Annotated in this window: 47 protein-coding genes and 2 pseudogenes (1 of these 49 running past the window's edge); 39 read left to right on the forward strand and 10 right to left on the reverse strand. The window is 37.0% G+C overall.

Going from position 1 to position 57,671, the window contains the following annotated elements:
• Positions 1-448 precede the first annotated feature (448 nt).
• The 11 genes from ACEN4L_RS08400 to ACEN4L_RS08450 all read left to right on the forward strand — a co-directional run bounded on the left by ACEN4L_RS08400 (position 449) and on the right by ACEN4L_RS08450 (position 14,505).
• Entirely contained in the window at positions 449-3,568 is a 3,120-nt protein-coding gene (locus tag ACEN4L_RS08400) for a GW dipeptide domain-containing protein (protein WP_407096905.1), read from the forward strand.
• Positions 3,569-3,721: 153 nt separating this feature from the next.
• Positions 3,722-4,693 (forward strand): LCP family protein, encoded by a 972-nt coding sequence (locus tag ACEN4L_RS08405; RefSeq protein ID WP_407096906.1) that lies wholly within the window; start codon positions 3,722-3,724, stop codon positions 4,691-4,693.
• 135 nt (positions 4,694-4,828) lie between these two features.
• A complete protein-coding gene (locus ACEN4L_RS08410; RefSeq protein WP_407096907.1) occupies positions 4,829-5,995 on the forward strand; it encodes a nucleotide sugar dehydrogenase in 1,167 nt (388 codons plus the stop codon).
• Between the two features lie 77 nt (positions 5,996-6,072).
• Positions 6,073-7,140: a glycosyltransferase gene (locus ACEN4L_RS08415; RefSeq protein ID WP_407096908.1), complete on the forward strand. Its 1,068-nt coding sequence runs from the start codon at positions 6,073-6,075 to the stop codon at positions 7,138-7,140.
• Positions 7,141-7,267: 127 nt separating this feature from the next.
• Complete coding sequence (locus ACEN4L_RS08420) at positions 7,268-9,637, forward strand: phosphoketolase (protein WP_407096909.1); 2,370 nt, start codon at positions 7,268-7,270, stop codon at positions 9,635-9,637.
• 145 nt (positions 9,638-9,782) lie between these two features.
• Positions 9,783-10,550 carry a tyrosine-protein phosphatase gene (locus tag ACEN4L_RS08425; protein ID WP_407096910.1) on the forward strand — a complete coding sequence of 256 codons (768 nt, stop codon included), beginning with the start codon at positions 9,783-9,785 and terminating at the stop codon, positions 10,548-10,550.
• 122 nt (positions 10,551-10,672) lie between these two features.
• Positions 10,673-11,569, forward strand: a complete 897-nt coding sequence (gene galU, locus ACEN4L_RS08430; protein WP_407096911.1) for a UTP--glucose-1-phosphate uridylyltransferase GalU — start codon at positions 10,673-10,675, stop codon at positions 11,567-11,569.
• Between the two features lie 427 nt (positions 11,570-11,996).
• Complete coding sequence (locus tag ACEN4L_RS08435; RefSeq protein ID WP_407096912.1) at positions 11,997-12,809, forward strand: SGNH/GDSL hydrolase family protein; 813 nt, start codon at positions 11,997-11,999, stop codon at positions 12,807-12,809.
• Between the two features lie 372 nt (positions 12,810-13,181).
• Positions 13,182-13,370 (forward strand): hypothetical protein, encoded by a 189-nt coding sequence (locus ACEN4L_RS08440; protein WP_407096913.1) that lies wholly within the window; start codon positions 13,182-13,184, stop codon positions 13,368-13,370.
• Between the two features lie 185 nt (positions 13,371-13,555).
• Positions 13,556-13,945 (forward strand): YtxH domain-containing protein, encoded by a 390-nt coding sequence (locus ACEN4L_RS08445; protein ID WP_407096914.1) that lies wholly within the window; start codon positions 13,556-13,558, stop codon positions 13,943-13,945.
• Positions 13,946-13,995: 50 nt separating this feature from the next.
• Complete coding sequence (locus ACEN4L_RS08450; RefSeq protein WP_407096915.1) at positions 13,996-14,505, forward strand: lipopolysaccharide assembly protein LapA domain-containing protein; 510 nt, start codon at positions 13,996-13,998, stop codon at positions 14,503-14,505.
• 116 nt (positions 14,506-14,621) lie between these two features.
• On the opposite strand, the gene ACEN4L_RS08455 is transcribed toward ACEN4L_RS08450, so the two are convergent.
• The gene (locus tag ACEN4L_RS08455; RefSeq protein ID WP_407096916.1) at positions 14,622-15,578 is read right to left on the reverse strand and encodes a YsnF/AvaK domain-containing protein; all 957 of its coding nucleotides are present in this window, start codon (positions 15,576-15,578) and stop codon (positions 14,622-14,624) included.
• 160 nt (positions 15,579-15,738) lie between these two features.
• The gene (gene glmS / locus ACEN4L_RS08460) at positions 15,739-17,547 is read right to left on the reverse strand and encodes a glutamine--fructose-6-phosphate transaminase (isomerizing) (RefSeq protein ID WP_407096917.1); all 1,809 of its coding nucleotides are present in this window, start codon (positions 17,545-17,547) and stop codon (positions 15,739-15,741) included.
• A 388-nt stretch (positions 17,548-17,935) separates the two neighbouring features.
• Here glmS and ACEN4L_RS08465 point away from each other — a divergent pair, with 388 nt between their 5' ends.
• The 13 genes and pseudogenes from ACEN4L_RS08465 (at position 17,936) to ACEN4L_RS08525 (ending at position 32,376) form a co-directional block, all read left to right on the forward strand.
• Complete coding sequence (locus tag ACEN4L_RS08465) at positions 17,936-19,375, forward strand: PTS mannitol transporter subunit IICB (protein WP_407096918.1); 1,440 nt, start codon at positions 17,936-17,938, stop codon at positions 19,373-19,375.
• Positions 19,376-19,482: 107 nt separating this feature from the next.
• On the forward strand, positions 19,483-21,564 hold the full coding sequence (locus ACEN4L_RS08470; protein ID WP_407096919.1) for a BglG family transcription antiterminator: 2,082 nt from the start codon (positions 19,483-19,485) through the stop codon (positions 21,562-21,564).
• Between the two features lie 18 nt (positions 21,565-21,582).
• Entirely contained in the window at positions 21,583-22,023 is a 441-nt protein-coding gene (locus tag ACEN4L_RS08475) for a PTS sugar transporter subunit IIA (RefSeq protein WP_407096920.1), read from the forward strand.
• Entirely contained in the window at positions 22,024-23,175 is a 1,152-nt protein-coding gene (locus ACEN4L_RS08480; RefSeq protein ID WP_407096921.1) for a mannitol-1-phosphate 5-dehydrogenase, read from the forward strand.
• 822 nt (positions 23,176-23,997) lie between these two features.
• A complete protein-coding gene (locus tag ACEN4L_RS08485) occupies positions 23,998-25,260 on the forward strand; it encodes a dicarboxylate/amino acid:cation symporter (protein WP_407096922.1) in 1,263 nt (420 codons plus the stop codon).
• 28 nt (positions 25,261-25,288) lie between these two features.
• Positions 25,289-26,251 (forward strand): RimK family alpha-L-glutamate ligase, encoded by a 963-nt coding sequence (locus ACEN4L_RS08490; protein ID WP_407096923.1) that lies wholly within the window; start codon positions 25,289-25,291, stop codon positions 26,249-26,251.
• A 163-nt stretch (positions 26,252-26,414) separates the two neighbouring features.
• Positions 26,415-27,101: a 2,3-diphosphoglycerate-dependent phosphoglycerate mutase gene (gene gpmA, locus ACEN4L_RS08495; RefSeq protein ID WP_407096924.1), complete on the forward strand. Its 687-nt coding sequence runs from the start codon at positions 26,415-26,417 to the stop codon at positions 27,099-27,101.
• A 273-nt stretch (positions 27,102-27,374) separates the two neighbouring features.
• Positions 27,375-28,106, forward strand: a complete 732-nt coding sequence (locus ACEN4L_RS08500; protein ID WP_407096925.1) for a glycerophosphodiester phosphodiesterase — start codon at positions 27,375-27,377, stop codon at positions 28,104-28,106.
• Between the two features lie 239 nt (positions 28,107-28,345).
• Positions 28,346-29,017 (forward strand): YczE/YyaS/YitT family protein, encoded by a 672-nt coding sequence (locus tag ACEN4L_RS08505; protein ID WP_407096926.1) that lies wholly within the window; start codon positions 28,346-28,348, stop codon positions 29,015-29,017.
• A 207-nt stretch (positions 29,018-29,224) separates the two neighbouring features.
• The gene (locus tag ACEN4L_RS08510) at positions 29,225-30,250 is read left to right on the forward strand and encodes a LacI family DNA-binding transcriptional regulator (protein WP_407096927.1); all 1,026 of its coding nucleotides are present in this window, start codon (positions 29,225-29,227) and stop codon (positions 30,248-30,250) included.
• Positions 30,251-30,254: 4 nt separating this feature from the next.
• Positions 30,255-31,208, forward strand: a pseudogene (locus tag ACEN4L_RS08515) (sugar kinase).
• A 145-nt stretch (positions 31,209-31,353) separates the two neighbouring features.
• Entirely contained in the window at positions 31,354-31,680 is a 327-nt protein-coding gene (locus ACEN4L_RS08520; protein WP_407096928.1) for a four-helix bundle copper-binding protein, read from the forward strand.
• A gap of 144 nt (positions 31,681-31,824) precedes the next feature.
• Positions 31,825-32,376 carry a dihydrolipoamide dehydrogenase gene (locus tag ACEN4L_RS08525; protein WP_407096929.1) on the forward strand — a complete coding sequence of 184 codons (552 nt, stop codon included), beginning with the start codon at positions 31,825-31,827 and terminating at the stop codon, positions 32,374-32,376.
• 535 nt (positions 32,377-32,911) lie between these two features.
• Here ACEN4L_RS08525 and ACEN4L_RS08530 read toward each other — a convergent pair.
• Together ACEN4L_RS08530 and ACEN4L_RS08535 are read right to left on the reverse strand one after the other, a co-directional pair.
• Positions 32,912-33,595, reverse strand: coding sequence for a deoxynucleoside kinase (locus ACEN4L_RS08530; RefSeq protein ID WP_407096930.1), 684 nt, complete (start codon positions 33,593-33,595; stop codon positions 32,912-32,914).
• Positions 33,596-33,857: 262 nt separating this feature from the next.
• Positions 33,858-34,481: a histidine phosphatase family protein gene (locus tag ACEN4L_RS08535; protein WP_407096931.1), complete on the reverse strand. Its 624-nt coding sequence runs from the start codon at positions 34,479-34,481 to the stop codon at positions 33,858-33,860.
• Positions 34,482-34,740: 259 nt separating this feature from the next.
• Between ACEN4L_RS08535 and ACEN4L_RS08540 the strand changes: the two genes are divergently transcribed.
• The 4 genes from ACEN4L_RS08540 to ACEN4L_RS08555 all read left to right on the forward strand — a co-directional run bounded on the left by ACEN4L_RS08540 (position 34,741) and on the right by ACEN4L_RS08555 (position 39,216).
• Entirely contained in the window at positions 34,741-35,805 is a 1,065-nt protein-coding gene (locus ACEN4L_RS08540; protein ID WP_407096932.1) for a DUF871 domain-containing protein, read from the forward strand.
• Positions 35,806-35,823: 18 nt separating this feature from the next.
• Positions 35,824-36,720 (forward strand): N-acetylmuramic acid 6-phosphate etherase, encoded by an 897-nt coding sequence (murQ, locus tag ACEN4L_RS08545; RefSeq protein WP_407096933.1) that lies wholly within the window; start codon positions 35,824-35,826, stop codon positions 36,718-36,720.
• A 26-nt stretch (positions 36,721-36,746) separates the two neighbouring features.
• Positions 36,747-38,222: a PTS transporter subunit EIIC gene (locus ACEN4L_RS08550; RefSeq protein WP_407096934.1), complete on the forward strand. Its 1,476-nt coding sequence runs from the start codon at positions 36,747-36,749 to the stop codon at positions 38,220-38,222.
• Positions 38,223-38,355: 133 nt separating this feature from the next.
• Positions 38,356-39,216: a MurR/RpiR family transcriptional regulator gene (locus ACEN4L_RS08555; protein WP_407096935.1), complete on the forward strand. Its 861-nt coding sequence runs from the start codon at positions 38,356-38,358 to the stop codon at positions 39,214-39,216.
• A gap of 82 nt (positions 39,217-39,298) precedes the next feature.
• Here the strand turns inward: ACEN4L_RS08555 and ACEN4L_RS08560 are convergent, their stop codons facing one another.
• From ACEN4L_RS08560 to ACEN4L_RS08570, 3 genes are all read right to left on the reverse strand, one after another.
• Positions 39,299-40,381 (reverse strand): peptidoglycan-binding protein, encoded by a 1,083-nt coding sequence (locus tag ACEN4L_RS08560; protein WP_407096936.1) that lies wholly within the window; start codon positions 40,379-40,381, stop codon positions 39,299-39,301.
• 144 nt (positions 40,382-40,525) lie between these two features.
• Positions 40,526-40,750, reverse strand: coding sequence for a DUF2922 domain-containing protein (locus ACEN4L_RS08565; RefSeq protein WP_407096937.1), 225 nt, complete (start codon positions 40,748-40,750; stop codon positions 40,526-40,528).
• Between the two features lie 33 nt (positions 40,751-40,783).
• On the reverse strand, positions 40,784-40,987 hold the full coding sequence (locus ACEN4L_RS08570) for a hypothetical protein (protein ID WP_407096938.1): 204 nt from the start codon (positions 40,985-40,987) through the stop codon (positions 40,784-40,786).
• Between the two features lie 278 nt (positions 40,988-41,265).
• On the opposite strand from ACEN4L_RS08570, the gene ACEN4L_RS08575 reads away from it, so the two are divergent.
• The 8 genes and pseudogenes from ACEN4L_RS08575 to ACEN4L_RS08610 all read left to right on the forward strand — a co-directional run bounded on the left by ACEN4L_RS08575 (position 41,266) and on the right by ACEN4L_RS08610 (position 50,702).
• Positions 41,266-42,138 carry a general stress protein gene (locus tag ACEN4L_RS08575; protein WP_407096939.1) on the forward strand — a complete coding sequence of 291 codons (873 nt, stop codon included), beginning with the start codon at positions 41,266-41,268 and terminating at the stop codon, positions 42,136-42,138.
• A 1,249-nt stretch (positions 42,139-43,387) separates the two neighbouring features.
• Positions 43,388-44,263, forward strand: a complete 876-nt coding sequence (locus tag ACEN4L_RS08580; protein ID WP_407096940.1) for an SDR family oxidoreductase — start codon at positions 43,388-43,390, stop codon at positions 44,261-44,263.
• A gap of 25 nt (positions 44,264-44,288) precedes the next feature.
• Positions 44,289-44,864, forward strand: coding sequence for a general stress protein (locus tag ACEN4L_RS08585; RefSeq protein WP_407096941.1), 576 nt, complete (start codon positions 44,289-44,291; stop codon positions 44,862-44,864).
• Positions 44,865-45,033: 169 nt separating this feature from the next.
• Positions 45,034-46,793 (forward strand): annotated as a pseudogene (locus tag ACEN4L_RS08590) (glycoside hydrolase family 3 protein).
• 155 nt (positions 46,794-46,948) lie between these two features.
• Entirely contained in the window at positions 46,949-47,794 is an 846-nt protein-coding gene (recX, locus tag ACEN4L_RS08595; RefSeq protein ID WP_407096942.1) for a recombination regulator RecX, read from the forward strand.
• Positions 47,791-48,993: an A/G-specific adenine glycosylase gene (gene mutY, locus ACEN4L_RS08600; protein WP_407096943.1), complete on the forward strand. Its 1,203-nt coding sequence runs from the start codon at positions 47,791-47,793 to the stop codon at positions 48,991-48,993. Before recX ends, mutY begins: the two co-directional genes overlap by 4 nt.
• Positions 48,994-49,175: 182 nt before the next feature.
• Positions 49,176-49,712, forward strand: a complete 537-nt coding sequence (locus ACEN4L_RS08605) for a DUF402 domain-containing protein (RefSeq protein ID WP_407096956.1) — start codon at positions 49,176-49,178, stop codon at positions 49,710-49,712.
• Positions 49,713-49,850: 138 nt separating this feature from the next.
• Complete coding sequence (locus ACEN4L_RS08610) at positions 49,851-50,702, forward strand: SGNH/GDSL hydrolase family protein (RefSeq protein ID WP_407096944.1); 852 nt, start codon at positions 49,851-49,853, stop codon at positions 50,700-50,702.
• 62 nt (positions 50,703-50,764) lie between these two features.
• On the opposite strand, the gene ACEN4L_RS08615 is transcribed toward ACEN4L_RS08610, so the two are convergent.
• Both ACEN4L_RS08615 and ACEN4L_RS08620 read right to left on the reverse strand, forming a co-directional pair.
• Complete coding sequence (locus ACEN4L_RS08615; protein WP_407096945.1) at positions 50,765-51,865, reverse strand: FUSC family protein; 1,101 nt, start codon at positions 51,863-51,865, stop codon at positions 50,765-50,767.
• A 120-nt stretch (positions 51,866-51,985) separates the two neighbouring features.
• On the reverse strand, positions 51,986-53,278 hold the full coding sequence (locus tag ACEN4L_RS08620) for a glutamate-1-semialdehyde 2,1-aminomutase (RefSeq protein WP_407096946.1): 1,293 nt from the start codon (positions 53,276-53,278) through the stop codon (positions 51,986-51,988).
• Between the two features lie 187 nt (positions 53,279-53,465).
• On the opposite strand from ACEN4L_RS08620, the gene ACEN4L_RS08625 reads away from it, so the two are divergent.
• From ACEN4L_RS08625 to ACEN4L_RS08635, 3 genes are all read left to right on the forward strand, one after another.
• On the forward strand, positions 53,466-54,128 hold the full coding sequence (locus ACEN4L_RS08625; RefSeq protein ID WP_407096947.1) for an NAD(P)H-hydrate epimerase: 663 nt from the start codon (positions 53,466-53,468) through the stop codon (positions 54,126-54,128).
• A gap of 113 nt (positions 54,129-54,241) precedes the next feature.
• Entirely contained in the window at positions 54,242-54,673 is a 432-nt protein-coding gene (locus ACEN4L_RS08630) for a Fur family transcriptional regulator (protein WP_407096957.1), read from the forward strand.
• 160 nt (positions 54,674-54,833) lie between these two features.
• Positions 54,834-55,799 (forward strand): LacI family DNA-binding transcriptional regulator, encoded by a 966-nt coding sequence (locus tag ACEN4L_RS08635; RefSeq protein ID WP_407096948.1) that lies wholly within the window; start codon positions 54,834-54,836, stop codon positions 55,797-55,799.
• Positions 55,800-56,884: 1,085 nt separating this feature from the next.
• On the opposite strand, the gene ACEN4L_RS08640 is transcribed toward ACEN4L_RS08635, so the two are convergent.
• A protein-coding gene (locus ACEN4L_RS08640; protein WP_407096949.1) for a D-serine ammonia-lyase crosses the window boundary here: on the reverse strand, positions 56,885-57,671 show its 3' portion. The gene runs 581 nt beyond the window's last position; 787 of the gene's 1,368 nt are visible here — the last part of the coding sequence; the start codon falls outside the window, past its right edge; its stop codon occupies positions 56,885-56,887.

Raw genomic sequence — 57,671 nt, forward strand, 5'->3', positions numbered from 1 at the left:
TACTTCAAAATCTATTACCATGGAGTAAAGAAGTTCAAGAAAGCTGCAAATAACCCTTACTGTAATACAAAACTATTGTAGCAAGGGTTATTTGTTATATCTATATACCGTTTCATTTTGCGCTTACCATAAAAAAACCTCCTGTATATAGTGTCATGCCTTTAGGCATGCAATATTATTATACAGAAGGTTTCTTTTTTTATTTAGCTATATAGTTTGAGTGGGTCTCATACCCGCAATAGCTGGCTCTATTCCCCGCAACCACTGGCTCACTTTTCCGCACAGATGGCTCTATTTGAATGCAATATTCATAAGATTCAAATGTTAATAAATTTTGAATCTTATAGGCTTTTTATAAGTGAAGAATGTTGTTTGTTTTTTTTAAATATAAACAGTATGGTATACTTAAACAGTGTTACTTTTATAATTAGTTATGGAGGATTGTTAGTTGAAAAATAATAATAAGAAAAAACTGTTTATTACTTTGTCAAGTGGAATATTACTGTCATTAGCAACCAACCAAGATGTCATTTATGCTGTTGAAACAAATAATATAGAGCATAGTAGCAATATTAATATTGAAGTAGTGAATAACTCAATTATTATTGAAGAATTAGTAGCCTATAATATGGACGATGAAAATAAGGAAGAGGTTCAAGATTTAATTGGTCAGGTTAAAATTACAAGGATTGACGAAAAAACATATAGTTTAACTGGCAATACTTTAGATAATAGTGAAGTAACGCTTGTAATTAATGATATTACCAAATATGTAAGTCAAGCGAACGAAAACGGCTATTTTGAAATGGAAATTAAAGATTTTACTGATGATTCAACTATACAGGCTTTCATAAAAGAAAATTCGGAAATTACATATGCAGCTACGCTACAATTTATTGAATATTTCCAAGAATTAGAGATAATTAAAAATGGATCAAATTTAGAAAATTCAAATAGTAATGAAAATGTTGAATTAAAAGAAGAAACTTTTCCAGAAGTAGAAGAACCAGTAGAAACACCTGTTGAAGAAGCTACTCCAGAAGTAGAAGAACCAGTAGAGAGACCTGTTGAAGAAACTGTTCCAGAAGTAGAAGAACCAGAAGAGACACCTGTTGAAGAAGCTACTCCAGAAGTAGAAGAACCAGAAGAGACACCTGTTGAAGAAGCCACTCCAGAAGTAGAAGAACCAGAAGAGACACCTGTTGAAGAAGCCACTCCAGAAGTAGAAGAACCAGAAGAGACACCTGTTGAAGAAGCTACTCCAGAAGTAGAAGAACCAGAAGAGACACCTGTTGAAGAAGCTACTCCAAAAGTAGAAAAAACAGCAGAAACACCTGTTAAAGAAGCTGCTCCCGAAGCAGAAGCACCAAAAGCTAAAATGGCTACAATGTCAACTTTTTCACTAGCTAGCACAGTTTCTACACGATCTGCTATAAATGGAGTTTATACTGTTCAGTCTGGAGATTCACTTGGAGCTATAGCAAATTCCTTTAACCTTTCCTTAAGTCAAGTATTACAGTGGAATCCTCAAATAAAAAATGCAAACTTAATTAGTGTAGGACAGAAAATTAATGTAACTAAAGAGGCATACAACAAATATCTAGAAGATAATAAAGGGAATAATCAAGCACAACCTCGTCCTTTTAAAACCAATCAAGAATTTATAGATTTTATAGCTCCTTTCGCTGTAGAAATAGCAAATGCTTATGGTAAACCACAACTATATGCTTCAGTAATGATTTCGCAAGCAGCGCATGAAAGTAATTTTGGTAAAAGTTTATTGTCATTACCTCCTTACTATAATTTGTTTGGAATCAAAGGAACGTATAATGGTGAATCTGTACCTATGGGAACTTGGGAAGACCTTAATGGGAATATTTCTAACATAACAGCTAATTTTAGAGACTATCCTTCTTACTATGAATCAATGATGGATTACGCTGATTTACTTAGAGGCGGATTATCTAGTAATTCTAATTTTTATTCTGGAGCATGGGTAATAAACACAAATTCTTATCAAGATGCCACTAAGTATCTTACTGGAACATATGCAACAGATACAAAATATAATATCAAAGTGAACAATTATATAGAGCAATATAATTTAACTCAATACGATACAAAAATCGTAGATTCAGATGTGGAAAATACTATTAATGTTTCGTATGATGCTTTAGTTTCTTTGAGTGGCTATACCATAGATACAAAACCTTGGGGAACTCCCGGCTATCAAATGGTAGATAAGACAAACACTTATTTAGGTTCTAGCGTGCGTGTTATAAAAGAAACAACTAATAGTAAGTATGCTTTGATTTCATATAATGGAACTGTATTAGGATGGGTAGACAAAAAAGCTTTAGAAATTTCTTCAGAAATAAAAGATGTGGATTCTTCTGTACCCGTTGATTATAAGGCAGAGATTTCTAAAACTGGTTATTCAATAGATACTTTACCTTGGGGAACTTCCGGTTATAGAACGATAGCTAAGTCTACTGATTATATTGGACAAGAAGTAGATGTAGTTAAAGAAGCTAAAAACGGTTCTTATTCATTAATTTCATTAAATGGTGAGTTGCTGGGCTGGATCGATAGTAAAGCTATTGCGTTTTATGATGTTGAAACAGATATTTCTTCTTCTCATGATACTTTATACAATGCAGTTATAAGCAAAACAGGATTTTCTGTTGATACAAAACCATGGGGAACAAGTGGATACCATACACTTAGCAGTACTTCGGATTATTTAGGAAGAACAATTCAAGTAGTGAAAGAAACTAATAATAAGAATTATGTATTAATTTCTTATGACGGAGAGTTACTAGGATGGGTAGATAAAAAATCACTAAGAACTTTTGAAGTTGTAACGAACGTAGCCTCAACTCAAGCTGTTTCTTATAACGCTACAATTGGTAGTACTTCTTACTCAATCGATACCATGCCATGGGGAACGGCTGGATATCAGACAATTGCTAAAACTAATGATTATGTAGGCGCTGAAGTTAAAGTTATTAGAAAAACTAATAATGGAAACTATGTACTCATCTCTATTAATGGGGAACTATTAGGATGGGTAGATAAAAAAGCTGTTCAAACATATACAGTTGATACTAATGTTTCATCATCTAAAACAGTTTCTTACAATGCTATTCTGAAATCAGGATACTCAGTTGATACGAAACCATGGGGAACTACAGGATATCAGACTATTGCTAAAACTACTGATTACAAAGGTATCCCAGTTAGCGTAACCAAAGAAAAAGGAGCTTATGCATTAGTTGAATCGAATGGTAAAGTATTAGGTTGGGTAGATAAAAAAGCTCTCCAATCGTATACAGTTGATACTAACGTTTCATCATCTAAACCAGTTTCATATAGCGCTACTATTTCAAGTTCTGGTTATTCAATTGATACAAAACCTTGGGGAACTAGAGGATATAAAACTATTGCAAAAACGACAGATTATATCGGAAGACAAATTAAAGTAGTAAAAGAAAAAGGAGCATATGCTTTAATTTCTTTAGATGGAGTAACTTTTGGATGGGTAGATAAGAAATCATTAAGCAATTAGAACAAAATGTGTAAAAAATACGTAGTCATATTTTTTATTGCAATTGTATTAAAAATACAATTGCAATTTTTTTTTCTATTGGTACAATAATATAGAAAAGTATCGTCAATTATTGTGGCAATTTAATAAGATTGCCAAGGAAAAGGTGAAGAAATGTCACAATCAAGATCAGAAATACGAAATAAAAAAAGCGGGAAAAAGAAACCTTCGTTTATGAAAAAATTAGGTTGTTCTATCGGAATCATCTTTTTAGTGTTGCTTATAGCAGCTGGTATTTTTGTATGGAAAGTTTATAGTGATGTAACGAGCACGACAGATGAAATTTATCAAGACGTTGACAAAAATGAACTTCGAGAAGATCCGGTTGAAGTTGGAAATAAAGAACCGTTTTCTATCTTGTTGTTAGGGGTGGATACCGGAGATCTAGGTCGAACAGAACAAGGCAGATCAGACACTATGATGGTGATGACAGTGAATCCTAATACCAATCAAACATCTATTGTAAGTATACCGAGAGATACATATACGGAAATTATTGGCCGAGGTACTATGGATAAAATCAATCACGCATATGCTTTTGGTGGCGTATCTATGTCTATGAACACAGTACAAAACTTACTGGGTGTACCTATTGACTACTATGTTGAAGTCAATATGCAGGGGGTAAAAGATATCGTAGATACTTTAGGCGGAGTACAAGTTACACCTGCTTTGTCATTTGACTATGATGGGTACTCATTTGTTGAAGGTCAAACAACTACCTTAGATGGAGATGCGGCGCTAGCTTATTCTCGTATGCGTTACGATGATCCAAATGGCGACTATGGTCGTCAAGCTCGTCAAAGACAGATTATTGTGGCTGCAATGAGCAAAGTAGCTTCATTATCTACTATTATGAATTACCAAGGAGTTTTAGGAACTCTGGAAAATAATATGCAGACAAACCTTACTTTTGATAACATGGTCTCTATCTTCAATGATTATAGAGGTGCTGTTTCAAACGTTGAACAAATTCAATTAGAAGGTTCTGGAACAAAAATCGACGGTATCTATTATGCCATTATCGATGATAGTGAATTAGCTGCTGTTTCAGGTGCTCTTAAAACGCAACTTGAAATTGAGTAGAAGTAAAGTCCATGATTGAGTTCATGGACTTTCTTACTTTCTTGCGACAAATGTCAAAAACAATTGTTTTATCATATTTTTTTTGCTAACATTAGATTATTATTGAATAGATAACAAAAGAGGAAGTGCACATTAATGAACATTACTGTAGTAGGATTAGGATACGTTGGTTTGTCTAACGCTGTTTTATTGGCACAACACAATCGCGTGCGTGCGTTAGAAATCGTTCCTGAAAAAGTAGAACTGATCAACCAAAAAAAATCCCCTATCGTGGATAAAGAGATCGAAGAATACTTAATAACTAAAGAGTTGGATCTAACAGCTACAACAGATAAAAAATTTGCATACGAAGAAACAGAATTGGTGGTGATCGCTGCACCAACAAACTATGATGATAAGAAAAACTATTTTGATACTTCTGCAGTGGAAGTAGTGATTGAAGATGTCTTAGAATATGCGCCGAATGCGACTATGATCATCAAATCAACGATTCCTGTAGGATATACAAAAGAAATCAATGAAAAGTACCATACGCAAAATGTTGTTTTTTCTCCTGAATTCTTAAGAGAAGGAAATGCTTTGTATGATAACTTGTATCCTTCAAGAATCATTGTAGGAGCTAAAACGGAGAAAGCAAAAGCCTTTGCTGATTTAATGGTTCAAGGAGCTATTAAGGAAGACATCGACGTGCTATTCATGGAGTCTACAGAAGCTGAAGCGGTGAAATTATTTTCAAATACTTATTTAGCTCTACGCGTAGCTTACTTTAATGAATTGGATACGTATGCTGAAGTAAGAGGGTTAGATACTAAATCAATTATTAATGGTGTAGGCTTAGATCCACGTATTGGAGATCACTACAACAATCCTTCATTTGGTTACGGCGGCTACTGCTTGCCAAAAGACACCAAACAATTATTGGCCAACTATGAAGATGTGCCAAATAATATCATTGGTGCTATAGTGGATGCGAACAGAACGCGTAAAGATTTCTTAGCTTCACAAGTAGTGGCTAAAGATCCTAAAGTAGTCGGGATTTACCGCTTAACGATGAAAACAAATTCGGATAATTTTAGAGCTTCTTCGATTCAAGGAATTATGAAACGGATTAAAGCTAAAGGAATTGAAGTAGTGGTTTATGAACCTGTATTAAAAGAAGCTGAATTTTATCATTCAAGAGTTGTGAATGACTTGGAAGAATTTAAAAAGATATCTGATGTGATCGTGACAAACCGTGTTACTGAAGAATTAGCTGATGTTGAAGACAAAGTTTATACAAGAGATTTATACCACAATAATTAAGGTTGACTAGACTAATTTGTGAGACAATACAAATTAGTCTTTTCTTTGCGAAAAAAATGGAATGTTGGAGGAATCAAATGACTCAAAAATGGGTAGTTTTTTATGTATCCTCTCATGGATTTGGACATATGACGAGAAGTTTAGCAGTTATCGAAGAAGTAATGGAGAAAACGGATTACCATGTTTACTTAGTATGCGGAAAATACCAAAATGACTTTGCAAGAAATTACTTAGCAAAATACCAAAACCGAATGCAATTTAATGATTTTCAGACAGATGTTGGTCTAGTAACAACAGACAATAGTCTAGTGATTGATGCTAGAGAAACAGAACGACAGTTAATCGATTTCGTTGGAAAATGGGAAGATATTGTTGCCAAGGAAGTCGACCATTTGAAATCATGGACAGTAGAATGTGTAATCAGTGATATCAGTCCAATAGGAGCACTAGTCGGAAAAGAATTGAACGTACGGACAATTGGTTTATCGAACTTCACTTGGGTCGAACAATACGAATACTTTTATTTAAAACAAGAGATCATCGATCGTTTTAAAGCAGCTTATACTCACTTTGATGAGTTTATTGAATACGCATTGGCACTTCCAATGGAAAGTATTGCCGCTCCTAAAAAAGAAATCGGTTTTGTGGCTCGTGAGTTAAATTGGAGAAAAATCAGCGACCTTAAACAATATTATGGAGCGAGTATTTTTATTTCATGTGGTAAAGCTGTAACTTTAGACAATATCCACGTTGAAAATTACAGCGGAACAATTTTTACGACTAGCGGAGTAACCGTTACTGGAAGTGATCATGTAGTGAAATTGCCGGTTGATACATTAGATACACACAATTATCTGGCAGCTAGTGATATAGTGATCGCTAAAGCAGGATGGGGAACGATTTCTGAAGCCATTACGGCGAATAAAAAATTGGTGTTGATTGAGCGGGAGAGTGTTCTGGAAGATTCACACAATATTCAGTGCTTAACAAATAATCATGTAGCTCTCTCTATCAAAGAGAGCGATTTAGGGTCTTTGGATATTATGGAACTGGAAGCCATAGCGGACCGAAAGATTTCATTTGAAAGACTGAACCGTTACACTAACCAACAAGATAAAGTAGTGGACATGTTAGGATTGAATTAAACAGCTTTGGTGGGGTATATCTACTCTACCGAGGCTTTTTTTTGTTTGCTATCGTTTCAATTAATTGTATCTAGAGAAGTAAAAACGTTATAGTAAGGGCATAGAAAAAAGAAAAGGAGCCTTTACTATGACGAATTCAGCAGATTATTCTTCAAAAGAGTATTTGAATAAAGTAGATGCTTGGTGGCGAGCAGCGAACTATCTTTCTGTAGGGCAATTGTATTTGAAAGATAATCCTCTGTTAAAGCGTCCTTTAAAAGCAAACGATTTAAAAGCTAATCCAATCGGCCACTGGGGAACGATTCCCGGACAAAATATGATTTATGCTCATTTGAATCGTGTCATCAATAAATATGATTTAAACATGTTCTTTATTGAAGGACCAGGACATGGAGGTCAAGTGATGATTTCCAATGCCTATCTAGATGGCAGTTATACAGAAATCTATTCCGACATCACAGAAGATGAGATCGGTATGCAGAAGTTGTTTAAACAATTTTCTTTCCCAGGAGGGGTGGGGTCACATGCGGCTCCAGAAACACCTGGATCTATTCACGAAGGTGGAGAATTGGGATATTCGATGTCGCATGCGGTAGGATCGATTCTAGATAATCCAGATGTTATTGCAGCAGTTACGATCGGAGATGGTGAAGCAGAAACGGGAGCTTTAGCTACTTCGTGGTTTTCGAATGTATTTATTAACCCTGTAACGGATGGAGCAGTATTGCCTATACTGCATTTGAATGAATATAAGATTGCCAATCCAACGATTCTTTCCAGGAAAACAGATGAAGAGCTGACAGCTTATTTTGAAGGAATGGATTGGGATCCTATTTTTGTAGAAGGTACTGATGCAGAAAAGGTTCATTCTCAAATGGCAGAAAAACTGGATTTAGTGGTTGAAAAAATACAAACGATTCAAGATACCGCTCGTGAAAATAGTGCTGAAGAAGCTAAAATGCCTAAATGGCCTGTGTTGATCGTGCGTACCCCTAAAGGATGGACTGGTCCTGTAGAATGGGATGCAGAACCTATTGAAGGGTCATTTCGTTCCCACCAAATCCCTATACCTGTAGACCAAGAAGATACTGAGCACATGGATGCGTTAGTCGACTGGCTCAAATCGTATCGTCCTGAAGAGTTATTTGATGAAAATGGAGCTTTGGTTCCAAAAATTAAAGAAATAGCTCCAAAAAGAGAACGCCGAATGGCTATGAATCCTATCGCCAATGGAGGAATTGACCCTCAATCGTTACAATTACCCGACTGGCGGAATTATGTGCTGGACATTCAGGAACCGGGATCTGAAGATGCGCAAGATATGACGGAGTTTGGAAGTTTTGTACGGGATATCGTGACAAAAAATCCTTCTAATTTCCGAGTATTTAGTACAGATGAAATGAAATCTAATCGGTTGAATCGTGTATTTGAAGTTACTAATCGCCAGTGGATGGAGTCGATCAAAGAACCACAAGATGAATTTCAATCTGCAACTGGAAGAGTCATTGATTCTCAATTATCCGAAAATCAAGCAGAAGGTTGGTTAGAAGGATATGTTTTAACCGGCAGGCATGGATTTTTTGTCAGCTATGAAGGGTTCTTACGTGTTGTTGATTCGATGCTGACACAGCATTTCAAATGGCTGCGTAAGGCTAATGAACTCCCATGGCGCAAAAAATATTCTTCTTTAAATATCATGGCTTCCTCAACCGTTTTTCAGCAAGATCATAATGGCTATACACATCAAGATCCTGGAATTCTCACCCATTTAGCGGAAAAGAAAGCTGAATTTATTCGAGAATATTTGCCAGCGGATGCAAACTCATTGCTTGCTGTCATGGATAAAGTATTTCAATCAGAGCAAAAAATCAATTTAATCGTTTCCAGCAAACACCCTCGTCCACAATTTTATAGTATGGAAGAAGCTGAAGAATTAGCAGACAAAGGTCTGAAAGTCATCGACTGGGCTAGTAGTGATAAAGATGGCGAGCCGGATGTAGTAGTGGCAGCTGCTGGTACAGAATCAAATTTAGAAGCTTTAGCAGCAGTCTCCATTTTACGGGAACATTTCCCTAAATTAAAAATCCGCTTTATTAATGTGGTGGATCTGCTCATTTTACGTAGTCAACGTAAAGCGGCGCATGGGCTAAGTGATAAAGACTTTGATGGGTATTTTACCAAAGATACTCCAATTGTTTTTGCTTATCACGGTTACGAGGGATTGATTCGAGATATGTTTTTCGATCGGCACAATCGTAATTTGACGGTACATGGCTATCGCGAAAATGGAGAAGTCACCACTCCGTTTGATATGCGTGTATTAAATAAAATGGACCGTTTCACATTAGCTAAATCCATCGCTTCAGTTGGTCTTGGTTGGACTTCAGATGGCTTTACAAAAGAAATGGATGAGTTGCTGCAAAAACATCATGATTACATTCGTGAAGAAGGTAAAGATATACCGGAAGTAACAGAATGGAAATGGAAAAATAGTTAAATAGAAATCAAATAGAATGAGTCCTCACTGATGGGTGGGGACTTTTTACGTTGTCAATTCGCTACTAGCCATGTGGTTAGAAGTTCGCTATAATAAATAGAAGAGAAATCGCCTTGTTCTGATAGAAAATGAAGGAGTGTTTTACATGATTGATTTGCATTGCCATATTTTACCTGGCATTGATGATGGAGCTAAAACGATCGAAGATTCCATGGATATGGCAAGAACAGCTGTGGAAGAAGGGATCACTCACATTTTGGCTACCCCTCATTACAAGAATGGACATTGGGATAATGAGAAACCAGATATTTTGCCTTTAGTAGAAGAAGTACAAGAAGAGTTGGATGCAAGAGGTATCCCGTTGACCCTCTTTCCGGGACAAGAAGTTCGCATCACCGGTGAACTTATGGAAGATATTGAAATGGGAAATGTTCAGTTTATTGATGAAAGCAATCAATATGTGCTGATTGAATTTCCCACACCGTCGATTCCTGCATATACAGAAACCTTGTTCTTTGAATTGCAGCGTTCAGGTGTGACACCAGTGATTGTACATCCTGAGCGGAACCATGCCGTACTAAAAGACCCGAATGTTTTAATGCCGTTTATCGAAAAAGGAGCCTTAGCTCAATTAACAGCAGCAAGTTATACGGGTGGATTCGGGAAAGACATCCAACAAGTCAGCAAAAAGCTGATTGAGGCTAATCTCGTACATTTCATCGCTTCAGATGCGCACAATATCAATAAACGTTCATTCCATATGAAAGCAGCCTTCGAGAAGTTGGAAAAAGAATATGGTCCGAATAAAGTAGAAGAATATCAACAAGTCACGAAGGATTTGGTAAATGGAGAAGTTATTGTCCCTCCGACTCCAATGAAAATCAAACGAAGTAAATTATTTGGATTATTCTAGCAGCGTTTTTAGGCTTGGTGAGTAGACCAATTATACTAGGAAAAGGTGTTTGGATTTAGTATACTTGTAGAGAGTCTTATGAATGAATAAGTCATTTAAAAAAGTAATCTAGGAGGAAAGAAATGAAAAAAGTAAGAAAAGCGGTTATTCCTGCAGCAGGATTAGGGACAAGATTTTTACCTGCTACAAAAGCGATGGCAAAAGAAATGCTGCCGATCGTAGACAAGCCAACGATCCAATTTATTGTGGAAGAAGCGATTCAATCAGGAATCGAAGAAATCTTAGTGGTGACTGGTAAAAGCAAACGCTCGATTGAGGACCACTTTGATTCCAATATTGAATTGGAAGAAAATCTAAAAGAAAAAAATAAACTTGAGTTGTTAAAGCTGGTTGAAGAAACGACAAAAATCAAGTTGCATTTCATTCGTCAATCTTATCCTAAAGGTTTAGGGGATGCAGTGTTGCATGCTAAAGCTTTTGTTGGAGATGAACCATTTGTTGTTATGTTGGGGGATGATCTGATGATTGATAAAGAACCCTTGACGAAACAATTGATCAATGAATACAATAAAAATAAAGCTTCCAATATCGCTGTAATGGAGATACCTAAAGAAGATACTTCTAAATACGGCATCATTGATCCAGAACGTCAAATCAGCGAAAAGCTGTATAACGTACGTCAATTTGTTGAAAAACCTGCACCAGAAGAGGCTCCTAGTAATTTAGCGATTATCGGACGTTACTTATTAACACCAGAGATATTTACTATACTTGAAAATCAAGAACCAGGTGCTGGGGACGAAATCCAATTAACGGATGCGATTGATAAGTTAAATACGACACAACGGGTTTTTGCGCATGTTTTTACTGGAAAACGATATGATGTCGGGGATAAATTCGGCTTCATGCAGACAAGCATTCAATATGGACTAACTCACCCGCAAATCAAAGACGATTTAGCTCAATACATTATTGAATTAGGGAAAGAATTGGAAAGTAAAAGCACGAAGAAGAAATAAAAAAAGATCTTCATCTTCTAGCGTTGGTAAAGAAATTTTCTCCGGTCTACGGGGTTGCTTATGGAGAGCCATGGGAACGCCTTGAGCCGGAAACGCGTCTCAAGGCTTGCAAGCGTCAAACTTAGCGTAACGGCTAAAGCCTAACGCTAAGTAATTCCCATTGCATCCTCTTTCATGGCTATAAGCAACCCCGTATTCCTCCAAAAAATCCTAGGAATGAGTTTTTAACGGTTTAGAATTAATTTTTTTTCACTTACCAATGTCAAATGATATAGAACCATAAAAAACAATGGAACAGCTGACTCTTTTATAAATAAAGAGTCAGCTTTTTTTTGAATGATTGATTCTGCTGAGAATGATATTCTGTGTTATACTGCAGATAAAGAATTTTTGGACGTACTTGAATAGTATATAAGGAGCTTCACGAATGAGGGGTTTAAGTAAGAGCAGAAAAAAATGGTATATGGTCGGAGTTGTGATACTGGTGCTAGGATTCGTAGTCAGTATTTATATACTGAGCCGGAATGACCGGAAACAAGCAGCAATGACGGCTAATTATGTCAATTCAGATGCTTATCAGCGAGAAAGTATATTAGATCGAGCTAGGTTCGTATCCCAAAGAGATGGAATAATGAATGTAGTAGTTTTAGGCAGCAGTGTGACAAAGGGGTTAGGGGCAACTGAGACCCAGCCTGTATGGGGCAGATTGCTTGAACAGCATTTGAATGCTTATAGCGAGATCAACGTGAATGTGCAGAATCATGGCTATAGCGGCTACAGTACTTCGGACCTGATACAAAACAACAAAATTGTGCCGGTTATTGAAGAAGAACCAGACATGATTATTTTTGAGTTGTGTTTAATCAATAATAATCGTTATCCGCAAAATACTCTTGTTCAAACAAAAGCCGATATCCAGTGGATCATGGAGGCTTTTACTAGAGAACTGCCGGATACATTGGTTATTTTCACGACAGCCAATCCTACGATCTATAATGATGTACTCCTTGCAGACGGGAAAATAACTTATGATCAGTACAATAAAGAAATCGCTACGTTTATTACCGAACAAAATTGGCCTTTAATCGATATCTATCAATTGATGCAGACAGAATTAGAAGAAGAGCATGTAGCTGTAGAGGCTATTCTGGATGATCATGTCCATCCGAATGGCGATGGTTATCAGTTGTGGTTTGATGTAATGGTAGAGAAGTTGAGTGTTCCGGTGAGTGGGTTGTAAACAGTAGTTGCTAGATGAAGTTTTTTGTATAGCCAATACAAAATAGAGGATACAACTAGAGGAGACCTAAAAATAAAATTAGATGTGAACCAAGTGAAAAAGTAGTGAAAAATATAGATAAACAACAAGCTGGAGGTTTGCTGATAAAGAACGGATTTGGTTATTTGATTCAGCGGAAAAATTAGTGAGTGATATGATCATCAGTCAATCAAAAAAATATGATGCTAATATAAACTATAAAAAATAATCAGTTGTCAGCTAGATAAGTTCAAAGCATCTTTCAATGAGGGACTACAAGCATATCATTTGCCATTTTACTCGATTTTTCTTATTCTTAGAGTATAGTAAAAGTCATTGAGGAGGCTAAATAGAATGAGTCAAAAATTTGATGATTTGAAACAAAAACTTAAGAATGTTGATAAAGCGCAGATTGGTGATTTAATGAAAGATTTTCAACGGGCTAAGGAAGACGGAGAAATCAATGAAAAAGAACGCCAAGAACTGATGGATGCAGCTAAAAATGCAATAGGCGATAGTGGTTTCAAAGGATTTGGACTCTAACTTAAACAATTAAAATAATAAAGCTTAGATCTGTATTGGTGGTACTGATCTAAGCTTTTTCTGTTTCAAAAATGATTGAATTGACGTGAATCCAATTTTACAGGCGTTATTGTTTAGCAAAACGAAAGAATAGCGTATAATAAATTTATAAAGCAATTAAAAATGAATAGAAAAGAGGAAATCGTATGACAAAAGCAGGCGCATTTTTAAAAGGAGCAGCAATCGGGGCAGCTCTAGGATTGTTATTTGCTCCAAAATCTGGAGAAGAGTTAAGAAAAGATTTAATGAAAAAAAGAGAAGAAGCAATGGGGACTGCCAAAGGATATGCGGATATGGCAAAAGAAAAAGGTGCTGATTTACAACAAGTAGCTAAAGATGCTTCAGATGATATTCGTGTAACACTAAAAGACGGCTATGAAGAAGTAAAAGGCCAAGTGCAAGATACTGCTGATCAAGTAAAAAGTGATGCAGAGGATGCTAAAGATACTGCCAAAGAAACAGCTGAAGAAGTAAAGAATGAAGCTGAACAAGGCAAAGCTGAAGCTGATGCAACGGTACAAAATCCTCAAGATTAAGTTGGCTTTTTATCGAATTCATTAAGGATGATTAATGAAGGAGGAAAAAAATGGGACTAGCTATAAGTATCATATTGCTTTTATTGGCTGCAGCATTGATTTTCTTGAACATTGATGCCACTTTGCAACTGAACATAGGATTTACGGAAATGACTGTTCCTTTATGGGCAGTCATGGTAGGGTTTTTGGTGATAGGTTTGGTTGCAGCATGGCTGATGGCTCTTTCAAAAGAAAGAAAAAACAAAGAGACTCTAAAAGAAAAAGACGAAAAGCTAAGAGATCAAGATGACAAAGTAAGAATAGCAGATAAGACAAAAGAAGAGGCTGTAGTACAAGCTAAAAGAGAATCAGAATCTGAGCTGATCAGAAAAAATGCTGAGATCGAAGGTTTGAAGAAACAAATAGATAGTCTTGAGGATGAACTGAATAGGCATTTACCGAATCATTCCACTTCAGGTATGGAAACGAGTACACAGCATCAACCTGTTGAAGCTCCTATTACTCGAACAGAAAAACAGTCGACTGAAGTGCAAGTAGAACCAAGCGATAAAAGAAAATAAATAGAAAAACTCATCATACAAAATCATCTTGCGATTGACTTGTATGGTGAGCTTTTTTATCAACAGAAAAAAAGTAGGACGAATTCGTCCTACTTTTTCTTTACCATCTAATCGGCTTAAGATCTTTTTAAGTCATCATCATTATCAACAGTGACATCACCTTGAGTATCGACGTCTAGATCTTCTTTACGAAGTGTTTCAGATACTTCTTTAGTTTCTTCTTTAGTTTCTTTGTTTACAACAACTTCATCTGTAACTACTGGACGTTTCGTTACTTCAATTTGTTCTTCTGTAATAGGAATAGTAATTTCTTCTTCATCACCTAGGACTCCATCAGCTGGTTCATTACCAGTAACAGGTCGTTTTTCAATCGTTACTTCCTCATGTTTTACAGGTACTTCTACTGTTTTTGTTTCTTCAGTAACGTTTTTCTTAATATTAACTTCACCAGTTTGAACTTCATTTGTATCTACGTCTAATCTTTCTTCTTGTAGAGTGATTTTATCCGTATCATCTACTGAATGATCTGTTAGAGTTGGATCAACCTCAGGAACTGGATCCGGATCAGCCACTACATTATCTCCCGGAGTTAAAGCAGGATCAGGCATAATACCTTCTCCAGGCAATGGAGTAGGATCAATTACTGGCGGTACTGCGGTAGGGCTTGAAGTATCTAATGTATCTGCGTCAGTAGTATTTACATTATCTGCACCCATGTTAGGGTCACCATCTACTAGCACAATGATATTTCCGTTATCAATGTCTTCTTTGTAGTTATATAAAACATCGTCATCACGATTGTAATCGGGAGAGTCGTAAGAAGTTTCATCATAAGTGTCTACAGTAAAGACATCTTTGATTTTATCCCACATCGATTTGTCGTCATCGTTATCTGTTGCTCCATCATAATTCGTGGTCACATCTACATCTGTGTCCATTGAAATAGAATCTTTAACAGATGAATTAGTGACTAATGTAATATCATTTTCTGCATACCCTCGAGAAACTAAGACGTCAATTGCTTTTTGTGCTTCTTCTATAGATAAATAACTTCCTTCTACAAATTTGCTCATTATTGATTTCCTCCTTATTTCTTCTTGGCTATTTGATACAACTACATTGTACAAATTTTCGACACATTTGGCTAATGATATGATTTGATGAAGATAAAACTAAGGAAAAAGCTTCCACATAGACGATATTCATCGTTTATGCAGAAGCTTTATCGAAACATTATTCAACGGTAACGCTCTTAGCCAAGTTTCTTGGTTTGTCTACATCATTACCACGGTGCAAGCTAGTGTAGTATGCAATCAATTGAGTCGGGATGACACTCACGAGAGGAGTCAATAATTCATGAACTTTTGGTAATACATAAGCATCGCCAGCTTGTTCTAAGCCTTCCATAGCAATGATCATACTGTGAGCTCCACGAGAAATAACTTCATGTGAATTTCCGCGTGTGTGCCCAGCCGTTTTTCCGTCTGTAATGATCGAAATAACAGGAGTGCCTTCTTCAATCAAAGCAATCGTTCCATGTTTCAATTCTCCAGCCGCAAAGCCTTCTGTTTGAACATAAGAAACTTCTTTCAATTTTAAGGCAGCTTCCATAACCAGGTAGTAATCAACACCGCGTCCAATATAGAATGCATTACGGCTGATACTCAAATGAGTTAAAGAAAGCTGTTCAAAAATTTCTTTGTCATCAATAACGGATTCAATAGCATTGGCTACGATCCCAATTTCGTGAGCAATATCGATTTCGATAGGCAATCCCTTAGCTTTGGCCACTAATTCAGCCAAAATAGATAGCACCGCAATTTGCGCTGTATAGGCTTTAGTAGAAGCAACAGCAATTTCTGGACCAGCGTGCAACAATAATGTAAATTGTGCTTCGCGAGAAAGAGTAGAGCCAGGTACGTTAGTAAGTGTTAGAGATGGGTAACCCATTTCGTTTACTTGGACTAATACTTGACGACTATCAGCCGTTTCGCCACTTTGTGATAAGAAGATAAAGAATGGTTTTTCAGTTAATAACGGCATATTGTAGCCGAATTCGCTTGATAAATGCACTTCTGTAGGAATTTGAGTCATTTTTTCAAGCAATTGTTTTCCTGCCCATCCCGCATTGTAACTTGTACCACAAGCTACGATATAAATACGGTCACTAGCTAAAACAGCCTCCAAAATTTCAGAATCCATTTCTAATTTGCCGGCTTCATTTTGGTAGTTTTGGACAATTTTCCGCATAACAGCTGGTTGTTCGTCGATTTCTTTCGCCATGTAGTATGGGTAAGTGCCTTTACCTAAATCATTTGCGTCTAAATGTGCGGTATAAGAATCGCGTTCGATCACTTCACCAGATAAATCTTCGATCTGAATGCCTTCATTTGATAATGTAGCTACTTCACCGTCCATCAGCTCGATGAATTGATTCGTTTCACGAATCATAGCCATTGCATCACTACAAATCACATTAAATCCATCACCAGTACCTAATAGTAAAGGGCTTTTGTTTTTTGCTGCATAAATCACATCTGGATTTTCGTTATCTACTAATGCTAAAGCATATGAACCTTTTAAAGTAACGATAGCTTTTTTAAAAGCATCCATTGTATCTAATCCTTCAGATTCAGCAAACCAAGCAATCAATTGAACGATGATCTCAGTATCTGTATCACTGTGTAATGGAACATTAGTTAAGTAAGCATCGCGTACTTCTGTAAAGTTTTCGATAACACCGTTGTGAACGATAGAAAAACGACCACTGTTTGATTGATGCGGGTGAGCGTTGTCTACACTTGGAACTCCGTGAGTTGCCCAACGTGTGTGGCCGATCCCTGAAAAAGCCGAAACAGATTCATCCACTTTATCTCGTAAAGCAGCAATACGTCCTTTTTCTTTAAATAAATGACCCGTTTTTTGATCATCCATCACGTAGATTCCTGCTGAATCATACCCGCGATACTCTAAAGTATCTAAACCATTTAACAAAATTTCTTTTGCATCTTTATTTCCGATATATCCTACAATTCCGCACATTCATTATTCCAACTTTCTATGGTATTTTTTAATTTTTAACTTGCGTGTAGTAGATGCCAACCAGCTCGTAAAACGTACGATATTAATCAGTTTATTTAATTGGTATAGACAATATCAGGAACGCTTGGCAACGAGAACAACTAAATAGTACAGCACTAGCAAAAAGATGTCAATGAATTGTTTTATTTTTATTTAAAAATTGGTCTATACGAAATGCGCGGAGGCAAATAGGCACTCTAAAAACAGTAGTGCTGTCAGCGTATATAGTAAACACACTCTTGACACAAACGGGCGTGACAAAGTTGACAGTAGGATGCATTGAAAACGCGTTCAATAAATTGTAAGCTTTTACATGAGAAAAGGAATATTATTTAAAGGAGGAAATGTCGTGGAACAAACAGTATCAAAGTCAAATACAGGAAGAAAGTCGGCCGTTCAAAAGTTTGGTAGTGCTTTAAGTGGGATGGTGATGCCGAATATTGGCGCTTTTATTGCATGGGGGATTATTACTGCCTTATTTATCGGAGACGGTTATCTACCAAATGAACAATTGGCCACTATTGTAGATCCAATGTTGAAATTCTTATTGCCATCATTGATTGCTTATCAAGGTGGGTATAACGTATATGGTCAACGTGGAGCAGTAGTCGGAACGATCGCTACATTTGGTGTCATCATGGGTTCAGAAGTACCTATGTTGATTGGAGCTATGGCTCTTGGTCCATTAGGCGGTTATTTAATCAAGAAATTTGATCAAGTCTTTGGAGACAAAATTAAAACGGGACTGGAAATGTTGGTCAACAACTTCTCAAGCGGTATTATTGGTTTTATCATGGCAGTCATTGCCTTCTATATTGTTGGACCATTTGTTCAAACCTTGACAGATATTATGGGTCAAGGCGTAGCGTGGATCATGAATGCTGGTTTGCTTCCATTAGCAAATATCTTTATTGAACCAGCAAAAATTTTGTTCTTAAATAACGCTATCAACCATGGTATTTTGACACCATTGGGTATTGAACAAGCTGCCGAAGCAGGCAAATCGATTCTATTCTTATTAGAAGCTAATCCTGGTCCTGGTTTAGGTATTTTAGCAGCGTACATGGTTTTTGGTAAAGGTTCATCTAGATCTTCTGCTGTTGGAGCATCAGTTATTCATTTTGTTGGTGGGATTCATGAAATTTACTTCCCATACGTATTGATGAATCCATTATTGTTCTTAGCTGTTATTGCTGGTGGGATCGCTGGTACCTTTACAAATGTACTCATGGGTTCAGGCTTAGTTGCAGCTGCATCTCCTGGTTCAATCTTTGCAATTTTAGGGATGACGGCTAGAGGCAGTCACATAGGCGTTATTCTAGGGGTGCTTGCAGGTGCAATAGTTTCCTTTGCAGTAGCCGCTTTGATATTGAAAACAACTAAAGTAAAAGATTCAGATGAAGAATTTGACGCTAAAGTTCAAGAATCTCAAAATCTTAAGTCACAATCAAAAGGTCAATCTGTTACAGCTCCTGTAACAACTTCAGTGAGCAACGTGAGTGATTCAGCAGTGTCTAAAATTATTTTTGCTTGTGATGCAGGAATGGGTTCAAGTGCAATGGGAGCTTCTCTAATGCGTAAAAAAGTCAAAGAAGCGGGATTAGACATTCCTGTTACAAATTCTTCTATCAGCAACTTGCAAGATGAAGAAGGGTTACTGGTTATTACACAAGAAGAATTAACGGACCGAGCTTCTCAGAAAACTCCTGGGGCAACTCATGTGTCTGTAGATAACTTCTTAAGCAGTCCTAAGTACGATGAAGTTGTGAATCGTTTGAAAGAACAATAATTGAACCATTCATAAAAATTTAATAAGGAAAGTGGTGTAATTTATCTTACACTGCTTTCCTGTTTATTGATTTAATGAGAAATTTTTTTCCAGAGAGGAGGAGGAAATTGTATCTATCTAATCGAGAAAAGAAATTGGTAAATATATTTTTGGAACAACCAAATGGTGTGACGATCGATTATTTGAGTGAACAATTATCTGTCAGCAATCGTACCACTTATAGAGTCATTTCCAGTATGGAAAGTGCGTTAGCTCAGTTCCAAATAAAGTTGACTCGAGATACGAAAGGGTATCGTCTGATCGGGAAAGATGTTTTTTTAGAAAAACTAAAAGAACAAGTCAGCTCTCCCCTAGAAGAACTGTCAGTCCAACAAAGGCAAAGCAAATTGATCATCACATTATTGATGGAAAAAGAAGAGGTCAAAATGGAGTCTCTTGCCATCGATTTAAATGTCAGCGTGGGAACGATTCAGTCAGATTTAGTCTCTATTGAAGAAGTATTTAACGAGTACCAAATTAGAATCAACAGGCGAAAAGCAAAAGGAATCATAGCTGAAGCTTCTGAAAGTAACCGGCGTTTGATCATCAGCGGGCTGATTACCAGTGAAATCAACGAATACGATTTTTTTCAATTGTTTGATCGAAGCAATCAATTAAAACAAGAACGGTGGAAAAACATTCATAACCCTTTTCTGGATGAATTAAATCCTGAAGATCTTGAATATGCTTATAAGGCATTGAAAGAGATAGCGGGATTCAATACCGAAGAAGTGACGGATACTCAATTTCAACGTTTGGTCATTCTATTGTGTATTTCTATTACACGAATGAAACTGGGGCTGTTGCTGGATGAGATTCAATTAAATACACCAAAGACGATAGCCCATAGTAAAAAAAGTCAAATGATGGCAACCAAAATTATGGAAAATATCCAATTGGTTTATCATTTGGAAACCTTACCCATAGAAGAAAAGGAGTTTTTAGCTCTGCAGATTCAGGGGCTGAACATTCCTCTAAAAAATGAATTTTATGAAGATTTTGATGTCAATCTAGGGTATAAAGTTCGTGAATTGATTCGGCTGGTTTCAAAAGATCTGGGTTGGGATTTTTATCTGGATGAGACTCTATATCAGGATTTGCTGCAGCACGTATCTGCAGCATTAAATAGAGCACAAGCTCCTATGCCAGAAAGCAATAATCCGTTGCTCAATAAGATTTTTGAGGAGTATGAAGAAATCAGTTTTTCGGTACAAAACAATTTAAAAACCATTTTTCCAAGTACGAAATTTTTGTCGAATGAAGTAGTCTATATCGTTATCCATTTTGCGTCTGCTTATGAACGAAATCCACGTACTCAATCGTTGTCCGTACTTGTTATTTGCTCAAGCGGGGTTGGCACAGCCAAAATCTTGGAAAGCCGGTTGAAGAAGCACATTCCTGAAATTACAGAGATCGAAATTTCCCAAATCTCGCAATTGAGCAATGTGCATTACGAAGAATACGATTTGATTCTTTCGACAGTATTTCTTCAAGGTTTTGAGACGGAGTATAAAGTGGTCACGCCTCTTCTAATGGATGATGAGGTGAAGAGTATCAAGTTGTACACCCGACAAATATTAGCAGAGAAGAAAAATAAAAAGGAAATGCAAGACCAATTGTATTCCCATAATCATGCAGAAGAGAATGATTTTAAAGATTTCTTCGAAAAATTGTCTGAAGTGAATACTGTTCTAGAGAATTTTGATTTGATTCTTATCAATAATCCCTCAAATATAGAGGATTCTCTAACCTTAATGTGCCAGAGGCTTGAAGGGGAGATCGTATCAAATACTAGAGAGGTAAAAGAAAAATTAGTCAAACGAATGGTACTAGCACCTATTGGATTGCCTAGCACCAATATGGCGTTGTTTCATTGTATTGATGAAGCGGTCCTGAAACCTTATTTTGCTATTTTTGAATTATCGCATCCCTTCCAAATTCAGGCTATGGATAAGAAGAATCTTCAGATGAAACGTGTGTTGATGATGCTGGGTCCCGATCCATTAAGTAAAAAAACGCAAGATATATTAGGGGCGATCAGTGCAGCGATTGTAGAAAGTTCCGTCAATATGGAATTATTTAATTCAGGCTCAAAAGAATTGATCAGTCAATTTTTAAATCATTTGTATTTAGAAAAAATAAAAGCTTAGTGAATAGGAGAATAGTAGATGAGTATTTTAAACGAAACGAACGTGTTATTAAATCAGACAGTTGAAAGCAAGGATGAGGCGATTAAAGCAGCAGGGAAATTACTGGTACAAGGAGGATATGTTGAAGAAAGCTATATTGACTCTATGTTGGAAAGAGAACAAACCGTTTCTACCTATATGGGCAACTTTATTGCGATCCCTCACGGAACAGATGGATCAAAAGAATCCATCAAAAAATCTGGGATCTCTGTAGTACAAATTCCAAATGGAGTCAATTTTGGAAAACCAGATGAAGATAAATTAGTGACCATCGTTTTTGGAATTGCTGGAGTCGGTGATGAACATTTGGATATCTTATCTCAAATTGCAGTGTACTGCTCAGAAATTGAGAATGTAGTGAAACTGGCTGATGCGAAATCGGAAAGTGAAATCGTTCAGTTGTTGGGAGGAATCGATTAAATGAAAGCTATACATTTTGGTGGAGGTAATATTGGACGAGGGTTTATTGGAGAAATTTTAAATCAAAACGGATTTACCGTTGCTTTTGTAGATGTGAATAAAGACATTATTGATGCGTTGAACCAACATAATTCCTACACGATTCATTTGGCTGAAGAAGAAAAATCAACAGTGAAAATTGATAAAGTTTATGGTATCAATAATGGAACAAATCCTGAAGAAGTTGTTGATTTATTTGGCGAAATAGATCTTGTTACTACGGCCATTGGTCCGAAAGTTCTGCCGTATATCGCACCTTTGATTGCTCAAGGAATTCAACAAAGAAAAAAGAGCAACAGTACACAACCATTGGATATCATTGCCTGTGAGAATATGATAGGGGGCAGCAGCTTTTTAAAAGAAGAAGTGACTAAGCACTTAACAGAAGAAGATCTAAGTTATATGGAGAGTTACATTGGATTTCCAAATGCTGCCGTTGACCGGATCGTTCCAGCTCAGACTCATGAGGATGTATTAAGCGTTACTGTCGAACCTTATAAAGAATGGGTAGTTGACAGTGAGGAATTGAAAAATACAGCGTTACAGATTGAGGGGGTTCATTATGTCAAAGATTTAAATCCTTTCATCGAGCGAAAATTGCTTACAGTAAACACAGGTCATGCTGCTACAGCCTACAATGGGAAATATGCCGGGTATCACATGATTGATGAGGCTTTGAGAGATGAAGCCGTCTTACAAGATGTGAAGAGTGTACTGAACGAAACAGGAGCATTGATGATCCAAAAATGGAACTTTGATGCAACAGAGCACCAACAATACATGGACAAAATTTTAAGCCGTTTCAAAAACCCTTTTATTTCGGATGACATTAGCCGAGTAGGCAGAACGCCTATTCGAAAACTAGGGTATGATGAACGATTCATAAAACCGATTCGTGAAGCCTATGAACGTCAATTAAATGTAGAGGCATTGATCCAGACAGTAGCGAAAGCTTTTTGTTACCGCGATGAGAATGATGAAGAAAGTCAAGAATTAAGCCAACTATTTGCGGAAAATACGGTTGCTGAAGTGGTTCGCCATGTGACGAAATTAACGGATGAAGAGCTCATTTCAAAAATAGTTGCCGAGTATGAGAGTTTAGAAAAAAGATAAAGGGAAGGGCGTATATCAAAATGGGATACTCCCTTTTGATATATCGACAGCAACTATTGCGGTCTGGTCGTAAAAAGACACGTCATACGCATGAAAAAATTTAAATAAAAAATAGAATTACGAATCCTCTCGTCTCTGGTATGCTAAAAGAAAAATGCGGAGGTGGGCGACATGAATGAGATTTTCTATCTGCTGAGTGAAGTGGAAGACTTCGGTCTTCATTATGAGAAAGACCTGCTTTCTTTGAACTTCCCGAAATACTTAGACACGCTTTTTAAGCTGTGACTCGTTTGAAGCTTGAAAGTCTGAAGACTGCAGGCTCCAGACGGTCCCATGGCTTTCCGCAAGCAAACCCGTCCATTCCGGAGGAAATTTCACCCCATAGAGCCGCCCCTACTTATTAAGAGAACGTTTTAAAAAGAAGACTTTAATTTTTGAGAGAAAGTATTTTTCATGCATATGACGTGGTACAAAGAGTATTTCTGTTGACAGAGTTTTTTTCGTTTGTTATGATAACTTCAGTTTCGATTAAGTGCGCACTTGATCTAGAAATAAAACTCAAAAAATACTATACAAAGAGGAGGAAACCAAATGTTGATGTTTAACTGTTGTTGTTCATGTTGTTCAAAAAACTCATGTCACCAGTTATCATCGTATGCGGTTTCTTTCTGTTAAATATCCATAGTATGTAAATAACGTACTATTGAGTGATGCGGTTTTCAATGGAAAACTGTATTCTTTTTCAGCTAAACCAAATAGGTAGAATAACGGTGCATGAGAATAACCATTTCTCATGTGCTTTTTTATTTTCGAAGAATAGGAGTGAGTGTATTGGAGAAAGTCAAAAGAATCAAAAAGCCTGGTTTGATGGTACAGGTTTTAATAGGAGCGGTAATCGGGATTTTAGCAGGGTACTTTAGTCCCCAATTAGGAACGGAAACAGAATTTTTAGGAACAATCTTTATGAACTCGATTCAAATGGTGATTGTACCATTGATCTTCCCATTGATCGTCTTGGCAATCGTGGAGATCAGCAAAGCTAAACGATTCGGCGGAATAGCTCTGAAATCATTTGGATACTTTTTTATTGTGACTACAGCTCTTATTGTGATGACCTTATTGATCGGTTTATGGAGCGATGTAGGCAGCGGCTTTTTAGTAGATTCGGTTAGTACGGAAACGTTAAATGGAATAGCAAACAGTATTGATTTCAGAACTTTTTTATTGGGCATTATCCCCAGTAATGTATTTCAAGCTTTTGCAGATGGAAATCTATTGCCGATTATTTTCTTCGGTGTCTTTTTAGGAGTCTCGTTAGTTGCAATTGGCGAACAAGCTAAACCAGTTATTACTTTTTTTGATGCTTGGTCTAAGGCAATGTTTAAAATGGTCAACTATGCGATTGCTCTTGCTCCTATTGGAGTATTCGGCTTTTTAGCATATGATGTAGCTGCATATGGAGTAGGAAACTTACTTTCATTAGGTCAGTTTGTGTTGTGGGCATACATTGCTTATGCGTTAGTGGCTTTTGTAGTTTATCCTTTAGTAGGTTTGTTGTTTAAAGTGCCGTATTTTTCATTATTGAAAGAGACGAGCGATTTATCTTTGCTGGCTTTTTCAGCAGGAAGTTCCAGTATTGTCTTGCCTTCTTTGATTGAACGTCTTAAAAAATTCGGAGTTCCAGAATCTATTGCCTCATTTGTTACTTCTCTAGGGTATTCATTCAATCTTGGAGGAGCGGCTGTTTACACTAGTATGGCTGTTATGTTTGTCGTCAATTTATATGGAGCAACATTGAATGGGACAGATTTTATTGTATTGACGTTGTTTTTGACCATCATCACTAAAAGTATTGCCGCTGTACCTTCTGGAGCAGTGGTTGTCTTATTAGCTTCGGCAACACAATTAGGCCTGCCTCCTCAAGGGGTAGCGTTATTGGTTTCCATAGATTTCTTTGTAAACGCTGGTCGGACGGCTTTAAATGTGGTAGGGAATGCATTAGCTCCAGTGGTGATAGCGAAAACTGAAGGACAGCTTAAAGTGGCTGAGCTGTCAAGTAGAAAAAAATCCGTTAAATCGGCATAATAGAGAATAGGAAATGGAGTGTTTTAGCATGAAAAAAGTATACATTATTCACGAAAATGATGATTGGACAAGACATTTGACGGCTCGTCTTGATGAATTAGCCGTACCGTACGAAAACTGGGATTTATCAGAGGGGATGGTAGATATTCAATCCGCTCCACCAGAAGGCATTTTTTACAACCGAATGAGTGCTTCTTCGCACACTCGTGGCCATCGTTATGCTCCTGAGTTGACGGACAACTTATTGCATTGGTTAGAAAGTTTTGGAGCTACCGTCATCAATGGTACCGGAGCAATTGAGCTTGAAGTCAGCAAATTAAAACAGCATTTAGCATTAAAAACAAATGGTATTACTACTCCAGAAACTATTGGAGCTGTTGGAAAAGAAAATATTATTCAAGCAGCAGAAAAAATGAATCGTTTCCCATTTATCATTAAGCACAATCGTGCGGGTAAAGGATTAGGGGTTCGTTTAATGTACACCATTCAAGATTTGAAAGATTATGTGTATGGACCTGAATTTGAGGATTCAATTGATGGAATCAGCTTGATCCAACAATATATACGTCCAGCTGATGGACACATTGTTCGTTCAGAATTCATTGGTGGAAGATTCTTTTACGCTGTCAAAGTAGACTCTAGTGATGGTTTTGAACTTTGCCCAGCAGATAATTGCCAAATTCCAATTGGAACAGAAATGTGTCCAGCTGAAGAACCGGAAATGTTAACACCCAATAAATTCAATATCAAAGAAGACGGATTGCCACAAGAGCAAATCAATCTGTATGAAGCATTTTTAAAAAAACAACGGATTGATGTAGCCGCTATTGAGTTTATTGAAACAGAAGATGGTCAAACCTATGCTTATGATGTCAATACCAATACGAACTACAATGCAGACGCAGAAGTAACAGCGGGTAAATTTGCTATGTTGGAATTGGCAAAATATTTAAAACAGGAATTAGGAAAAACAACAGCTGTAAATGCGTAACATCCCCGTAACCGGGTCCTGAATCTCATATATCCAGCAAAAGCCTGAACAACCTCAAAGATTGTTCAGGCTTTATTCGTTAGATAATGCTTTCTATGTGCATTTTCTTGCGTTTAAGGGTTAGAATGAAAATAGAGATCAATTATTGAGAGAAGGGGTAATGATGAGTAGAATCGTTTTTATACGACACGGGCAAAGTGAGTGGAATGCACTAAATCAATTCACCGGTTGGGTCGATGTCGGTCTGAGTGAAATAGGGTTGAAAGAAGCTCATGAAGCAGGGGTGAAGTTAAAAGAGGCAGGCATTGAAATAGATTTAGCTTTTACATCTGTTTTGAAGCGGGCAATTAAGACTTGTCATATTGTGTTGGAGGATTCAGATCAATTATGGGTACCGGAAATCAAGACATGGCGTTTAAATGAACGTCACTATGGAGCGTTGCAAGGACTAAATAAAACGGCAACTGCTGAAAAATATGGTGCTGATCAAGTTCAGCTATGGCGTCGTTCTTACGATACGTTGCCGCCGCTTTTAAAACCGGATGATCCTCATTCCGCTTTAAACGATCGTCGGTACTCTCATTTGCAAAAACGAATCGTTCCTATGGGAGAAAATTTGAAAACTACCTTGGCTCGAGTCATTCCATTTTGGGAAGATGAAATTGCACCTGCCATTTTAGATGGAAAAACAGTCTTAGTAGCTGCCCACGGAAATTCTTTGCGGGCATTGGCAAAGTATATAGAAGAAATCTCTGATGAAGACATCATGGAGCTGGAGATACCGACAGGACAACCGTTAATTTATGAATTAGATAAAGAATTAGCGGTCGTAAAAAAATATTACCTGTAGCTTTAATCTTTAAAAGTTGGAAAAAGGCTGTCTCAAAATACGAGGAGATTGATACGGTTTTAGTTTTTTGATGATTAAGCTAGCGACGACTCACTTAGCTAGAATTATTAATAATTTAAAAAACGCATGTTCTTACCAAGTGGGTTATGCTTGCTATTCATTTATTTTATGGAGATGCTGAAAAAAGCATTTGTCCAAGAATAATAAATTTTGAACGCGGTTATAGTATAATTTTATTATACTAGTTTATAGGAAGGAGTTGTAAAATTGTAAATGAAACCTTTAAATTTTGCTCATCGTGGTTTTAGTGGGAAATACCCAGAAAACACCATGCTGGCTTTTCAAAAAGCCTTTGAAATAGGAATCGATGGAATCGAATTGGATATTCAATTAACAAAAGATCAAGAATTGGTAGTGATTCATGATACAACAGTGAATCGGACGACAAATGGCAAAGGCTATGTAAAAGATATGACTCTTAATGATATACGCCAACTAAATGCAGCAAACAAATTTACGAATATTTCTAAAAAAGAACTCATCCCTACCTTGGAAGAATATTTAGAGTGGGCAAGGGATAAACAGTTAGTAACGAATATTGAATTGAAAACCAATGTTTTCGAGTATCCTGGAATCGAAGAAAAAGTCGTTGATTTGGTACAAAAATACAACGTGAAAGATTCTATTCTTTTTTCTTCATTTAACCATTATACGATCCAAAAAATAAAGGAGTTGGATCCTAAACTTAAATGTGGGCTATTGTCTGCAGACTGGATTGTTGATTTTGGCAAGTACACTCGTGACTTAGGAGTAGAGTGTGTCCATCCAGGTTTTTTTATGTTGCAAAATTCTTCAGTACTGGAGAATATTAAAGACAATCATTTAGAGATCAATACTTGGACGGTCAATCAAGAGGAGCATATGAGACCCTTGATTGAAGCTGGAGTAACCAGCATAATCACCAATTATCCTAATTTATTGAAAGCTGTTTTGAATGAGTATTAATTAACTAGGTAGAAGCAACTGTAAAGCAAGATTTGCAGTTGCTTTTTTTTGAAACGTAAAAACAATTGTGTCTTTTTCTATCCGAAAAAAGACCTGATTCGAAACGCAGCACTAGCGGATCTGGATAATTCCAAACATTTAAAGAAAAGAATATTGAGTGAACTTCCGAAAGCTTTCTTGCATTAGACGATGAGTTTAAGTATAGTTCTATTTAATATGGAGAAATGGGAGGAAAAGCAGTGACGAAAAAATTCCTGAGCAATATCATTTGTGTCATGTTTGGTGTTACGTTAATAGGAATTGGCGCAAGTTTATCTATTAAAGCAGCTATTGGCGTTTCCGCAGTTGATGCATTAAACAGCGGAATTAGTGAATTAACAACGATTAAAGTGGGAACGGTTTCTATTCTGGTCAACGTTACATTTGTTTTTGTACAAATGCTCATCCAAAAAAAGGATTTTAAACTTTTTCAATTGATGCAAATACCTCTCTCTTTGTTGATTGGTGAAGTAGTGAATGTCATGATTTATTCTGTACTGCCTTTAATTACTTTAGAAGAATACTATATGAATATACTCTTCTTAGTTCTAGGGAATTTATTTGCTGCATTAGGAGTTGGTTTATGCACGGCTTTAGATTTTATCAGTGTTCCACTAGAATCACTGTGCATGGTGTTAAGTAAAAATACCAGAGCCAGTTTTGGGGAAATAAGACAAAGAGCAGATGTCCTTATCATTGTTGCGTCCGTACTGTTGTCACTGTTGTTCAACGGTTCTTTTTTTATTCGGGAAGGAACAATTATCGGAGCCCTCATATTTGCCCCGATGATGAATTTCATTTATTTAAATCTTCATCGAGTTTTTCCTATTGAGCAAATTAAAATGGATAAAACAATTAAAGAAGCTATCTAGAAAGGGTGAGAGTTGATCTCAGCCTTTTTTCGTTCGCCCAGCATGGGCGAACTCTAACTAATGCATTTCCTAGGCTTCTTTGAAGAACGCCATTGACAAAAGGAAGAGGAAAGACTAAACTTTAATTATATGATAACGATTTCTAAAACCGGTTAACTAAACCGATAAACTAATTAATCAAATTAAAAGAGCAGGTGACGTATCCGAATGGCCAAAAAGAAAGTCACGTTAAAAGATATTGCTAAAGCAGCGAATGTTAGTGGAACAACGATTTCTCGTTATTTAAATGGGAAGTTTGATTATATGTCTGCAGACACAAGACAGACGATTGAAAATGTCATTAAGGAATTGGACTATCGTCCGAGTAATATTGCGCGTTCTTTAAAATCACAAAAGAGTATGTTGTTAGGAGCTGTGATAGCAGATATTGAGAATCCTTTTTCCAACACCATCATTAAAGGACTGTCTGATCAAGCAAATGAACTCAACTATTCCTTGATGATTGCAGTCTCAGACGGATCTAAAGAACAAGAACAAAAACACATTCAGCGTTTTATAGACAATCAAGTAGACGGATTAGTTATAAATACCGTTGGAATGAACGAAGACTATTTAACATCTTTAAAAAACGAGGAAATTCCGATTGTTTTATTGGATAAGAACACTTCCGACAAAAGCCTGGATTGCATCACATCAAATAATTATGGATTGAGTAAAGCGCTAGTTCATCATTTACTTGAAGAAGGATTTAAATCGATTGGTTATTTTGCACCAACGATTGAATCTAACACGGTACAGCTTCACAGACTTCAGGCTGTACAGGATGTTTTAAAAGAACATGAGGAAGTTCAACTGAATACTTACACGACTAACAAAGAAAATGCGGAAGAACTAAGGGATGCCATCAAGGACTTTTTCGTACTTCCAGAACCACGTGTCCTGATTGCGACAAATGGATTGATATTGATGAATGTCTTAAAGGAAATCAATAAAATCGGAAAACAAATTGGGAAAGATTATGGAATCTGCGGGTTCGATGATATTGTATCTGCTTCTATTGTCAACCCGGGAATTACGACGGTCGCCCAAAATTCATATGAATTGGGCAAAGAAAGCGGAGCATTGCTCATTGATAAAATCAATAAAGAAAAACAAGAGAACACTGTGGTATACAAAGAACTGCCAGGAGAATTGAAAATACGCAAGTCTACAACATTAAAGGATGGAGAATAAAAGTATGAGCGATGTAATATTAATTGGAGAACCAATGGGGATGTTTATTGCAAATGATTATGGCGAACTGGAAGAAGGGAAATCTTTCTCTAAAGGAATCGCAGGTGCTGAAGTTAATGTGGGGACTGGTTTAGCTCGATTAGGATACGATGTTAATTTCCTGACTAAATTAGGAAAAGATCCATTTGGTTAATACATTTACAAATATCTTCAAAGCGAGAACATTGGGACAGATCATATTACTTTCGACGATGACTGCAATACTGGTATCATGCTGAAAAACAAAACGAAAGAAGGAGATCCTGTTACGGCTTATTACCGCAAAGGCAGTTCATTTTCCAACTTTTCCATAGAAGACGTGATGGATCTTGATTTTACAGATGTTCGGTTGCTGCATGTTACGGGAATTCCGCCTGCAGTGAACAGAATCACTCGTGGAGCTGTGTATCATTTGATGGCAAAAGCAAGAGAAGCAGGGACTTTTATTACCTTTGACCCTAACTTGCGTCCGGCATTATGGAAAAATGAAGAAACGATGATTAAAGTATTGAATAACATGGCTCGTTATGCAAATGTTGTACTTCCCGGTATTGTTGAAGGGAAAATTCTAACGGGATCCAATGACAAAGATGTCATTGCTCAATTTTATTTAGATATGGGCGTGGAATATGTCGTCATTAAAACAGGATCAGAGGGTGCATTCATTAAAAAACGAGGGGAAGAATTGAAAAATGTCCCAGGCTTTAAAGTAAAAGAAGTGGTTGATACGGTTGGAGCTGGAGATGGATTTGCAGTCGGGATCATCAGTGGTTACCTAGATGGATTGGACATGGAAAACAGTGCAGTTCGTGCTAATGCAATCGGCTCTCTGCAAGTGCAGAATCAAGGAGATAACGAAGGATTGCCAATGCGTGAGGAATTAAAAGTGTATATCGAAGCAAATAGACCTCAAAACTAAAAGTATTATCATCCATAAGAGTTTTCTACTATATGTAGATAGCTCTTATTTGTGTTTAATCTATGGAGGAAGCGTTTTGTTTGCAGCTGTTTAGCGAGAGTTTTATACTAAAAATGGTTAAACATAACGAAGAGGAGAGATAGAGATGGATACGAAACTGAAAGAAATTGCGCAGAAAGCCTTTGATTGCCAACAAGTATGTAATGAGTGTTTTGATGCCTGTTTGGAAGAAGAGCATGTGGGAATGATGGTGGATTGTATACGTACAGATAGAGAATGTGCAGATATTTGTGCTCTAGTGTCTACTTATGTTACCCGTGAAAGTGTACTAACAAAAGAATTGATTCAGCTTTGTGCAACTATTTGCCAAGCTTGCGGAGAAGAATGCGACAAGCACGACCACGACCACTGCCAAAGATGTGCGAAAGTTTGTTTTGAATGTGCAGAACTATGCCGCTCTTATGCAGCATAAAAAAGAAGGAGTTTATTCATTGGCCGTTCTGCAAGGACTGCTGGTGAATAAACTTTTTTGTGTTTTCAGCCTAAAAGAGGCGTTTTTACTTTAGGAATCAATATGGTATATTTAGGTAAACGGTCGATAAAGAAAGGAATATGTATGGAGAAAGTAAAAAAGCCTTCTTACCCTACAACATGGACAGGATTAAAGCCAATACGATTTAAGAAATATCAAAAATGGATCAATCGAGAAAAACCCGGTATTTGTGGGACTTATGTGAGCGCTGCATTAGTAGACGATACGTTCATACATCATTACAGTGCAGAATTGTCTAAAGAAAAATTATTGGCAGGGTTGAGAACGGTTGTGGATGATCGCTTCCCTTATAAAGGGACATTTCCTTGGGATCTACGATTAGGTTTGAGTTATGTGCTAAAAGATATACCAGAATTAAACGTTAAGATGAGTTTCGTCTCGGAACGAAAAGTAGTGGAACTGCTTAACCGTGAAGACCCTATACCGGTGGCAGTAGGTACTGCAAAAATATTCGGCAGCAAGTACAAAAATCATTGGTTGCTGGTTTACGCATATGGATACAATAAAGAAAGAAAGTTGTACTTTAGAGCCTATGATAATCACGGCAAATATTCTGCTATTGTTCCGGCTTCTCAAACATTAGGTTGTGTTTGGATAGAGAAGACAGATTCTTGACATCAGCCTGGCCAATTGAATGAAATAATAAAGGTACTGAGACGATAAGTCTCTAGAAAAGATGCATTCGTAAAATTATTGGAATTTTCAACCAATAAATTTGGGAATGCATCTTGCTTTTTATTTAATTCTTGCTGAAGAAGTTGGATTATTTGCCTTTAGGTCCTTGTTTATTTTGATGGGCCAGTCAGTATATAAGTGATATAGAGAAGGATACTTGGGCCTACCTAACAAAAAGCTGGTATCACAGTGTTAGAATGTGAAGTATTGAGGCTCTACTTAACAAAAAGCTGGTATCTAAAGGTTAAGTCATGAAGTATACCGTCTCAATCTAATCTACCTAATCCTTTACTAGCCACCATCACCAACTAGGAATCTGTTTGGTCTCCATAGCCAACAATTTGAAAAAATATAACAGAATAATCTCAATAGTGAGATCAAAAAATTAAACTTACATAAAAAAGTACTACTTTCATCTCCAAAAAAGAGAGAAAGTAGTACTTTTTTAGTTCAGCATCATTTAAGGTTTGCTGAGTTATTTTGTACCGTTGGAAGCCAAAACAGCTTCTTCACGTACTTCTGCTAAGCGTTGTCTTACGATATCTAAAATAGCTTCAGCATGTTCTGGTTTTTCTAAGTCGTAGTGATCGATATCGATCGTTAAAGTAGCACTCTTGTCGTAACTGTTGAACCACTCATCGTATTGGCCATGTAGATGTTTGTAATAATCTAATAAACCTGCATTCTTATCAATTTGTTCAAAATCACGACCGCGTTTTTCAATCCGTTCTAAAACAGTATCTAAAGACCCTCGTAAATAAATCAACAAATCAGGAGACTTCTTAGGCATGCTGTCTAATTCTTCCATCATGTTATCCAACAAATCAAGATAAGTATCCATTTCAGGTTCGCTCATATTTCCTTCTTCATAGTTGATACGAGTGAATAAAGCATCTTCATAGATTGAGCGATCCAATACATTGTTTTTGTGTTGGAAAGCTGCTTTGATACTTCTGAAACGTGTGTTCAAAAAATAAATCTGCAATGAGAAGGCCCAACGTTTAGGGTCCTCATAAAATTTTTCTAAAATACGGTTATCATCAACACTTTCATAAAAAGCTTCGCTTCCCAGTGCTTCTGAAATCATAGCGGTATAAGTACTTTTTCCTGATCCAATCATTCCTGCCAATACAATCACTGCGTCTTTATCTCCTTTCAATTAACGGTCATCCTCCTAAACAAAGACCGGCGTCTTTATCGTATATTTAACAAAAATTCAGCTTTGCTTAAATTCCCTTATATAGTATAGCATATTTTTTTCTTCTATAAGATTAGATTTTGGTGGTTCTGAAACTTTTGTTTTGTATGATGACGGAAACAAATGAAAGCTGATGGGATCAAGAAGCAAATGTTACGAATATTTGACAAATCAGGGAAAGCTGCATTCGATATTAGAATGTGGTTTTGCTTGATTCAGTGAACTAATGAAGATGATTGGTTTTATTCCAAGCGTCCAAATGGAAGGTGTCCTTTTCATAATTCAATATTGAAATACTGGTATTGTCTAATGGAGGAGCAGAGCGGAGATCTTTTATTTCTTTTCCAAGTAATGACAATAGGGTACACGTGATTGTGATGCTATGGCCAACAAACAAGATATCTTCATTTGGAAAAGCCGTACAAGCTTTATGAACTACATCAGTTCCACGTTTGATCAAGTCTCTATAGGTTTCCCCTTTTATAGAAGTGGGGTTGTATAATTCCGGTCTTTCTCGCAAATGATAAAACATTTCCGGATAATTTTCTCTTAACTCCGGAATAAAAGCACCCTCCCAGTCACCGTAACGGAATTCTCGAAATTCTTCTGTGAAATGAACAGAAAAAGGGTGTTGAAATTGATTGGTAATCAACTCCATCGTTTCTACAGCCCGATGTTGCGGGCTGGCAATGACACGCGGAATAGTTACCATCTGTAAAGCTAGTCCAGTCTTTATAGCATCTTGCTTGCTTTCTGGTAAAAGGGGAGAATCGATATCCCCTCCTTGAACTCGGTCTGCTAGATTATATTCTGTTTTTCCATGACGAACAAAATAAAGTTGTGGCATTGTGATTCCTCCTGTGATGAAATTTAATTTTATCATAACACACTGATGTGAAGTTTAAAAATCGAAACGAATATAAAATAAAAAAATAAAACGAATACATATTTTACGTGGTATCTAACTTATATTGATGTTATATCATGGTTTAAATAAATTTTAATAAATATTGGTATATCTATAAATAATTAAAAAAACGTGTTGAAATAAAATTTCAATGTGGTACTATGGTGTTGAAAAAGAAAACGCTGTAAGGAGGAATGCTATGTTTGGATTATCTGTATTTTTAGGCATCGACCTAACTGAAGATAAAAAACAATATTTAAAAGAAATGAAAGAAGCAGGGTTTACGAGTGTTTTTACGTCATTGCATATTCCAGAAGAAGACGCAGATCAGTACATGCAGAGATTAACGGATTTAGCATCATTAGTCAAAAAATGGGACATGGAGCTGATTGCGGATATCTCTAAAGGTGCCTTAGAAAAATTAGGAATTTCGATACATTCTGCAAGTTCTTTAGAGAAATTGAAACATATTGGTCTTACGGGGTTGAGAGTAGACTATGGATTCACAAACCAAGAAATTGCGTTTATGTCTCACAGTTTGGACATAGCGTTGAATGCTAGTACGATTACGGAGAAGGATGTGGAAGAATTAGTCCAGTATGGAGCCAATTTCCATAAAATGACAGCCATGCACAATTATTATCCAAGGCCAGAAACCGGCTTAGCAAAAGAAGTGTTTCAGCAAAAAAACGTGTGGCTAAATGAAATCGGTTTTACGGTAGCATCATTTGTGTCTGGAGATGAAGAACTAAGAGGACCGCTTTTCCAACATTTGCCTACCTTAGAAGACCATAGAGAACTGCACCCTTTAGCAGCAGCATTGGAATCACTTAAAGATTGTGCAGTAGATGCTGTTTATATAGGGGATCCCACGATTTCGGCGGTAACGTTAGAACAGTTTAAACACTATATACAAGAAGACACGATTCTTTTTCATGTCGAACCAATCAATCACTCGCCGTATTTCGAGCGTATTTTAGGAAAACATCAAAACCGATGGGATCCGGCAAAAGATGTGTTGAGAAGTGCTGACGCGCGATTTAAAGAGATAACTGAAATAGAACCACATGAAACAAGCAGCAGATTTAGAGGAGCGGTAACGTTAGATAACAATAGATACCAACGTTATATGGGAGAAACTCAAGTAGTCGTCCATGAATTGCCGGCAGATGAGAAAGTAAACGTGGTAGCTCAAATCAAAAAAGAAGATTTGTCATTATTAGACTGGTGTGTTGCCGGTAGTCAATTTGAGTTAAAGAATTAAAGGGTTAAAAAGAGGAGAATGACATTGAATTTAGATAAATTAACTACAGAAACCAGAAATCAACAAACGATGAATTTGGACGAGCTGTCCACCAGCGAAGTCTTGCACTTAATGAACGAAGAAGATAAAAAAGTAGCTGCGGCAGTCGAAAAAGAATTGCCTTCTATTTCAAAAGCAGCTGAAGCGATTGTGGCTAGTTTTGAAAAAGGCGGACGTCTGATTTATATGGGAGCTGGAACCAGTGGACGTTTAGGTGTATTGGATGCTGCTGAATGTGTCCCAACGTTTAGTGTAGAACCCACTATGGTACAAGGATTGATCGCCGGTGGAATGAAGGCGATGACAGTAGCAGTTGAAGGAGCAGAGGATTCTCAGACTCTTGGAAAAGAAGATTTGCAAGCTATTGATTTGAATGAAAATGACATTGTTATCGGAATCGCTGCAAGCGGCAGAACACCTTACGTCATTGGCGGTTTAACGTATGCTAAAGCAGTAGGAGCCGTTACAGCCTCACTTTCATGCAATAAGAACGCAAAAATCAGCAAGTATGCAGAATTGCCGATTGAAGTAGAAGTAGGACCAGAAATTTTGACCGGTTCTACAAGACTGAAATCTGGAACAGCGCAAAAGTTAGTGTTGAACATGTTGTCTACCAGTTCAATGATCGGCGTTGGAAAAGTATACCAAAATCTGATGGTAGATGTTAAACCATCTAATGAAAAATTAGTAGAACGTTCAAAACGAATCATTATGCAAGCTGCGGAATGTTCTTATGAAGTCGCTGCAGAAGCATTTGAGGCTGCTGACCAACAAGTCAAAGTCGCTATTGTTATGGTTTTAACGAACACTGCAAAAGATGAAGCACAACAAAAATTAACGGAAGCAAAAGGCTTTGTTAGAAAAACAATAGATTAAAACACATATAAAGGAGGAAAAAAAGAATGGCAAATGCAAAAGAAGAAAAATTAGCTAAAGACATCTACAATCAAGTTGGCGGAATGAGTAATGTTGGGAATGTCATCAACTGTATGACTCGTGTACGTTTAGATATCAAAGACTATGATCAAGTGGATATCGATAATTTGAAAAAAGTAGATGGTGTATTAGGGGTCGTAGAAGACGATACTCTACAAATCGTTTTAGGCCCTGGAATCGTTACTAAAGTAGCGAACCAAATGTCTCAAATGAAAAAAGGGCGTCCCGCTGAAGTCGATTCTACAGGCACAAATTCAGGGAGAGCTGAAGCAGAACGAAAAGCAGCTGCAACTAAATCAGAACAAAAGAAACGCAATAATACTCCATTCAAGCGTGCTCTAAAATCAATTGCGAATATATTCGTACCACTGATTCCTGCATTTGTTGGAGCTGGTATCATTGGCGGGATTGCATCTGTACTCCAAAACTTGATGACAGCTGAAGCTATCGATGCAGCAACTTGGCAAAATATTGTCTTAGTATTAAATATCATCAAAAACGGACTATTTACGTATCTAAACATTTATATTGGTATCAATGCTGCTAAAGTCTTTAAAGCTACGGAAGGACTTGGAGGAGTTGTCGGGGGAATCATTTACTTAACCGGTATGACTCCAGAAGCTCCATTACCCAACATCTTTACTGGTGAACCTTTAGCAGCGGGACAAGGCGGGGTCATCGGAGTCGTCTTAGCTGTATGGCTATTGTCTATCGTTGAAAAGAACTTGCGCAAAGTCGTTCCGGATTCATTAGATGTTATTGTGACTCCGACGATTTCTTTACTGGTAATCGGATTGATTACCATCTTCTTGATCATGCCGATCGCTGGTTTTGTCTCTACTTCTCTCGTAGGTGCAATCACTTGGGTCTTAAATGTTGGTGGAGCATTTGCTGGTTTCGTCTTAGGGGCTTTGTTCTTGCCGATGGTTATGTTTGGACTACACCAAGTCTTGACGCCAATTCATATTGAAATGATTGCTTCACAAGGGTCTACTTTGCTATTACCGATTTTGGCTATGGCTGGTGCTGGTCAAGTTGGAGCAGCCTTCGCATTATGGGCAAAATGCAGAAAAAACAAACAATTAACGAACATGATCAAAGGCTCTTTACCAGTTGGTATCTTAGGAATTGGTGAACCATTGATCTATGCAGTAACATTACCATTAGGTCGTCCATTCATTACAGCTTGTATTGGTGGAGGAATCGGTGGAGCTGTCATTGGATTGATCGGTGGAGTTGGAGCCACAGCTATTGGACCAAGTGGAGTGGCCTTGATTCCGTTGATCGCTGATGGATTATGGTGGGCTTATGTACTAGGTTTATTAGCAGCATATGCTGGTGGATTCTTAGCAACCTACTTCTTTGGAGTACCTGCAGAAGCTATGGAACCAACTGAATTACCGACAACTGAAATTGATGGTGAAACAGTAGTCGACTATTAATCAGTTAAACTATATACTATAAAAGGAAGACTAAAAGGCAACTAGCTGTGATCAGTTTAGGTGCCTTTTTCCTTTAGTCAGATTTGTTCAACTAAAATTGACCTAAGTAAGATTGCTTAAAAGGAGCACACACATGTTAAATAATATCTTATTAAACATTAAAGAGAAAAAGGGTACTTTACCTTTGTCTGAAAAGAAAATCGCGGAATTGATTTTGCAAGAACCGGCCTCTATTATTAATATGAATTCTTCATTACTAGCTCAAAAAGCAGGATCTAGTTCAGCAGCAGTTATTCGGTTCTGCCACTCGATCGGGCTGAAGGGTTTTGTAGAATTAAAATTGCAGCTTTCAGCCGATTTGCAAGGAATCAATGACAATTTATATACAGATATTCTGCCTGGTGAAGAGTTGGCTAAAATCAAAAAGAAATTGCTCGTCAATACAAACCATGTCTTCAAAGAAACCAACAATACGTTAGCTGATGAGGTTGTTTTTAGTGCTACTAAATTATTTTACAGTAGTTCGGTTATTTATCCTTTTGGTCTGGGGGCTTCAAGTATTGTAGCAGAAGATTTTCAACAGAAGTTTAGTCGTATTGGAAAAAAAGTTATTTTTATACAGGATCAGCATGTGTTAGCTACATCATTGGCGGCTTCGGATAAAGACGCTTTATTTTTGGGGATTTCAAATGCTGGAGAAAAAGGAGAAGTACTTGCCTTAACTAAAATGGCTAAATCATTCGGTCTCAAGACCGTTTCACTTACCCGCAATACAGAAAATACATTGAGCCACGAAACAGATGTAGCTTTAAAAACCGCCTTTGCACAAGAACCCCCGTTAAGAAGCGGGGCGACCATTTCTTTATTGACACAAATGTATGCCATTGATATATTGTTTTATGCTTATGTCACCAATTATTATGAATCGAGCTTGGAAAATCTGGAAAAATCAAAAGAAGCGATCAATCATTTATATAAACAATATGACTTTTGATGAATCGTTTGGAAAAATCATACAATATAAAAGCCAAGAATCAAGGATAAGCCTTGATTCTTGGCTTTTTACATTAATACATTTAATAATTAAAAAGTTTTGTTTGAGTTTTAGGACCGCAATTGCCGTCATTTTTCAGATTGTGATCTTTTTGGAATTGATTGATGGCGGCAGTTGTTTTAGGACCGTATTTTTTATCTAAGGAGCCCACATTGGTATATCCTTTGCAATAAAGCATTGCTTGGACGGCGTAAACGTCCCAACCTTCGTCATTCGGTAAAAGAGCACGAGCCGTTTGTGATATTTCACCGCTCCAGATACCGCTTGGGTATAAACCGACAGCCCGTTGAAACAATTGAAGAATCGCTTTTTTAGTATCAGGCCCGGCTGAACCGTCAGGCGAAGTGCCGACAGTCCGTTGGATTTGTTGGATAATCTGCGTTTTATTCAATGTCAGTTGTTGTTGGGTGATTTTTAATTCCTGACCTAAATAAATCACCTCAGAAGGGAGCTGGTTGACAGTCTTTAACCAACTGATTGTAGTAGCATATTTTTTTGCTATTCCCCAAAGCGAATCGCCTCTTTTGACAATATGGGTGAGATAATCAACAATATGTTCTTCTTTAGGCTTTGTCTTTTTTTCAACGTCAGCGGCAAACTGAGTTAAAGAGATTCCGAAACCAGCTAAATAATTGTCTGGATCTGTATGAGTGGTTCCGCCTAAATGTTGGGTTACCCAATGGTGAGTTTTAATCCCTTTATCTTTAAGTGTTTTTCCCGTATTCAATGTTACAGGGATAGAAGCTTGCGCAGCCAGTGTTCTCAATAGCCAGATATATGCAGCGTAATCTTTTTTAAATTGTTCTTTGTCCGTTGTGCGGGCTAGTTCAACTTGAGCGTAAGCATAAGGATTGGCATTTGCACCAGCACCGTATTGCATAAGATTTGTCTGAGCCAGTTGGACGATCTTTCCTCCAGCTCCAACCCAATGACTTGTATAGGCTCCGCCTTCCCTAGCATTACGTGACATATATTGGATTTCATTTTTTAAAGCGTCTGGCCCTGTGTTTTTTGGGTTTCCTGATTCGTGGGCGATAATAAAGCGAATGTCTTTTAACGGTTTTTGTTTGAGATTAAGAAGTTGCTTTTCTATGGGATATGTCATAATTTCCTCCTGTTCATATAAGCAATAAAGTAAATCAGCTTAGAGCAGCTTTTTAAAGACAAAAGACCAGACCAATATTGATTGGTCCAGCCTGTTGTAGGGACGAGTTTATTCAGGACTTATTATTTCTTTAACAAATGGTCATTATTCAGTTTCAAAAATATCTGTTAAGATACGTTCGACATAACGAGCAGAAAGTCTTCCCGCGTAAGGATTAACCCCATCTATATCAAACATATTCAAATGAATGATTTTATCCATAGCTTGTTGAGCAGTTTCTGGGGATAGATCGAGAATAGGGTCTTTCACACTCATTGTTTTAGTTTTACCAGCACTGGTGCTGAATTTTAGCTCTAATGTTTTTGTCATTGTTTATTCCTCCTTTTAATGAGTTGAGTTGGTTTAGCGAGTATATTTATACTCTTCTACAATTACTGTATGTCCTAGCGGTAATTCAGACAAAGATTCGATAGCATCTGTAAATTCAGCTACTTGAGATTCATTTACATCTGCAATAATATTTGGGTAGCTTCGACGAATAAAATCCTCGTTCTCAATATCTTCAAAATAGACTTCGATAGCTCCTTTGCTCCATTCTTTTTGCATGTGGTCTTCCTCCTTTAATTAGTGTTGTAAGGTTGTCATGACTGCTTACATTTTTAATAACGCAAAAGTAAAAAGATGTGTTACTACCTATTCTTTCCAAGATAAAAAAATAAAAAGGGCGTCCTCCACACTGAACAGAGATGCAACTTGTATTGGTGTTGTAAGTCATCTTCTTTGAACAGACTAAAGGTTTTTGATATGATTATTTTGAAAATAGGACAACTGTTTTATGATCAAACAATCAACTAGTTTCTAAAATAAATTGGAGCGTGAGAAGCATGCAAAGAAAAATAGAAGGAACCTATCAAAGCTCAAAAGAAGTATTAGCAGCAGTAGAAAGATTGTTGAATGAAGGATACAAGGGAGAGGAAATTGTTGTTATTACAGATAACAACTCTAATCATCAAAAAGAATTAGATGATATGTCATTAATTGAAGTTGATGCAGTTGATCCGAACGAAGGATTGTCTTTCTGGGATAAAGCTAAAGAGATGTTGAGCTTTGGCAATTATGATGTAGATGAGTCTCATAGTCCACTGACTGAATATGGTGTTGAGGATGCAGAAGCTCAAAGGCATAATGAAGCATTGAGAAATGGCGAGATTCTAATATTGGTCAATAAAGAAGTGCCAAAAAATATCAAAGATGTTGCTGAAGATAATGGATCTAGTGACATCAAAAAAGTCTCCAATCACCAGGATGAGTCATTAGAAAACACTAGAGAAGAAATGAAAGAAGAATATGAGCCTGCTCCTGGCGACAAGGAGACTTTTGATCCCAGCAAAGCTCAATCTTCTCGAGAAGATAAACACTTTGACGATGCATTAAAAGATAATAAAGGTGAGGAGTCGGATATTATGAATAACAATGAAAATAATAATCGTTTGGATGATGAACAAGCACCGCAATTAACAGGCGATGAAACAAGCGTTACTTTAGATGAAGGAACGCATGAATATCCTGATAAAGTAAATACCGGCTATACTGAAGGATCTACTGAAAAACCCGCACTATCACCTTTAAATGCAGAAGAAAAAGAAGAAAAATCACCTTCAGAAAACACAGAACAACCAGAAAGTGATGCTTATTACAACGATGAGTACCAAGATGCTGGCGGCAAAACGATCGAAGATGACGAAAGAAAGAACTAAAAGAATCGTTTAAAAATATATACAGTTAACTATATAAAGCAAACGGGAAGCTAGAACCAAAATGTTCTAGCTTCTTTTTTTTATCTTATGGAGAGATTCTGTACCTTATTTTGGTTCTTCATCTTCTAATGTTGGTAAAGAAATTTCCTCCGACCTATGGGGCTGCTGATGGAAAATCATGTGAACACCTTGGTGCTGACTCCTAAAAGGTAGAGATTTTATTATGCAGCTTATTGGTTGATTTAAGTTTGTTATTTAACCGAATCAAGCCGGCTAATTTTGTTCTTAATGTTTAAACGGAATTTTTCATCAAGGAAGTATTAGCCTTGATGTTTAAAGCGCGTTTTTCATCAAGGCAGTATTAGCCTTGATGTTCAAAGCGTATTTTTCATCAAGGAAGTATTAGCCTTGATGTTTAAAGCGTATTTTTCATCAAGGCAGTTTTATCCTTGATGTTCAAAGTGCGTTTTTCATCAAGGCAGTATTAGCCTTGATGTTTAAAGCGAATTTTTCATCAAGGAAGTATTAGCCTTGATGTTTAAAGCGAATTTTTCATCAAGGAAGTATTAGCCTTGATGTTTAAAGCAAATTTTTCATCAAGGAAGTATTAGCCTTGATGTTCAAAGTGCGTTTTTCATCAAGGCAGTTTTATCCTTGATGTTCAAAGTGCGTTTTTCATCAAGGAAGTATTAGCCTTGATGTTTAAAGCGAATTTTTCATCAAGGAAGTATTAGCCTTGATGTTTAAAGCGAATTTTTCATCAAGGAAGTATTAGCCTTGATGTTCAAAGTGCGTTTTTCATCAAGGAAGTATTAGCCTTGATGTTCAAAGCGTGTTATTCATCAAGGAAGTATTAGCCTTGATGTTCAAAGCGTGTTATTCATCAAGGAAGTATTAGCCTTGATGTTCAAAGTGGATTTTTCATCAAGGAAGTATTAGCCTTGATGTTCAAAGTGTGTTTTTCATCAAGGCGGTATTAGCCTTGATGTTTAAACCGTGGCTCAAGACTTGCATCTTTCTTCATGGCTATGCAACCCGATATTCCTCCATAAATTTCTAGAAAATGAGTTTCTAATCGGTTTAGAGTTGAAAAAATGTATTTTCTACTTACCAACATCAAATAGTGTAGAATCCTTATTTTCGAGCGTCTTTTTTGTATCTAACCCTTCTTTTTGATATCTTTATGGTGAATAGATTTGAAAATGCATTCATTAAAAAGAAACATCCATTAAAGTTAGAGAGGTTGGAAATGAATATGTCAAATGATGAGCTAAGATCTCAAGAGCCAAAAAAAGATTATCTGATGAGTGACGCTACGGCAGATGTTCCACAAGAAATTGAAGTCGAGGACCCAAACTATAAACCCGCAGAAAAGTTAAAGGGGAAAAATACGATTGTAACGGGTGGCGACAGCGGTATTGGCCAAGCCACAGCGATTGCATTTGCAAAAGAAGGCGCAAATGTGGCGATCGTTTATTACGAAAACGATGAGGATGCTGACAAAACCAAAAATCGTTTGGAAGAAATTGGGGTACAGGCGTTAGCCTTTAAAGGTGATGTAGGAAATGAAGAATTCGCAAAAGATGTTGTAAAACAAGTAGCAGATGCTTGGGGGCAAATAGATGTTCATGTCAATCATGCAGGTGAACAGCATGTTCAAGAAAAACTGCAAGATGTAACGGCTGAACAAATTGATCGGACATTCCGTACTAATGTATACAGCATGTATTATTTTGTAAAAGCTGTTTATCCTCATATGCCAAAAGGAGGATCCATTATCAACACCGCTTCTATTACAGCTTATCAAGGAAATCCTCTTTTCCTTGATTACTCAGCTACAAATGGGGCAATAGTCAGTTTTACCAGATCACTATCACAACATCCTGAAATCCTAGAGAAAGAAATTCGAGTAAATGGAGTAGCTCCAGGTCCAATTATGACACCAATGATTCCTGCTACATTTGATGAAGAAAAATTAAAAACTTGGGGTAAAAGTGGTCCTTTCGGCAGACCTGGCAAAGCCTATGAATTAGCAGGAGCTTATGTATACTTAGCTTGTTCCGATTCAAGTTATGTATCCGGACAAGTGTTACATGTAGATGGGGGAGAATTTACCACTAGCTAATTAAAGGAACGCAAGGAGGATGGTTATGGGAAAAAGAATAGAAGGTTCATACACTTCAATAGAAGAAACCATACAAGCAGTGCGGCGGTTATTGAACGAAAGTTACTATTTATCGGGAGATATTACTATCATCACAAATCAGAGAAATCGGGAAAATTTAGAAGAGCTGACTTCGGTACAAGTAGATAAAGTAGCGACGGTAGAAGACAAATCAACATGGAATCGATTCAAAAGTATGTTCTCTGCTTCAAATGAGGAAGCCACTTTAGAACAATATGGAATTGAAATGCATGATGCAGTTAAATTTGAAGAGGACTTAACAAGTGGAAAATACATTATTATTGTTGAAGAAGATAAAATTTTGAACGATAGTCTGAACAATCCGGTAACGAGCATAGCTGATGCGGTTGTTGAAGCAAGAGATGAGAGCTCTTCTGATGACCAGACCCCAGAAGTCAAAGAAGCTAAAAAAATCAGACCTGAACAAGAAACGATCGTAGGAAATGAAGAAGATCCTTTATTAGATGGTTCAGTAGACAGAGGTCCAATATATGGAATAGTGGAGGATGATCCTAATAAAGAGACGCTAAACGATAATTAAAACTGAGTGTTTTTATTTAGCTTGTTGGGCAGTTACTGCCCAACAAGCTTTTTATATATCATAAAGCAAAAAAAAATGTATAATAAAACTCTGTTTTGTATTGTGATATCCTGAAATTTCTTCTATAATGAAATAGAAAACGTTTTACAAATTGAAGGGAGAATGAATAATGAAAGTAGATTTAACTGCCAAACCTTATAATTTAGATGCTGAATCTATCGACTGGGTTGAAAACACTATTTCAAGTATGACGGACGAGGAAAAAATTGGGCAGTTATTTATCAATATGGGTTCAAGCCGTACAGAAGAATATTTAACAGGTATAATAAACGATTATCATATTGCAGCTGTTCGCTATAACCCAGGTACAGCAGAAGAAGTATACGAACAAAACCGTATTTTGCAAGAAAACAGTAAAATTCCCTTGTTGATTGCAGCAAACACTGAAGCAGGTGGAAATGGTGCTTGTACTGATGGAACATACATTGGTCATGAAGTGAAAATCGCTGCTACAAACGACCCTAAATATGCCTATGAAATGGGATGTGTTTCAGGAGTTGAAGCAGCATCTATCGGATGTAACTGGAGTTTTGCTCCAATCGTTGACCTTTTACGCAACTGGCGTAACCCAATCATCTCAACTCGTACTTGGGTGCAGATGTGGATCAAACGATTGATTTGTCTTTAGAGTATATGAGAGGAATTCAAGAAAGTGGGATTGCACCAGCTGCAAAACATTTCCCCGGGGATGGAATAGATGAACGTGACCAACATTTATCATTTGCACCTAACCACTATTCTGTAGAAGAATGGGATCAAACATTTGGTAAAGTTTACAGCTCTTTATTTGATGCTGGTTTACCGTCTATCATGGCTGGTCACATTTCATTACCTTCTTATGTACGTCACTTCAAACCTGATGCAACTGTTCAAGAAGCAACACTTCCAGCAACCATCAATAAATATATTTTAACTGATTTGTTAAGAGATAAAATGGATTTCAATGGATTAGTTGTTACGGATGCAAGTCACATGGTTGCTTTAACTGGTGCTATGAAACGTAAAGATATGCTTCCAGCTTCTATTGCTGCAGGTTCTGACTTGTTCTTGTTCTTTAATGATCCAGATGAAGATTTCCAATGGATGATGGATGGATACAAAAACGGCGTGATCACTGAAGATCGTTTACAAGAAGCGTTGACTCGTATTTTAGGAACAAAAGCTGCTCTAGGTTTGCACAAAAAAGCCAAAACAGCATTGCTTCCTACTAAAGAAGAAGCAATGGCAAAAATCGGTCTTCCAGAAAATAAAAAAATCGCTGAAGAAGTTGCTGACCAAGCCATTACATTGGTTAAAAACAACGAAAACATCTTCCCGGTTTCTCCAAACTCGCACAAACGTGTGTTGTTGGTAGACGTTAAAGGGACTCAAGGTGGGTTTGGTGCTATGATCGGTGATTCTGGTAAGCCATCTGATAAAATGAAAGAAATGCTTGAAGCGGAAGGATTCGAAGTAACGATTTGGGAATCTGCTGAAGAAAAAATTATGAAGATGCCTGAAGAAGAGAGAAAAGCAGCGTTAGCAAATGTATACGCACAAAAACGTCCGATTTCTGAATTAACAGAAAATTATGACTTGATCATTAATTTAGCTGTTGTTAATCCAAATACTGACCAACGTATTCAATGGCCAGCATCAAAAGGTACTCCAGACATTCCATTTTATGTACGTGAAGTACCAACAATCTTTGTTTCATTGCAATCTCCATTCCATTTGGCTGATGTGCCTCAAGTACAAACATACATCAATGCTTATGACAGTAAGGAATTTACAATGAAAGCTTTAGTCGACAAAATGTTAGGTCGTTCTGAATTCAAAGGCGTATCTCCAGTAGACGCATTCTGTGGATTCGAAGACACAAAATATTAGAGAGCAACCAACTGCTCATCCAAGAAAAGACTTTCCTGGATGAGCAGTTTTTTTTAGATAAAAGGACTTTTTTTAGAATGAAAATCATTGATTCGAACGTTTGTTTGAGGTACGCTATTATAAGAGAAATAAATAAGAGCTAGGAGGTGGGGGCTTTGGTATTGATACCAAATGAGCAACCATCAAATTCAAATAAATCTGTCCCTAAAATTACTAAAATAGAAACACAAAAACGTAAAGGCAGATACAACATTTATTTAGATGAAGAATATGCATTCCCAGTAGACGAAGCAGTATTAGTCAAACATGTTCTGTTTAAAGGAATGGAAGTCACGAAAGAGTTCCAACAACAACTGGAACAGGAAGATAATTTCAGTAAGGCATTTTCTCGTGCAGTGAACTATTTGAGTTATTCATTGCGGTCAGAAAAAGAAGTACGAGATGACCTAGTCAAACATGAATTTAGTTTAGAAACAGCTATAAACGTGATTGAAAAATTGAAAGAAATGAAGTACATTGATGATCTCACTTATGCGGAAAGCTACACAAGAACGGCGGCTAATCTAAATGGAAAAGGTCCATACAATATCCGTCAAGAATTGAAAAAGCGAGGTATAAAAGAAACGGTCATTGAGCAAGCTTTGCTGGAATACCCTATGGATCAAAGAGTTGAAAACGGGATAGCAGCTGCTAAAAAAGTCCTTAAACGGACAAAGCGAAGTTCTTCTAAAGAGACAACTAACAAAGTCAGACAAGGTCTGATGCAAAAAGGGTTTAACAATGATGAAATAACCGAAATATTAAATCAAGTGGATACTGAAAAAGATGAAGACGATGAATACGAAGCGCTGAAAAAACAAGGTGAGAAAATTTGGCGAAAACAATCTAAACTTGAAGGAAGTAAAAAAATTCAAAAGGTCAAAGCTAGTCTTTACCAAAAAGGTTTCAATGGTGATTTGATCAATCAATTTATAGAAGAAAAGGAATTAGAAGACGAATGAATAAGTTAGCAGTTAACAACCATGAAGCAAGAGTGATTGATGGGATAAAAATGTGGTCAGAAGAGAGAATCGAGCGATTCCGAGCAACTTTACTGAGTTGGTATGATATTGAAAAGCGAGATCTGCCATGGAGAAAAAATAATGATCCATACCGTATTTGGGTATCTGAAATTATGCTGCAGCAAACGCGGGTCGATACTGTCATCCCCTATTATTTAAATTTCATGCGTACTTTTCCTTCGATTGAAGCTTTAGCCAACGCAGAAGAAGATACTCTATTGAAAGCATGGGAAGGATTGGGATATTATTCGCGTGTTCGAAACATGCAGAAAGCGGCTATTCAGATTATGGAAGACTATGATGGGAAAATGCCAAATGACCCTAAAGAAATTATCAAATTAAAAGGGATTGGTCCCTATACAACTGGAGCCATATCCAGTATGGCTTTCGGACTGCCAGAGCCCGCTGTGGATGGGAATATCATGCGGATCTTGAGTCGTTTATTTGAAATTGATGCAGATATTGCTGTTCCCGCCAATCGAAAAATATTTGAAGATATCTTAAGAGAAATCATCGACCCTTATAAACCAGGCGACTTCAACCAAGCATTAATGGATCTGGGGGCCACTATTTGTACGCCTAAGAATTACCATCCAGAAAATAGTCCGGTGAAAGAGTTTAATCAATCCTATATCAATAGAACATGGGAGAAATATCCAGTTAAGAGTAAAAAGAAAAAAGCTAAACCGCTTTATTATGCAGGAATGATCATTCAAAATGCTAAAGGAGAATTTCTGTTGGAAAAACGCCCTGCAAATGGTTTATTGGCTAATATGTGGACTTTTCCATTGATTGAAGAAAAAAGCTTAAGCGACTTTTTTGTGCGTGGTAAGCTGGTCAAACTAGAGGATGCTGAAAAAGTAAAACAGCATACGTTAGATGTAACACAAGAGCTAGCAGAGAAATATAGGTTGGAACCTGTACTGATAAAAGAACCATTTGCAGGAGAGGTCCATATCTTCAGCCATCTTAAATGGCATATGGCGTTGTATTATGGGCAGCAAATAAATACCATACCGGACAATTCTCTACCAGAAAACTGTTCTTGGGTAAATCCAGAAGATTTTGACCAATACACTTTTCCAGGACCGCAAATGAAAATGTGGGCAGCTTATAAGAAGAGATTTGAAAAAAATTAGGCACTCAGCTGACATGACTACGGTGAAATGTCAGCAAATAAAAAAGTTTGTTTATCCAACGTTTTTTTTACTTTATTAAAAAGGTTATGGTATACTATTTAATGATTCGAGTGTGTTTTCATACTCGTGGTAAAGTAAAAATCTCATCTAAGTTATTTGAGATAAAGAAAGTTGGGTTAGCGATGCATCATCCAAAAGAAGGAGAGTACATCACAATCCAAAGCTATAAACACGACGGCAGTTTACATCGCACGTGGCGAGATACTATGGTACTAAAAACCAGTAATCAATCTTTGATTGGATGCAACGACCATACTTTAGTAACGGAAGCAGATGGTAGAAGATGGGTAACTAGAGAACCTGCTATTCTTTATTTTCATAAAAAATACTGGTTCAACATCATCGCAATGATCCGTGACAATGGAGTATCTTATTATTGCAACCTTGCCTCACCAGCTCTTGTTGATGAAGAAGGGTTAAAATATATTGATTATGATTTAGATATCAAAGTATTTCCAGACGGCGAGAAACGGTTGTTGGATGTAGATGAGTATGAAGACCATAGTCGTAAATGGCAGTATCCTGAAGATATTGATCACATACTAAAAGAAAATGTGAAAATTCTTGTGGACTGGATCAACGAAGGAAAAGGTCCTTTTTCACAGGCCTACATGGACATTTGGTATGAACGGTACCGCCAATTATCACATAAAGAATAGGTCTTTTTGCTGATTGTGAGAGTATTCCAAAAATGGGATAAAAATAGAAACAGGTCATGTCAACGTGAAATTAGTGATGGTGACCTGTTTTTGTATGCTATAATAACAATTGAAATTAAAATTAAGGAGTGAAAAAGTGTGAAAAAGAAAGGCATCTTAATGGTTGTCTTATTGTTTTTTCTCACTGTAGCAGTTGTCTATTTAGGATATAGTTATTCCGATAAACAGCAAGAAGAATTGATACACGCTACTTCAACTGCAGCAGAAAAAGAAGAAACAGCAGACAATGAAGAAGGAACTATTGAAACTGTTGATCCAGCGACTTATGAAGAGAAACGTGAGCAGTTATCCGTTTTGGATTATTTGAAATACATAGGAACACAGAATGAAGAAATAGCCATTGCTTTTTATGGACAATTACCAGAAACAGAATCTTGGACTGGAAACACGGTAAATACCCTAGAAACTGAATTAAATCTGGAGGTTAAAAGCACACTTCTTACAGCATCTGAGACCGATTCATATGAATTGTACATTACAAATAAGGCTCAAGAGTTAGCTGAAACGAATGCTGCAGTAGTGTTCTTTATGATACCAGCGTTGGGAGACCAAGTCCGTGACGTTAGTTTAGAGGATTCAAAAGATTATTTAACACGAAACGTTACTCAAATTCAAGAAGTTCTTCCGGATACTTTAGTAGTACTAGTCTCGCCCCATCCAACTAATAGCGCTGGAAATAGTCTGAATTCTCGTATGTTGGATTACGTTCAATATACGAACAGTGGCATAGAAGCAGCAGAAGAAAATAATATGCCCGTGTTTGATCTGCATGCGGCATATACAGAAAGACTCACAGCAGAAAATATTGAATTAACAACTGTTTTACAAGAAGATGGCACTTTATTAAATTCTCAAGGTGAAGAATTAATGTCTGAACTGTTTATGGAACAGCTAATTGTACCTGTTGACACGACTTCAGGAATACAGTAAAGCGGATAAAAATAAATACACCTAAAAAAGCTTGATTCGGCAATGATTGCCGAATCAAGCTTTTATTGTTCAATGTTTCGAATATTTTCAATCTCTTCGCTTTTTGACCAATCATAGTGTCTATAGCTGGTAACCAATCGATTGAGAAGGATGAGATTTTCTTCATAACTTAGGATATCTGACATGATATGAATAACGGCATTGCTTTCTCCATAATCATCATGCATATAAGACTCCATCTTCGCTTCATTAAAGAATGTACTCATAAATTCTTTTCGAAGGGAAGACTTGTAAGCAATAAAGTTTACGCCTTCAGGGTCAACACGTCCATTAAATTTTAACAATATCTGTTCATGACCGCTCAACAAAACCTCTAACCGTTCGCGAATCAAGATGCGCAAATCAGAAGAGAAATGATTGAACACATTTTCTGAACTGTGTAGTGTCTGTGCTAAATCAAACGCTGAGTTAGTTGTTCTGATCAGTTGTCTGTACACAGCCATTTTACGAAGTCTTCGAATATTTTTTTCTTTAGAAAGTGTAATAGTACTTTCTTCTTTCATCATCGACAGATAATTTTCCATTCGTTTGATTTCAGACTGAATAAATTTTAAATCCTTTTTTAGAATGGTAAATTGTGTATTTTTTCGTACGCTGGCCCGTATCCACTTCATGATCTCAGATGCGGTGTAATCCATTAAATGAAATAACCTTTCTTCGTATCTTGGACGATACAGCAGTGTGTTTACAAGTGTTCCAATAATAATTCCTAATATAGTAGCCAAAACTCGTAAAGCAGCTGCAATAATGAATGAATCAGCTGTGGTAAAACTAATGACAATCAATGTCACCACTGCGTTCCCAATAACATTATCAAATTTTAATTGATGTAATATTGCAATTAAAATGGCTGAAGCAAATCCGACGATCACATAATGTGTTCCAAATAACAGTGTAAAGACAACTGCTACTATACCGCCAATTGTATTTCCTAAGATTCGATTTCGTACTTGCACCCATTGACGCTTAGGGGAAGGCTGCATAGCAAAAATAGCAGCAATACCAGCTAAAATACTGCCTTGTGGAATACCCAAAAGCGGAGGAAGCATCAAAGAAAGCGCAACTGCAAGGCCGGTTTTAAACGTACGAGCACCAATTTTCATTAAAAATGAGTCCCTTCATTTCGTTATAATCATTTCCTATAATTGACCTATTATATCAAAGGTAGACCATTTTGCAAAGGTGTAATTGCAATAATATAATTGGAGCAAAGGAATCTATCTTTATAAAGTTGAAAAAGCTGCATCTATAGCACGTTTTGTTTCATCGATATCTTCTTGAGTATGCATGATCGTAATGTACATTGCTTCGTATTTACTTGGAGCTAAATTGATGCCTTCGTCCAACATAGCCTTAAAGAACTTACCATAGCATTCAGTATCTGTATCAACCGCATCGTTGTAATCTTCTACTTTATGGTCAGTGAAGTAAACTTGTAAAGAGCCGCCGATTTGATTAACGGTTGTTGGAATAGAGTATTTCTCACCAGCCGCTATAAGGGCATCTTTGATTTGTTCAGCAAAATCAGCCATTCTTTCATAAATACCCGGCTCTTGCAGAACTTCTAAACAAGCAATACCTGCTTGCATCGAAAGAGGATTTCCTGCCATGGTACCAGCTTGATAAGCAGGTCCAAGAGGAGCAACAGTGTCCATGATTTCAACAGGACCACCGTAAGCACCAATAGGAAGTCCACCGCCGATAGATTTACCAAAGGCAGTTAAATCAGGGATGACGCCCAGTAAATCTTGTGCAGCTCCATAATGGAAACGGAAATTTGTGATAACTTCATCATAAATGACTAAAGCGCCGTGTTGATGAGTGATTTCATTTACAGCTTCTAAGAAACCAGGTTTTGGAGCAACCATACCAAAATTACCTACGATCGGTTCGACTAAAACAGCCGCTACTTGATTTCCCCATTTGTCCATAACAGCTCTATAGGCTTCGGCATCATTATAAGGAACAGTGATGACTTCTCTTGAAGTTCCGCTTGTCACTCCGCCAGAACTGTTGGTTCCCAATGTAGAAGGACCACTTCCAGCTTCGACCAATACTAAGTCAAAATGTCCATGGTATTGACCAGAGAATTTTACAATCAATTCGCGATTAGTGTAAGCTCTTGCTACACGAACCGTTGTCATCACTGCTTCAGTACCAGAGTTGGTAAATCGCACTTTGTCCATTGAGGGAATCGCGTCCGTTAACATTTGAGCAAATTTAACTTCGTGTTTAGTTGGTGTACCGAATAAAACACCTGTTTCTGCTGCTTTTTGAACGGCTTCCACCACGTGTGGGTGATTGAATCCAGTAATGATAGGGCCGTACGCTGCTAAATAGTCGATATAACGGTTGCCGTCAACATCAAAAAGATAAGCGCCGTCTCCACGTTCCATTGTTACAGGACATCCTCCGCCCACTGCTTTATAAGAACGGCTGGGACTGTTTACTCCTCCTACAATGACTTTTTCTGCTTCTGAACCGATTTGGTTCGATATTGAATGGTCTAACATCATGCTTTTCCTCCTAAGTAATCTATAAGAGATATTATAACTGCTAACATCTGATGCTTTAATCATAGGAGAATTGAACCATTTTTTCAATGTTTAATGTAAAATAAAGATGAAGCAAGGACAAGAAAACGATTTCATTGAATAAGAGCAGATGATTCTCTAAAAAAAGAATAAAAGGAGAAATAATAGTATGTTTAATTTTATAGTAACGGGACCCCAGATGAAGGCTATTGACCAATACACGATTGAAAAAATCGGTATTCCTTCAATGGTATTAATGGAAAGAGCCGCATTGCATGTGCAAGACTGTGTAGAAAAAAATATTCATCCAAAACAATCTATCGCTGTAATTTGTGGGATGGGAAACAACGGAGCTGATGGTGTAGCTGTTGGTCGAATGTTGTTTCTGAAAGGGTACAGAGTTGCGGTCTATTTAGTTGGCAATGTATCTAAATCATCTGTCGAGATGAAGCAGCAATTGAAGATAGCTCAAAATATCGGCATGCCTTATTTTACAAAAACAGTACCGGAAACTAGTCAATATGCTGTTCTTATTGATGCTTTGTTCGGTATCGGATTGAATAAGCCGGTAAAAGGGGAATATTTAAACTGGATAAGATTTATAAATCAGCACAAAGGGGTGGTCTTTTCTGTAGATGTTCCTTCAGGATTATCAGCTACGAATGGAGAAGTGTTAGGTGCTGCAGTTCAAGCAGACTACACGATTACATTTGGATTGATGAAGTATGGTCTTACGAATGAAAATGGAAAGTCATATGCTGGAGAAGTAGTGGTTGGTGATATTGGGTACCCTGAAAAAGCAGTTCGGAAGATTTTAATGAGAAAAGTTTAGCATCAATGTTGAATTCTAGTTGCATTTGCAAAAAATAATGGGTATCATAACAAGAAGTGGATTATTAATTAAGAATGATTTTAATGTAAGTTATAGGAGGGAAAGCCATGGGTATGAGTCAACGAGTTGCTCAATCCATTGATAGATTAAAAGCTAACCATATACGCATCACACCACAACGCTATGGAGTCTTAGAATATTTGATTGAAAATGATAATCATCCTACTGCTGATGAAATTTATAAAGCCTTGTCAGATAAATTTCCTAGTATGAGCGTAGCGACTGTTTACAATAATTTGCGTTTATTTACAAAAATTGGATTTGTAAAAGAAATGAAATTTGGAGATGCTTCAAGCAGATTTGATTTTGCAACAACAGAGCATTATCATGCCATTTGTGAAAACTGCGGAAAAGTAGAAGATGTTTATTACCCTGGTTTAGAAGACGTGGAAAAGGTTACCGCAGAACTGACAGGTTTTAAAGTTTCGAATCATAGGCTGGAAATTTATGGATTGTGTACAGAATGTCAAAAATTAGAATCTTGATAGACTGAAAATATGTAGAAACCTTGAACGGAATGAGTGTTCTGAGGTTTCTATTTTTGTTTTCCAGTTGTCTTTTGCGAAAATAAAAGGGATAATGAACACTATAAACGTAAAAATGAGGTAACGTTAAAGTTGTGAATGAAAGGGGATACAGCACGGTATGGCAACTTTAAATGATGTTGCAAAGAAAGCAAATGTTTCAAAAATGACTGTTTCTCGAGTCATCAATCATCCCGAACAAGTAACAGATGAATTAAAAACATTGGTGATTCAAGCTATGAAAGAGTTGAATTATCGGCCACATACAGCAGCTAAAGCATTAGTAAATAACCGGACTTTGGTAATTAAATTCTTTATTTTGGAAAAAATGAGTACGACTGAGCCTTATTATATGAACTTATTAACTGGAATTGCCAAAGGTTTAGAGGAGGAGCAATATTCATTGCAGTTGGTAACACAGAATAATTTTGATATCGGGTTATGTGATGGGTACATTATGACAGGTGTACGTCAAAAAGATTATGAGTGGATAAGCGGAGCAACTAAACCGGTTGTTTTATTTGGTGAGAATGACCGTGGATATGATTTTATAGATACCGATAATAAAAAAGGTGTAGAAATGGCTACACAATATGCGCTGGATTTAGGGTATGAAGATATTGTCTACATAGGAATAGACATTAACGAAAAATTTGAAAAGTCTCGTGAGGCGGGATACAAAAAAATTCTCAGTGAGAACGATAGAGATACCCGTATTTTTCGTTTTAAGAACCATTCTTCTCTTGCTGCGCAGTTTATGGAAGAAAATTGGGGCTTGTTTAAACCGAATACCGCTTTCATTTGCAGTTCAGATCGTTTAGCATTAGGTATTGAAAGAGGCATTTTAAAAAGGAATGGCGATATTCCTGATGATTATGGGATAATAGGTCACGATGGAGTATTTTTAGACCAAATTGCTTACCCGCGTTTAACGACTGTAAAGCAGCCGGTTATCGAAATGGGAGTAGCTTGTGCGAAAATGATTTTAAAGAAGATTTCAGAAAAAGGGAAGTCTCAAGGAAATCAGCTCTTTCAATCTACTCTAGTTGAACGAGAATCTACCCGAGCAGCGGCGAAAAAGAAGTAAGTTTCAGAATAGTAGATTGATGGAGAAAACAAGTTTGGAGGATCATGTCCTCGGCTTGTTTTTTTTGGTTAAAGGCCAGGTTTTTATCAAAACAACGGATAATATTATATTTAAAAAACTTAGGTGTAGTTTGTCTGCCTTACAATATGGCTCATAAACAGACAATAGTTACTCAATAGCACTCCTGCCAAGAATAGAAGCGAAGTGAGTTAGTAAAAACACCTATTTTCTTCGCTTCTATATGGCTTTGCAATATTTAACATGGGTAATAAACACTAAATGACTATTTTATTTTAAACCTTTTGGTAACTCATTTCTAGAAATTGGTGCGGACCTCTAAAAGTTAGAGTTTTATTATGCAGCGAATTGGCCGGTTTGACTTTGGTTGACAAACTCAAACCAGCCAGTTTTACTTTTGATTGAATAGGGTTATACCATTCGATGTATTCCCTAGATTCATAGCTTATCTTGGTACTGTCAGCCTTGAGATGATGTTTATTCGTCAAGTGAGCAGTGGATTATATCTCACTTGACGAATAAAGTAGGTTTACTCATCAAGTGAACATTAAATTAAGCCTCACTAGAAGAATAAAGCGGGTTTACTCATCAAGTGGCATTAAATGAAGTTCTCACTTGAAGAATAAAGCAGGTTTACTCATCAAGTGGCATTAAATGAAGTTCTCACTTGAAGAATAAAGTAGGTTCAGACATCAAGTGAACGTTAAATTAAGACTCACTAGACTAATAATCTAAAACAACAGCGCCACTGGCTGGCTCAGGCTCATTCTTTTTCTATCTAGAAAGCGTTTAAGGATAGAATGATGAGAAGTTACCTGTTTCTTCGTTAAGAAAAGATAAACTAAAAGATTCTTTAGATATTCTTGAACCGCTTTTCTCTTTAAATGATTTATTATACTCTGCCATAAAAAAGGACCCTCGAAAATCAGATTTTACTCTAATTTTTGAGGGCCGCTATCTTTGGCTCAGTCCAATCGCTTTCCATAAGCAATCCTATGGCGGGAAAAGTTTCTTTACTAACTCTAGAGGATGAAGATCCTTCTATTTTGTATGGAGAACTAAACGCCTTATTCCGCGCTCTTTATAGTTCCTTGCAGATAGAATTCTTTGCGATCGGTTTCGGGAACCATACTTCCGCCTGTTGCCCATGCGATGTGTGTAGCTTGAGACATTTTGTTGGTTAACTGGTTTGCTGCTAGATATTCTTGGCCTTCCGGTGTAGCAAATAAGCGGGCTGCTCCTGGTATTCCGGCAACTGCCGCCGGTTCTAGAAAGATACTTTCGTTGTCCGCTAAAGAAGCTAGTAAGTGATACGTTTCCTCGTCTCGAACAGTATAAGATCCGCTAAAGAAATTTTCCATTACCTTTGCTACAAAGCCTGAAGTACGTGGAACTGCAAGGCCATCTGCACAAGTATGCCCATCAATACCAAAATCCTTCACGGAGACTCCATCGTATTGTTGAGTCACTAATCCCACTAACATAGAAGGGGTATGTGTCGGTTCTGCAAAGAAACAATGAACATAATCTCCATATACTTGTTTCAAACCAAAAGTGATTCCGCCAGGACTGCCTCCGATTCCGCATGGAAGGTACACGAATAATGGGTGGTTCTCATCAACCAAGACACCTTTATTTTCTAATTGCACTTTTAGCCGATTTCCGGCAACAGTGTAGCCTAAGAACAAGTCTATTGAGTGTTCATCATCCACAAAATAAGAAGCAGGATCTGCTTTTGATTCCGCACGACCTTGTTCCACTGCTTGTGTAAAATCTGATTCGTGTTCAATAACGGTAACGCCACGAGAGCGAAGAAAATCTTTTTTCCATTTCTTAGCTTCAACAGACATATGA

It is taken from the genome of Desemzia sp. FAM 23988, from assembly GCF_045528365.1.
Taxonomy (GTDB): domain Bacteria; phylum Bacillota; class Bacilli; order Lactobacillales; family Carnobacteriaceae; genus Desemzia.

What these genes read in the sequence shown, in the direction of transcription:
- ACEN4L_RS08415 (WP_407096908.1), top strand. Translation starts at nt 6,073, where the DNA reads ATGACTCAAAAATGGGTAGTTTTTTATGTATCCTCTCATGGATTTGGA.
- ACEN4L_RS08405 (WP_407096906.1), top strand. Translation starts at nt 3,722, where the DNA reads ATGTCACAATCAAGATCAGAAATACGAAATAAAAAAAGCGGGAAAAAG.
- ACEN4L_RS08410 (WP_407096907.1), top strand. Translation starts at nt 4,829, where the DNA reads ATGAACATTACTGTAGTAGGATTAGGATACGTTGGTTTGTCTAACGCT.
- galU (WP_407096911.1), top strand. Translation starts at nt 10,673, where the DNA reads ATGAAAAAAGTAAGAAAAGCGGTTATTCCTGCAGCAGGATTAGGGACA.
- murQ (WP_407096933.1), top strand. Translation starts at nt 35,824, where the DNA reads ATGACATTGAATTTAGATAAATTAACTACAGAAACCAGAAATCAACAA.
- ACEN4L_RS08550 (WP_407096934.1), top strand. Translation starts at nt 36,747, where the DNA reads ATGGCAAATGCAAAAGAAGAAAAATTAGCTAAAGACATCTACAATCAA.
- ACEN4L_RS08490 (WP_407096923.1), top strand. Translation starts at nt 25,289, where the DNA reads ATGAAAAAAGTATACATTATTCACGAAAATGATGATTGGACAAGACAT.
- ACEN4L_RS08540 (WP_407096932.1), top strand. Translation starts at nt 34,741, where the DNA reads ATGTTTGGATTATCTGTATTTTTAGGCATCGACCTAACTGAAGATAAA.
- ACEN4L_RS08555 (WP_407096935.1), top strand. Translation starts at nt 38,356, where the DNA reads ATGTTAAATAATATCTTATTAAACATTAAAGAGAAAAAGGGTACTTTA.
- ACEN4L_RS08445 (WP_407096914.1), top strand. Translation starts at nt 13,556, where the DNA reads ATGACAAAAGCAGGCGCATTTTTAAAAGGAGCAGCAATCGGGGCAGCT.
- ACEN4L_RS08520 (WP_407096928.1), top strand. Translation starts at nt 31,354, where the DNA reads ATGGATACGAAACTGAAAGAAATTGCGCAGAAAGCCTTTGATTGCCAA.
- ACEN4L_RS08525 (WP_407096929.1), top strand. Translation starts at nt 31,825, where the DNA reads ATGGAGAAAGTAAAAAAGCCTTCTTACCCTACAACATGGACAGGATTA.
- ACEN4L_RS08565 (WP_407096937.1), bottom strand. Translation starts at nt 40,750, where the DNA reads ATGACAAAAACATTAGAGCTAAAATTCAGCACCAGTGCTGGTAAAACT.
- ACEN4L_RS08630 (WP_407096957.1), top strand. Translation starts at nt 54,242, where the DNA reads ATGAGTCAACGAGTTGCTCAATCCATTGATAGATTAAAAGCTAACCAT.
- ACEN4L_RS08620 (WP_407096946.1), bottom strand. Translation starts at nt 53,278, where the DNA reads ATGATGTTAGACCATTCAATATCGAACCAAATCGGTTCAGAAGCAGAA.
- ACEN4L_RS08475 (WP_407096920.1), top strand. Translation starts at nt 21,583, where the DNA reads ATGAGTATTTTAAACGAAACGAACGTGTTATTAAATCAGACAGTTGAA.
- ACEN4L_RS08575 (WP_407096939.1), top strand. Translation starts at nt 41,266, where the DNA reads ATGCAAAGAAAAATAGAAGGAACCTATCAAAGCTCAAAAGAAGTATTA.
- mutY (WP_407096943.1), top strand. Translation starts at nt 47,791, where the DNA reads ATGAATAAGTTAGCAGTTAACAACCATGAAGCAAGAGTGATTGATGGG.
- ACEN4L_RS08570 (WP_407096938.1), bottom strand. Translation starts at nt 40,987, where the DNA reads ATGCAAAAAGAATGGAGCAAAGGAGCTATCGAAGTCTATTTTGAAGAT.
- ACEN4L_RS08535 (WP_407096931.1), bottom strand. Translation starts at nt 34,481, where the DNA reads ATGCCACAACTTTATTTTGTTCGTCATGGAAAAACAGAATATAATCTA.
- ACEN4L_RS08450 (WP_407096915.1), top strand. Translation starts at nt 13,996, where the DNA reads ATGGGACTAGCTATAAGTATCATATTGCTTTTATTGGCTGCAGCATTG.
- ACEN4L_RS08560 (WP_407096936.1), bottom strand. Translation starts at nt 40,381, where the DNA reads ATGACATATCCCATAGAAAAGCAACTTCTTAATCTCAAACAAAAACCG.
- ACEN4L_RS08480 (WP_407096921.1), top strand. Translation starts at nt 22,024, where the DNA reads ATGAAAGCTATACATTTTGGTGGAGGTAATATTGGACGAGGGTTTATT.
- ACEN4L_RS08615 (WP_407096945.1), bottom strand. Translation starts at nt 51,865, where the DNA reads ATGAAAATTGGTGCTCGTACGTTTAAAACCGGCCTTGCAGTTGCGCTT.
- ACEN4L_RS08635 (WP_407096948.1), top strand. Translation starts at nt 54,834, where the DNA reads ATGGCAACTTTAAATGATGTTGCAAAGAAAGCAAATGTTTCAAAAATG.
- ACEN4L_RS08625 (WP_407096947.1), top strand. Translation starts at nt 53,466, where the DNA reads ATGTTTAATTTTATAGTAACGGGACCCCAGATGAAGGCTATTGACCAA.
- gpmA (WP_407096924.1), top strand. Translation starts at nt 26,415, where the DNA reads ATGAGTAGAATCGTTTTTATACGACACGGGCAAAGTGAGTGGAATGCA.
- ACEN4L_RS08455 (WP_407096916.1), bottom strand. Translation starts at nt 15,578, where the DNA reads ATGAGCAAATTTGTAGAAGGAAGTTATTTATCTATAGAAGAAGCACAA.
- ACEN4L_RS08510 (WP_407096927.1), top strand. Translation starts at nt 29,225, where the DNA reads ATGGCCAAAAAGAAAGTCACGTTAAAAGATATTGCTAAAGCAGCGAAT.
- ACEN4L_RS08440 (WP_407096913.1), top strand. Translation starts at nt 13,182, where the DNA reads ATGAGTCAAAAATTTGATGATTTGAAACAAAAACTTAAGAATGTTGAT.
- ACEN4L_RS08420 (WP_407096909.1), top strand. Translation starts at nt 7,268, where the DNA reads ATGACGAATTCAGCAGATTATTCTTCAAAAGAGTATTTGAATAAAGTA.
- ACEN4L_RS08605 (WP_407096956.1), top strand. Translation starts at nt 49,176, where the DNA reads ATGCATCATCCAAAAGAAGGAGAGTACATCACAATCCAAAGCTATAAA.
- glmS (WP_407096917.1), bottom strand. Translation starts at nt 17,547, where the DNA reads ATGTGCGGAATTGTAGGATATATCGGAAATAAAGATGCAAAAGAAATT.
- ACEN4L_RS08500 (WP_407096925.1), top strand. Translation starts at nt 27,375, where the DNA reads ATGAAACCTTTAAATTTTGCTCATCGTGGTTTTAGTGGGAAATACCCA.
- ACEN4L_RS08585 (WP_407096941.1), top strand. Translation starts at nt 44,289, where the DNA reads ATGGGAAAAAGAATAGAAGGTTCATACACTTCAATAGAAGAAACCATA.
- ACEN4L_RS08425 (WP_407096910.1), top strand. Translation starts at nt 9,783, where the DNA reads ATGATTGATTTGCATTGCCATATTTTACCTGGCATTGATGATGGAGCT.
- ACEN4L_RS08435 (WP_407096912.1), top strand. Translation starts at nt 11,997, where the DNA reads ATGAGGGGTTTAAGTAAGAGCAGAAAAAAATGGTATATGGTCGGAGTT.
- ACEN4L_RS08580 (WP_407096940.1), top strand. Translation starts at nt 43,388, where the DNA reads ATGAATATGTCAAATGATGAGCTAAGATCTCAAGAGCCAAAAAAAGAT.